General features: G+C 73.9%; 50 protein-coding genes (1 of these 50 running past the window's edge). 23 read left to right on the plus strand and 27 right to left on the minus strand.

Annotated features, from left to right (window positions below):
• Positions 1-73: 73 nt before the first annotated feature.
• Positions 74-1,435, minus strand: coding sequence for a right-handed parallel beta-helix repeat-containing protein (locus tag ACFVUY_RS21015; protein ID WP_387731870.1), 1,362 nt, complete (start codon positions 1,433-1,435; stop codon positions 74-76).
• Between the two features lie 31 nt (positions 1,436-1,466).
• On the opposite strand from ACFVUY_RS21015, the gene ACFVUY_RS21020 reads away from it, so the two are divergent.
• The gene (locus ACFVUY_RS21020; RefSeq protein WP_387731873.1) at positions 1,467-2,684 is read left to right on the plus strand and encodes a Dyp-type peroxidase; all 1,218 of its coding nucleotides are present in this window, start codon (positions 1,467-1,469) and stop codon (positions 2,682-2,684) included.
• A 161-nt stretch (positions 2,685-2,845) separates the two neighbouring features.
• On the opposite strand, the gene ACFVUY_RS21025 is transcribed toward ACFVUY_RS21020, so the two are convergent.
• On the minus strand, positions 2,846-4,078 hold the full coding sequence (locus ACFVUY_RS21025) for a cytochrome P450 (RefSeq protein WP_387731876.1): 1,233 nt from the start codon (positions 4,076-4,078) through the stop codon (positions 2,846-2,848).
• 101 nt (positions 4,079-4,179) lie between these two features.
• Positions 4,180-4,818, minus strand: a complete 639-nt coding sequence (locus ACFVUY_RS21030) for a TetR/AcrR family transcriptional regulator (RefSeq protein WP_387690984.1) — start codon at positions 4,816-4,818, stop codon at positions 4,180-4,182.
• A gap of 101 nt (positions 4,819-4,919) precedes the next feature.
• Between ACFVUY_RS21030 and ACFVUY_RS21035 the strand changes: the two genes are divergently transcribed.
• Positions 4,920-5,324, plus strand: coding sequence for a DUF4345 domain-containing protein (locus tag ACFVUY_RS21035; RefSeq protein ID WP_387731879.1), 405 nt, complete (start codon positions 4,920-4,922; stop codon positions 5,322-5,324).
• On the opposite strand, the gene ACFVUY_RS21040 is transcribed toward ACFVUY_RS21035, so the two are convergent.
• Positions 5,306-6,934, minus strand: coding sequence for an FAD-dependent monooxygenase (locus tag ACFVUY_RS21040; RefSeq protein WP_387731882.1), 1,629 nt, complete (start codon positions 6,932-6,934; stop codon positions 5,306-5,308). The two genes, ACFVUY_RS21035 and ACFVUY_RS21040, sit on opposite strands and share 19 nt — an antisense overlap.
• A 102-nt stretch (positions 6,935-7,036) precedes the next feature.
• On the opposite strand from ACFVUY_RS21040, the gene ACFVUY_RS21045 reads away from it, so the two are divergent.
• On the plus strand, positions 7,037-7,690 hold the full coding sequence (locus ACFVUY_RS21045; RefSeq protein WP_387731884.1) for a TetR/AcrR family transcriptional regulator: 654 nt from the start codon (positions 7,037-7,039) through the stop codon (positions 7,688-7,690).
• Positions 7,691-7,704: 14 nt separating this feature from the next.
• Complete coding sequence (locus tag ACFVUY_RS21050; RefSeq protein WP_387731886.1) at positions 7,705-8,247, plus strand: MOSC domain-containing protein; 543 nt, start codon at positions 7,705-7,707, stop codon at positions 8,245-8,247.
• Positions 8,248-8,414: 167 nt separating this feature from the next.
• Here ACFVUY_RS21050 and ACFVUY_RS21055 read toward each other — a convergent pair whose 3' ends face one another.
• Positions 8,415-8,696 carry a metal-sensitive transcriptional regulator gene (locus tag ACFVUY_RS21055; RefSeq protein ID WP_224282060.1) on the minus strand — a complete coding sequence of 94 codons (282 nt, stop codon included), beginning with the start codon at positions 8,694-8,696 and terminating at the stop codon, positions 8,415-8,417.
• Between the two features lie 114 nt (positions 8,697-8,810).
• The gene (locus ACFVUY_RS21060; protein ID WP_387731889.1) at positions 8,811-9,131 is read right to left on the minus strand and encodes a heavy-metal-associated domain-containing protein; all 321 of its coding nucleotides are present in this window, start codon (positions 9,129-9,131) and stop codon (positions 8,811-8,813) included.
• 263 nt (positions 9,132-9,394) lie between these two features.
• On the opposite strand from ACFVUY_RS21060, the gene metF reads away from it, so the two are divergent.
• Positions 9,395-10,321 carry a methylenetetrahydrofolate reductase [NAD(P)H] gene (metF, locus tag ACFVUY_RS21065; protein WP_387731892.1) on the plus strand — a complete coding sequence of 309 codons (927 nt, stop codon included), beginning with the start codon at positions 9,395-9,397 and terminating at the stop codon, positions 10,319-10,321.
• 122 nt (positions 10,322-10,443) lie between these two features.
• On the opposite strand, the gene ACFVUY_RS21070 is transcribed toward metF, so the two are convergent.
• The gene (locus tag ACFVUY_RS21070; RefSeq protein ID WP_387731895.1) at positions 10,444-12,078 is read right to left on the minus strand and encodes a serine protease; all 1,635 of its coding nucleotides are present in this window, start codon (positions 12,076-12,078) and stop codon (positions 10,444-10,446) included.
• A 94-nt stretch (positions 12,079-12,172) separates the two neighbouring features.
• Between ACFVUY_RS21070 and ACFVUY_RS21075 the strand changes: the two genes are divergently transcribed.
• A complete protein-coding gene (locus tag ACFVUY_RS21075) occupies positions 12,173-12,820 on the plus strand; it encodes an RNA polymerase sigma factor (protein ID WP_387731898.1) in 648 nt (215 codons plus the stop codon).
• A 59-nt stretch (positions 12,821-12,879) separates the two neighbouring features.
• Entirely contained in the window at positions 12,880-13,965 is a 1,086-nt protein-coding gene (locus ACFVUY_RS21080) for a CU044_5270 family protein (RefSeq protein WP_387731901.1), read from the plus strand.
• Between the two features lie 84 nt (positions 13,966-14,049).
• Here ACFVUY_RS21080 and ACFVUY_RS21085 read toward each other — a convergent pair whose 3' ends face one another.
• Positions 14,050-14,658, minus strand: a complete 609-nt coding sequence (locus ACFVUY_RS21085) for a zinc-binding dehydrogenase (protein WP_387731903.1) — start codon at positions 14,656-14,658, stop codon at positions 14,050-14,052.
• Between the two features lie 323 nt (positions 14,659-14,981).
• Between ACFVUY_RS21085 and ACFVUY_RS21090 the strand changes: the two genes are divergently transcribed.
• Entirely contained in the window at positions 14,982-16,226 is a 1,245-nt protein-coding gene (locus ACFVUY_RS21090) for a neprosin family prolyl endopeptidase (protein ID WP_387731906.1), read from the plus strand.
• 160 nt (positions 16,227-16,386) lie between these two features.
• Here the strand turns inward: ACFVUY_RS21090 and ACFVUY_RS21095 are convergent, their stop codons facing one another.
• The gene (locus tag ACFVUY_RS21095; RefSeq protein ID WP_387731909.1) at positions 16,387-17,295 is read right to left on the minus strand and encodes a hypothetical protein; all 909 of its coding nucleotides are present in this window, start codon (positions 17,293-17,295) and stop codon (positions 16,387-16,389) included.
• Positions 17,296-17,573: 278 nt separating this feature from the next.
• Between ACFVUY_RS21095 and ACFVUY_RS21100 the strand changes: the two genes are divergently transcribed.
• Positions 17,574-19,817, plus strand: a complete 2,244-nt coding sequence (locus ACFVUY_RS21100; protein ID WP_387731912.1) for a heavy metal translocating P-type ATPase — start codon at positions 17,574-17,576, stop codon at positions 19,815-19,817.
• Between the two features lie 141 nt (positions 19,818-19,958).
• Here ACFVUY_RS21100 and ACFVUY_RS21105 read toward each other — a convergent pair whose 3' ends face one another.
• The gene (locus ACFVUY_RS21105) at positions 19,959-21,746 is read right to left on the minus strand and encodes a hypothetical protein (RefSeq protein WP_387731915.1); all 1,788 of its coding nucleotides are present in this window, start codon (positions 21,744-21,746) and stop codon (positions 19,959-19,961) included.
• A 240-nt stretch (positions 21,747-21,986) separates the two neighbouring features.
• On the opposite strand from ACFVUY_RS21105, the gene ACFVUY_RS21110 reads away from it, so the two are divergent.
• The 8 genes from ACFVUY_RS21110 to ACFVUY_RS21145 all read left to right on the plus strand — a co-directional run bounded on the left by ACFVUY_RS21110 (position 21,987) and on the right by ACFVUY_RS21145 (position 33,204).
• Positions 21,987-26,147 (plus strand): hypothetical protein, encoded by a 4,161-nt coding sequence (locus ACFVUY_RS21110; protein ID WP_387731918.1) that lies wholly within the window; start codon positions 21,987-21,989, stop codon positions 26,145-26,147.
• A gap of 126 nt (positions 26,148-26,273) precedes the next feature.
• Positions 26,274-26,696, plus strand: a complete 423-nt coding sequence (locus tag ACFVUY_RS21115; protein ID WP_387731921.1) for a hypothetical protein — start codon at positions 26,274-26,276, stop codon at positions 26,694-26,696.
• The gene (locus ACFVUY_RS21120; RefSeq protein ID WP_387731924.1) at positions 26,693-27,589 is read left to right on the plus strand and encodes a nucleotide exchange factor GrpE; all 897 of its coding nucleotides are present in this window, start codon (positions 26,693-26,695) and stop codon (positions 27,587-27,589) included. The genes ACFVUY_RS21115 and ACFVUY_RS21120 overlap by 4 nt, the downstream gene beginning before the upstream one ends.
• Before the next feature lie 31 nt (positions 27,590-27,620).
• Positions 27,621-30,197 (plus strand): Hsp70 family protein, encoded by a 2,577-nt coding sequence (locus ACFVUY_RS21125; protein WP_387731927.1) that lies wholly within the window; start codon positions 27,621-27,623, stop codon positions 30,195-30,197.
• On the plus strand, positions 30,194-30,580 hold the full coding sequence (locus tag ACFVUY_RS21130) for a hypothetical protein (protein WP_387731930.1): 387 nt from the start codon (positions 30,194-30,196) through the stop codon (positions 30,578-30,580). The genes ACFVUY_RS21125 and ACFVUY_RS21130 overlap by 4 nt, the downstream gene beginning before the upstream one ends.
• A gap of 99 nt (positions 30,581-30,679) precedes the next feature.
• On the plus strand, positions 30,680-30,919 hold the full coding sequence (locus tag ACFVUY_RS21135) for a chaplin (protein ID WP_380547606.1): 240 nt from the start codon (positions 30,680-30,682) through the stop codon (positions 30,917-30,919).
• Between the two features lie 140 nt (positions 30,920-31,059).
• Positions 31,060-32,691, plus strand: a complete 1,632-nt coding sequence (locus tag ACFVUY_RS21140; RefSeq protein WP_387731933.1) for an AMP-binding protein — start codon at positions 31,060-31,062, stop codon at positions 32,689-32,691.
• A gap of 81 nt (positions 32,692-32,772) precedes the next feature.
• Positions 32,773-33,204 carry an SRPBCC family protein gene (locus ACFVUY_RS21145; RefSeq protein WP_387731936.1) on the plus strand — a complete coding sequence of 144 codons (432 nt, stop codon included), beginning with the start codon at positions 32,773-32,775 and terminating at the stop codon, positions 33,202-33,204.
• A 44-nt stretch (positions 33,205-33,248) separates the two neighbouring features.
• Here ACFVUY_RS21145 and ACFVUY_RS21150 read toward each other — a convergent pair whose 3' ends face one another.
• The 3 genes from ACFVUY_RS21150 to lxmK are packed head-to-tail and all read right to left on the minus strand — an operon-like array spanning position 33,249 to position 36,565.
• Entirely contained in the window at positions 33,249-34,262 is a 1,014-nt protein-coding gene (locus tag ACFVUY_RS21150) for an LLM class flavin-dependent oxidoreductase (RefSeq protein ID WP_387731939.1), read from the minus strand.
• 10 nt (positions 34,263-34,272) lie between these two features.
• Positions 34,273-35,340: a T3SS effector HopA1 family protein gene (locus tag ACFVUY_RS21155; protein WP_387731942.1), complete on the minus strand. Its 1,068-nt coding sequence runs from the start codon at positions 35,338-35,340 to the stop codon at positions 34,273-34,275.
• A gap of 52 nt (positions 35,341-35,392) precedes the next feature.
• Positions 35,393-36,565 (minus strand): class V lanthionine synthetase subunit LxmK, encoded by a 1,173-nt coding sequence (gene lxmK / locus ACFVUY_RS21160; protein ID WP_387731945.1) that lies wholly within the window; start codon positions 36,563-36,565, stop codon positions 35,393-35,395.
• Between the two features lie 301 nt (positions 36,566-36,866).
• Here lxmK and ACFVUY_RS21165 point away from each other — a divergent pair, with 301 nt between their 5' ends.
• From ACFVUY_RS21165 to ACFVUY_RS21175, 3 genes are all read left to right on the plus strand, one after another.
• Positions 36,867-37,034 carry a hypothetical protein gene (locus ACFVUY_RS21165; RefSeq protein ID WP_387731948.1) on the plus strand — a complete coding sequence of 56 codons (168 nt, stop codon included), beginning with the start codon at positions 36,867-36,869 and terminating at the stop codon, positions 37,032-37,034.
• Between the two features lie 175 nt (positions 37,035-37,209).
• Positions 37,210-37,371 (plus strand): hypothetical protein, encoded by a 162-nt coding sequence (locus tag ACFVUY_RS21170; RefSeq protein ID WP_387731950.1) that lies wholly within the window; start codon positions 37,210-37,212, stop codon positions 37,369-37,371.
• A 91-nt stretch (positions 37,372-37,462) separates the two neighbouring features.
• Positions 37,463-37,624 (plus strand): hypothetical protein, encoded by a 162-nt coding sequence (locus tag ACFVUY_RS21175; protein ID WP_387731952.1) that lies wholly within the window; start codon positions 37,463-37,465, stop codon positions 37,622-37,624.
• A gap of 66 nt (positions 37,625-37,690) precedes the next feature.
• Here ACFVUY_RS21175 and ACFVUY_RS21180 read toward each other — a convergent pair whose 3' ends face one another.
• The 4 genes from ACFVUY_RS21180 to ACFVUY_RS21195 all read right to left on the minus strand — a co-directional run bounded on the left by ACFVUY_RS21180 (position 37,691) and on the right by ACFVUY_RS21195 (position 41,884).
• Positions 37,691-40,126 (minus strand): LuxR C-terminal-related transcriptional regulator, encoded by a 2,436-nt coding sequence (locus ACFVUY_RS21180; RefSeq protein WP_387731955.1) that lies wholly within the window; start codon positions 40,124-40,126, stop codon positions 37,691-37,693.
• A 49-nt stretch (positions 40,127-40,175) separates the two neighbouring features.
• Entirely contained in the window at positions 40,176-40,817 is a 642-nt protein-coding gene (locus ACFVUY_RS21185; protein WP_387731959.1) for a TetR/AcrR family transcriptional regulator, read from the minus strand.
• Between the two features lie 242 nt (positions 40,818-41,059).
• Positions 41,060-41,467, minus strand: coding sequence for a YccF domain-containing protein (locus tag ACFVUY_RS21190; RefSeq protein ID WP_387731961.1), 408 nt, complete (start codon positions 41,465-41,467; stop codon positions 41,060-41,062).
• A gap of 15 nt (positions 41,468-41,482) precedes the next feature.
• Positions 41,483-41,884, minus strand: a complete 402-nt coding sequence (locus tag ACFVUY_RS21195) for a YccF domain-containing protein (RefSeq protein WP_387691040.1) — start codon at positions 41,882-41,884, stop codon at positions 41,483-41,485.
• A 207-nt stretch (positions 41,885-42,091) separates the two neighbouring features.
• Here ACFVUY_RS21195 and ACFVUY_RS21200 point away from each other — a divergent pair, with 207 nt between their 5' ends.
• Together ACFVUY_RS21200 and ACFVUY_RS21205 are read left to right on the plus strand one after the other, a co-directional pair.
• Positions 42,092-42,784, plus strand: a complete 693-nt coding sequence (locus ACFVUY_RS21200; protein WP_387731963.1) for a hypothetical protein — start codon at positions 42,092-42,094, stop codon at positions 42,782-42,784.
• Positions 42,785-42,821: 37 nt separating this feature from the next.
• On the plus strand, positions 42,822-43,145 hold the full coding sequence (locus tag ACFVUY_RS21205) for a hypothetical protein (RefSeq protein WP_387731965.1): 324 nt from the start codon (positions 42,822-42,824) through the stop codon (positions 43,143-43,145).
• Positions 43,146-43,719: 574 nt separating this feature from the next.
• Here the strand turns inward: ACFVUY_RS21205 and ACFVUY_RS21210 are convergent.
• The 10 genes from ACFVUY_RS21210 to ACFVUY_RS21255 all read right to left on the minus strand — a co-directional run bounded on the left by ACFVUY_RS21210 (position 43,720) and on the right by ACFVUY_RS21255 (position 55,055).
• A complete protein-coding gene (locus ACFVUY_RS21210) occupies positions 43,720-45,813 on the minus strand; it encodes an NB-ARC domain-containing protein (protein ID WP_387731968.1) in 2,094 nt (697 codons plus the stop codon).
• On the minus strand, positions 45,813-47,738 hold the full coding sequence (locus ACFVUY_RS21215; protein ID WP_387731971.1) for a glycoside hydrolase family 15 protein: 1,926 nt from the start codon (positions 47,736-47,738) through the stop codon (positions 45,813-45,815). Before ACFVUY_RS21215 ends, ACFVUY_RS21210 begins: the two co-directional genes overlap by 1 nt.
• Positions 47,739-47,771: 33 nt before the next feature.
• Positions 47,772-48,221, minus strand: coding sequence for a hypothetical protein (locus tag ACFVUY_RS21220; RefSeq protein ID WP_387691050.1), 450 nt, complete (start codon positions 48,219-48,221; stop codon positions 47,772-47,774).
• Positions 48,218-49,162: a hypothetical protein gene (locus ACFVUY_RS21225; RefSeq protein WP_387731973.1), complete on the minus strand. Its 945-nt coding sequence runs from the start codon at positions 49,160-49,162 to the stop codon at positions 48,218-48,220. Before ACFVUY_RS21225 ends, ACFVUY_RS21220 begins: the two co-directional genes overlap by 4 nt.
• A gap of 74 nt (positions 49,163-49,236) precedes the next feature.
• A complete protein-coding gene (locus ACFVUY_RS21230) occupies positions 49,237-49,488 on the minus strand; it encodes a hypothetical protein (protein WP_387731975.1) in 252 nt (83 codons plus the stop codon).
• Positions 49,485-50,006: a hypothetical protein gene (locus ACFVUY_RS21235; RefSeq protein ID WP_387731978.1), complete on the minus strand. Its 522-nt coding sequence runs from the start codon at positions 50,004-50,006 to the stop codon at positions 49,485-49,487. The genes ACFVUY_RS21230 and ACFVUY_RS21235 overlap by 4 nt, the downstream gene beginning before the upstream one ends.
• A 28-nt stretch (positions 50,007-50,034) precedes the next feature.
• Positions 50,035-51,522: a Mur ligase domain-containing protein gene (locus tag ACFVUY_RS21240; RefSeq protein ID WP_387731981.1), complete on the minus strand. Its 1,488-nt coding sequence runs from the start codon at positions 51,520-51,522 to the stop codon at positions 50,035-50,037.
• 127 nt (positions 51,523-51,649) lie between these two features.
• Positions 51,650-53,065, minus strand: a complete 1,416-nt coding sequence (locus ACFVUY_RS21245) for a glutamine synthetase family protein (protein WP_387691057.1) — start codon at positions 53,063-53,065, stop codon at positions 51,650-51,652.
• Entirely contained in the window at positions 53,062-54,558 is a 1,497-nt protein-coding gene (locus ACFVUY_RS21250; protein WP_387731983.1) for an amino acid permease, read from the minus strand. The genes ACFVUY_RS21245 and ACFVUY_RS21250 overlap by 4 nt, the downstream gene beginning before the upstream one ends.
• Before the next feature lie 65 nt (positions 54,559-54,623).
• Entirely contained in the window at positions 54,624-55,055 is a 432-nt protein-coding gene (locus tag ACFVUY_RS21255; RefSeq protein ID WP_387691061.1) for a hypothetical protein, read from the minus strand.
• A gap of 915 nt (positions 55,056-55,970) precedes the next feature.
• Here ACFVUY_RS21255 and ACFVUY_RS21260 point away from each other — a divergent pair.
• Positions 55,971-56,036, plus strand: partial view of a DNA-binding protein gene (locus ACFVUY_RS21260; RefSeq protein WP_387731986.1) — the 5' end (the start) only. The gene runs 1,260 nt beyond the window's last position; only the first 66 of its 1,326 coding nucleotides appear in the window; the start codon lies at positions 55,971-55,973; its stop codon lies beyond the right edge, outside the window.

Below are 56,036 nucleotides of genomic sequence, written 5' to 3' on the forward strand. Positions count from 1 at the left end.
GCGAAACGCGAAGCCGGACGCGAGCGCGACGCGAGCGCCCGCGCGCCCCCGGTCGCGCCCGGGGTCCCCGGGGTCAGTGCTTCGGCACGGCGTCCGCGGACTCCGGCAGCGGGTAGGCGCCGGGGTCGACCGGGCCCGGGAGGTCGGTCGCCGGGCGGCCGGGCGCGGTCGGGTCCGGCAGCGACGGCTGGGCCGGCGGGGCCGGGACCTGGCTGAACGGGATGCCGGGCGGCGACTGGACCGGGCTGGTCCGGCCGAGGGGCGGGGCGCCGCGGCCCTGGACGGCGCAGCCCGCCAGGCCCTCCAGGCCGTCCGGGCTCTGGACGGCCGGCTGGTTGCCGGTGAAGCAGTTGCCCGGGTCGACGGAGGCGAGTACCAGGTCGGTGCCGTTGCCGGTGGCCCGGTTGTCCTCGACGCGGTTGCCGCTCGCCGGGTGCCCGGGCGGGTCGGTGACGAGGATCCCGGCCGCGCGGTTGCCCCGGACCAGGTTGCGCTGCACCTGGTTGACGGTGCCGCCGCCGATCCCGATGCCGATGCCGTAGGCGCCGTCGGCCTGTTGGGGGGTGTCGGTGGCGTTGTTGTCGGTGACGACGTTGCCCGCGATCACCGCGCCGTGCTGCGGGGCGAGCGCTTCGAGGTCGTTGGAGTTGAGGGTGACGCCGACCCGGTTGCCGCGGACCAGGTTGCCGACGACGGTGAGGTTGTCGGAGGCGTTGGTGATCTCGATGCCGACGGCGTTGCGTTCGACGGTGTTGCCCCGCACCAGGGTGTCGCAGGGCTTGCACTGGCCGACGTAGATGCCGGAGTCGGCGCCCCCGGAGGCGTACGAGTCCTCGATGACTCCGCCGCGGGCGTCGAAGGCGTAGATGCCGTACAGGCCGTTGTTGTACGCGGTGACGTTGCTGGCGCGGAAGCCCTGGACGGGCGGGAAGCGGACGGTGTCCAGCGGGTCGTAGGCGGAGCCGCCGGCGCCGTGCTGCTGCAGCTTCTCGTCGGTGACGCCGGTGAACAGCACGCCGTTGGCGAGGTAGCCGTGGACGGTGAGGTTCTCCACTACCGAGCCGGGGCCGGAGACGGTGATGCCGTTGACCAGCCGCAGCCCGCCGTCCAGGACCACGGTGTTGCGGTCGGTGCCGCGCAGCACGATCTTGGGCTTGGTGAGGCGCACGCTCTCCCGGTAGGTGCCCGGGTCGACCAGCACGGTGTCCCCCTCGCGGGCCACGTCGACGGCCTGCTGGACGGTCGGGAAGTGCTGCGGGACCCGGATGACCGTGCCGTCCGGGTGCTTGGCGTCGGAGGAGGTCGAGCCGCCCGCGGAACAGCCGGCGAGGGCGAGGACGGCGGCGGCGAGCAGCGCGGGCAGGCGCCTGACGGTTCGGGTCCCGCGTGAGGGTGTTGCGGTCGGGCCGGGGTGACGGGTGGTCAAAAGTTGCATACGGCGTGTTCTATCGTCTCCAATGTCGCCCATGCATGCCGAAGCCGGAAAGGCGCAGGACCGGACACCGACCGTCAGGACCGGTGTGGGTCGGAGGGCCCTGATCACGGGCGGGGCGGTGGCGGCCGCCGGACTCGGTGCCGGGGCCGCGGCGTTGGCCCTGGGCGGCGGCGACGGCCGGGCGGACCCCGGCCGGCCGGCGGCGGCGCCGGAGCCGTCCGCCGTGCCCTTCCACGGCGAACGGCAGGCCGGGGTGACGGCCCCGCAGCAGCCGGCCACCCAGCTGCTGGCCCTCGACCTGGCGCCCGCCGCGACCTCGGACGGGCGGGCCGCCCTGCGCGGCCTGCTCGGCGGGCTGACCCGGGTGCTGGCCGAGGCGGCGGCCGCCCGCCCGGCGGACGCGCGGCTGCGGGACGGCCGGCCGGCCGGGCTCAGCAGCCTGGTGGGGGTCGGGCCGGGCCTCGCCGCCCGGCTGGGGCTGAACGTTCCGCCGGCCCTGCTGACCGAGCTGCCCGCCTTCCCCGGGGACCGGCTCGACCCGGCGCGCGGCGGCGGCGACCTGGTGGTCCAGCTGTGCGCGGTGGACCGCTGGCCGCTGTCCGTGGTCGCCGAGCAGGTGGGCGAGGCGGCCCGGGCGGCCGGCGCGGCGGTGCGCTGGACGCAGTCCGGCTTCCTGGCCCGGACGACCGGGGGCGCCACCCCGCGCAACCTGTTCGGCTTCAAGGACGGCACGGCGAACCCGGACGGTACGGACAGCGGGCAGTGGGTCTGGGGGCCGCCGGGGCCGTACGAGCACGGGACGACGCTGGTCTACCGCCGGATCCGGATGGACACCGCCGCCTTCGCCGCCCTCCCCGGGGACCGCCAGGAGCAGGTGATGGGCCGCCGGGCCGGCGACGGCGCCCCGCTCACCGGCACGGCGGAGCACGACGAGCCGGACATCTACACCAAGAACCCGGACGGCTCGTACGTCATCCCGGCCACCGCGCACGTCCGCCTCTCCAGCCCCCGGCTGGACGGCGGCGCCCGGATGCTGCGGCGCGGCTACAGCTACGACGACGGCCCGGGCGACCGCGGCCTGCTGTTCTGCGCCTTCATGCGCGACCCGGCCCAGTTCACCCGGGTCCAGAACCGGCTGGCCGCCCGCGACGCCCTCAACGCCTTCGTCGAGCACACGGCCTCGGCGGTGGCCTACGTGCTGCCGGGCGCGCCCGAGGGCGGGACGCTGGGGGACGGGCTGTTCGGATGAGCCGTTCGGGCGAACGGTGCGGAGGAACAGCCGCTGTCCGGCGGGAGCATGAGCACCGGCGCAGCGACGCCGAGTGCGTCGAGGGGCGCCGGGAGCGGTGGCCGAGCGCCCTGCCCGACGGCTGACGCCGAGCGGGGCGCCGACCGCGCTCCCGGACGCGGCTACCAGTCCACCGGGAGGCGGGCCGGGCTCCGGGTGGTGCCGCCGAGCTGCCAGGCGAGGTCCGCGACCGGGACGGTGAGGCGCAGGCCGGGCAGCGCGGTGGCGAGGCGGTGCAGGGACTCGCGCATCTCCAGCCGGACCCGCCAGGCGCCGATGCAGTAGTGGGGGCCGGCGCTGAAGGCGAGGGTGGGGGCGGCGAGCGGCAGGCCGAGGTCGGCGTCGAGGCCCTCGGGGTGGACGGCCGGGTCGCGGTTGGCGCTGCCGAGGCTGACGGCGACGACCGAGCCGGCCGGGATGGTGACGTCACCGACCTCGATCGGTGCGGTGGTCCGGCGGATGGTGGCCTCGTCGTCGCCGAGCGGGATGTAGTGCAGCAGGCGTTCGGCGGTGCGTTCGGCGATGCCCGGGTCGGCGAGGCGCGGCCAGTGCTCGGGGCGTTCGCCGAGCACGTAGAGCAGGGCGTTGGCGATTGCACCGGCGACGCTCTCGTTGCCGCTGGCGGTGAGCCCGGCGACCAGGAAGACGAGGGAGTCCTCGGGGACGCCGCCGTCCTGGTCCGCGGCCCGGACCAGCCGGCTGACCAGGTCATCACCGGGCTCGCGGCGCCGGCGGGCGACCAACTCGCCCATGAAGGCGCCGAATTCGGCGAGGGTGTCGTCGTGACCGGTCTCGGTGCCGCGTGGGCCCTTGTTCCGGCCCTCGGCCTGGTCCTCGCCCTGGGCGAGCAGCGCGAGCGTCCAGCGGTGCAGCCGCTCCTCGTCCAGGTGGTCGGGCCCGTCCCCGTCGAGCCCCATCAGCCGGGTGGTGACGGCGAACGGCACCGGCCGGGCGAACGCGGGGACGAGGTCGGCCGGCGGGCCGGTGGCGACCAGCCGGTCCACGGACTGCTGGACGGCGGCGGCGACCCAGGGCTGCCAGCCGGCGATGGCGCGCGGGGTGAAGGCCCGTTGGGCGGTGCCGCGCAGCCGGCGGTGGGCGGGCCCGTCCTGGTTGAACAGGGACGCCGGGTTGGCGGCCACGTCGGCGGTGGCACCCGCGGTGCCGACGTCATGCAGGTCGGCCCGGGTGACCCGGGGGTCGCCGAGGACCTGCCGGACGTCGTGGTAGCGGGTGATCAGCCACGCGGGGGTGCCGTCCGGGAGGGTGGTGGGGTGGGGCGGCTGGGCAGGGGTGAGGGGGAGCCGGTGGAGTGGGGGGAGGGTGGTCCGGGGGTCGGCTGCGACGGAGTCCATGGGTCCCTTCACGGGGTTCGGAGGTCCGGCTGGTCGAGGGGAGTCGAAGCGCTAATTGTCATATATTCATAGGCAATTGGAGGCTTGCGGTGCTTCTCCCGTTACGCCCCGATGATATGCCCTCGGTGCCCCCGGTCGGGTGCCTGATCGGCGGGCAGCAGCGGCCGGAGGGCGCCCAGTACGGCGCCGATGCAGGCGTCCCGCAGCTCGGTGCGGGTGCAGGTCTCCTCGGTCAGCCAGTCGATGACCAGCACCCGGACGAACACCAGCCAGCCGCGCAGGACCTGTGACACCGCCTGCCGCGCCCGCTCGTCCGCGAGCGGGAGGACGCCGAGCAGCCGGCCGCGCAGGGCGTCGAGCTCCTCGGCGATGATCGTCTGGATCACCTGGTCCCCGGCCAGTACCCGGTTGGCGGTGAGCACGGCGTGCCGGTTGGCGATGAAGTAGTCCAGGTGGGCGTCCATGCCCTCGACCAGCTGCTCGATCAGGGTGTCGGCCGGGTCGAAGCGGGTCTTGGCGAGCAGGCCGTCGGCGGCCTCCCGGTAGACCGCGGCGAAGAGGTCGTGCTTGCTCGCGAAGTGCCGGTACAGCAGTGCGCGGGAGACTCCGGCCCGCTCGGCGACCTCCTCCATCAGCACCTCCTCGTACGGCCGTTCGGCGAACATTCGGGCGCCGACGGAGAGCAGCTGGGCGCGTCGCTCGGCGAGGGTGAGCCGACGGCGTGGTTCGTGGACTGGCATGCGGGCCAGGCTACTTGACACATGTCTACTTGTCGGCGCTAGCTTGGTGGGGCACGGTTGGTAGACACGTGTCAACCAGACCTCTGACGGGTGGGTGGGTCATGGCCAAGGCGTTACGGGTGCTCACGTGGACGATGGGGATCGCCTGCGTGGCGATCGGGTTCCTCCACATCCTGCTGGGAAACGCCGCGATGCCCGGGATCGCGGACGCCGGTCCGACGGTCGGCAGCTTCGGCCGCTTCATGGGCGCGGTCTTCGCCGGGTACGGCGTCGCCTGGATCCGGGCCGCCCGGCAGGCGCCGGTGCCCGCCCGGACGGTCCGGTGGCTGGCGGCGGTGCTCCTGCTGGGCGGCCTCGCGCGGGTGCTGTCGATCGTGGTGGACGGCCGGCCGCACCGGTTCCAGCTGGTGCTGATGGCGATCGAACTCGGGCTCGCACCGGTGTACTTGTGGCTCGCCGACGCCGACGAGCGGCCGCGGGGCGGGGCTCAGCCCACCGGGGCGTAGTCCGCCAGGTGGGCGGCGAGGGTGGCCCGGTCGACGGTGGCGCCGGTCAGTGAGACGTAGCCGTCCGGGCGGACCAGCACGACGGCGTCGCCGCGCAGCCCGTACGCCCGGGCGACGTGGCCGCCGGGGTCGAGCACGGCGGCCCGGCGCAGGCCCGGGAGTGCGGGCGGATCGAACGGGCCGGACGGGCCGGACGGGGTGGAGTCGGCGGGCAGGTCCGGGCCGTCGGCCGGTCCGGCCAGGGCCGGGTGCTCGCCGACGGTCAGCAGGGTGAGGTGCGGGCCGCGGAACAGGTCGAAGAGCCGGGCCGGCGTGCCGTCGGCGGTGGTGCAGGGCGCGTCGGGGGCGCGGTCGCCGGCCCGGATGCCGGTGGTGTCGTCGAGGTCGCGGCCGAGCGGCCCGCCTCGGTAGCCGACCGACAGCCCGGTGAAGTCGGCCCCCGCCGTGTTGGCCATGGTGCGGAACTGGTCGGTCAGGGCGCGGGCGCCGTCGGCGCCGAACAGCCTGCGGTGCTGGGTGGAGGTGGCGGCCAGGACGGCGGCGGCGACCGGCAGCCGCTCGGCCTGGTAGCTGTCCAGCAGTGCCTCGGGTGCGCCGCGCAGCACGGCGGCCAGCTTCCAGCTCAGGTTGTGCGCGTCCTGGATGCCGGTGTTCATGCCCTGGCCGCCCGCCGCCGAGTGGCAGTGCGCGGCGTCCCCGGCGAGGAACACCCGGCCGTCGCGGTAGCGCTCGACCATCCGGACCGTCGGCCGCCAGACGGTGGACCAGGTCGGCTCGTGCAGCCGGACCCCGGGCAGACCGGCCCGTTCGGCGAACAGCCGGCGGAAGGTCTCCGGGGTCGGGGCCGGCAGTTCGCCGTGCCCGTCCGGTTCGACGAGGACGTGCGCGGCCCAGGTGTCGTCCTCGCGCATCGGGACCAGCACCAGGGCGCCGACCCCCAGTCGGGGGTGGTTCCACAGGTGCATGCGGTCGGCGTCCAGGCCGTCCACGTCCAGGGTGGCCATCAGGAAGCGCTCCTCGTCCCAGGTCTCGCCGAGGAAGGGGATGCCGGCCAGTTTGCGGACGGTGCTGCGGCCGCCGTCGCAGCCGACCAGGTAGCGGGCGCCCAGTTGCTCGGTGCGGCCGTCGCGGCGGAGGGTGGCGAGCACGCCGTCCGCGTCCTGGGTGTGGCCGACCAGCTCGGTGCCGGTCTCGACGGTGACGCCGTACCCGGCGAGCCGCTCGCGCAGCACGGCCTCGGTGTGGTGCTGGGCGAGCAGCAGCATGCCGTTGTACGGGCGGTCGGGGGTCGGGCGGTTGGTGGGCGCGGGGTCGACCTCCCCGGTGATCCGGTCGCCCTCGTAGGTGCGGACCTTGAGGTTGAGCGTGCCCCGGTCGAGGATCGCGTCCGCGACGCCGAGGTCGTGGAAGACCTCCAGCGTGCGCGGGGTGACGCCCTTGCCGCGCACGCCCCGGTCGCGGAAGCCCGGTTCCCGCTCGACGACGCGGCAGGCGACCCCGGCGCGGGCCAGGCCGAGGGCGAGCGCGAGGCCCACCGGGCCGGCGCCGGCCACCAGGACCTCGGTCGCACGGTCGGGGTGGGCGGGGCGAGTGCTGTGAACGGTGCGCATGACGGATCCCCCTCGGCCGTCCGGCCATAAGATACGGCGCGTTTCCTGCTTCCGACTGTAGACTCGGGCCCACAAGAAACGCAACGTATCTACGAGGGGTGGGTGCGGAAACCCGTGGAGCAGGGCAAGCCGGTGCGGCGGCGCGGCGACGAACTGGAACGGGCGATCCTGGACGCCGTCTGGGGCGAACTCGTCGAGCACGGCTACGACCGGCTCACCATGGACGGCGTCGCCGCCCGCGCCCGGACCAGCAAGCCGGTGCTCTACCGACGCTGGCCGAACCGCCCCGCCCTGGTCATCGCCGCCCTCGGCCACAACGCCCCGGACTTCCAGGAGCCGCCGGACACCGGCGAGTTGCGCACCGACATGCTGCTCTTCATGCGCAGCCTGCTGCACCGCTTCGACGACCTGCCGGGCGAGGCCGTGCACGCCTTCCTGGTCGACCTGCTCCGCGACCCGGAACTCCGGGCCCGCTTCACCGGCTCGCTGACCTCCGACGGCCCGGTGAACACCCTGGAGGCGATGCTGCGCAGAGCCGCCGCCCGGGGCGAGATCAACCCCGACCGGATCACCCCGAGGGTCGTCTCGCTCCCGCTCGACCTGCTGCGCGACGCCTTCCTGACGGGCGGGACGGTGGCACCGGACCGGGTGGTGGAGGAGATCCTGGACGAGGTCGTGCTGCCGCTGCTGCGGGCACCCTCGGAGGGCCGACCGCGCGGTGGTGTGCCTCAGCGCCGATCGAACGAACGTCCGTGAAGGGAGTCCGGAACATGAGCGGCACCGTGGTGGCGGTCAGCAGCAACGCCGAGTACTCGTTCACCAAGCCGAACCGGAACGGCATCACGCTGCTCGCCGGACTCGGCGTCGAGGGCGACGTGCACGCCGGGGTGACGGTCAGGCACCGCTCCCGCGTCGCCCAGGACCCGACCCTGCCCAACCTGCGCCAGGTCCACCTGATCCACCGCGAACTGCTCGCCGAACTCGGCGAGTCGGGCTTCGACGTGGCACCGGGCGCGCTCGGCGAGAACATCACCACCGAGGGCGTGGACCTGCTCGGCCTGCCGGTCGGCGCCGTGCTGCGGATCGGCCCGGAGGCGGCGGTGGAGATCACCGGCCTGCGCAACCCGTGCGCCCAGATCGACGCCTACCGGCCCGGCCTGCTCAAGCAGGTCGTCGGCCGCGCCGAGGACGGCACGATCGTGCGCCGCGCCGGAATCATGGGCATCGTCCGCACCGGCGGCCCGGTCCGGCCCGGCGACACCGTCGCGGTCGAGCTGCCCGACGGCCCGCACCGCCCGCTCGACCGGGTCTGAGGGTGTCGGCGCGTCGGGGCATCGTCGATCGACGACACGGATGATCCGTCAAGTCGGCTGCTCCACAAGCCGAATGGCCGTCGAGCATACCCCCACCCCGTAACGGCGACGGCTCCCGGCGCGCGAGCGGCCGGGAGCCGGGGTGGAGCCTGCGTCGCTGACGAGGGTCAGGACCTGACCAGACGGGCGATGGCCTGATTGGCCTCGCGGATCTTGGTGCTCGCCTCCTGGCCGCCCTCGGCGATGGCGTCCCGGACGCAGCATTCGATGTGCTCGTCGAGGAGTTGGAGGGCGAAGGACTGGAGGGCGCGACTGGCGGCGGAGACCTGGGTCAGGACATCGATGCAGTAGGTGTCCTGCTCGACCATGCGCTGAAGACCACGGATCTGGCCCTCGATGCGGCGGAGCCGCTTGAGGAAGTCGTCCTTGTGGGAGCTGTAGCTGGCCATGGCCGTCTCCGGTTCCTGTGCGGTGAGGCGTGCTCACACCCTACCGGCGGTGCGGCAGGGGGGAGTCGGCCCGGACGGGCGGGGTTGGTGCCCGCCCGGGCCGACGTCCGCGGGTCAGCCCTCGACGCGGCCGACCAGTTCGTAGCCGGCCTCGTCGACGGCGGCGGCCACCTCGGAGTCGGCGAGCGGCCGGGTGCTGCCGACGGTGACCTTGCCGGTGGCGAGGTCCACGGCGACGTCGTCGACGCCGTCGAGCTTCTTCAACTCGGCGGTCACCGAGGTGACGCAGTGGCCGCAGGTCATGCCCTTCACCTGGAAGACCGAGGTCCGGGCGGACTCGGCGGCCGGGGCCGCGCCGGCGCCGGTGCCGCACGAGCCGCAGCAGGAGGAGGTCTCGGTGGCGGCGGACTCGACGGTGACGGTGGTCTCGCTCATGGGTGTGCTCCTGTCGTGGATGCCCGGCGCCGGCCGGGATGTCCGGGCGGCTGCTTCGCTGGTGAACATACCATACCCCCCTAGGGTAATGAAGAGAGTTCCCCGCGACCCCTCCCGTCCGGCCGCCGCAGCGCCGTCCGACGGGGGCGCGGACGTCAACCCGGCTCTGTGACAGTCCTGTTGCGGGGTCCCGGGCAAGGTGGAGGCGCTGCCCCGCATCCCCCGGACGACCGACACCACCACCATCACCAGAGGTGAACCCCATGGACCAGAGCACCCGGCCCGCCGCCCCGCGCGGCCTGCGCGAGATCCTCGCGGCCGGCGAGCGGACCTACTCCTTCGAGTTCTTCCCCGCCAAGGACGAGACCGGTGAACGCGCCCTGTGGGCGGCGATCCGGCGGGTGGAGGCGGTCGCGCCGACCTTCGTCTCCGTCACCTACGGCGCCGGCGGCTCCTCGCGCGACCGCACCATCGGCACCACCGAGCTGATCGCCGCGCAGACCACCCTGCGCCCGGTGGCCCACCTGACCGCCGTCGGCCACTCCACCGCCGAACTCCAGGCCGTCCTGCGGCGCTACGCGGACGCCGGCATCCGCGACGTCCTCGCCCTGCGCGGCGACCCGCCGGGCAACCCCAACGGCGCCTGGCAGCCGCACCCGCAGGGCCTGCGATACGCGGCCGAGCTGGTCCAACTGGTCAAGGACTGCGGCGCGTTCACCGTCGGCGTGGCCGCCTTCCCGGAACGCCACCCGCGCTCGGCGGACTGGGACGACGACATCCGGCACTTCGTCGCCAAGTGCCGCGCCGGCGCCGACTACGCCGTCACCCAGATGTTCTTCGAGGTCGAGCACTACCTGCGGCTGCGCGACCGGCTGGCCGCGGCGGGCTGCGACACCCCGGTCATCCCCGAGATCATGCCCGCCACCGACGTGCGCCAGATCAGCCGCTTCGCCGAGCTCAGCGGCGCCTCCTTCCCGGCCGGCCTGGCACGACGACTGGAAGCGGCCCGCGGCGACCGCGCGGAGGCCCACCGCATCGGCGTCGACCACGCCACCCGGATGGCCGAGCGCCTCCTCCACGAGGGAGCCCCGGGTCTGCACTACATCACCCTGAACCGCTCCACCGCCGCACTGGAGATCCACCGCAACCTCAACCCGACGGCCCGCCCCCTGACCGCCACCCCCGCCTGACCCGGGCACCTGGGGAGAATCGCGGCGATGCCTCTCGGCATGCCGAGAGGCATCGTTTCAAGGACGCGTCGATGCGGCCGGAACCTCGGGGGACCGACCGAACCGTCAGGAGGGGGTGGGGGTCACCGGGTGCGGTAGGCGTCGGTGATGGTCTGGTCGAGGGTGTTGCCGTCGGCGTCGGTGAGTTCGGCGCGCAGGGAGACAGCGGTGCCCGCCGGCGGGTTCTGGACGGTGACGGCGCCGGCCTCGACCGGGAGGCGGGTCCACGAGACGCCGCCGTCGGTGGAGGCCGAGACGGTCAGCGAGCGGGTGCGGCCGTCCGCGGCGGCGCCCTGCACGGTGATCGGGATGCGCAGCGGGCTGCCGGCCGTCGCGGTGCCCGCCGGGGTGAGCTCGGGGGAGAACCGTACGACGCTCACCGGGAGGGCGGTCGGCCCGGTGGTGGCGGCCGAGGTGAAGGTCCAGGACGCGTTGACGCGGGTGGTCGCGCCGGCCGCGGCCTTGCGGGTCGCGGTGGCGGCCAGGCGGTACGGGGCCTTGCCGGGGGTCACGGTGAACTCGCCGCGTCCCGCCACGCCGGACGCGGCACCGACCAGCACGCCGTCGCGGTACAGCGAGGTGTAGGCGGTGTCGAACGACGGGGTCCACGGCGCGTGGCCGTCGCCGTCGGCGAGCAGCGGGACGTCGACGGTGATCCGGTCGCCGTCGCGGGAGACGGCGGGCCGGTCGGTGAGCGCGGGGCCGAAGACGGGGCCGTCGAAGGTGTGGGTGGTCGTGGTGCCGGCCCGGACGGCGAGGCGGTCGGCGGTGTAGTGGTTCGGCCTGCTGTCGTCGGCGCGGGGGACGGTGACGCCGATGTCCCAGGTGCCGCGCTCGGGTGCGACGAGGAAGGTGGCGGTGCCGGGGGTGGCGATGCTCCGGGACTCGCCGATGCTCGCTCCGTCGGTCGGCTGGAGGCTGACGAGCGCGGTGCCGGCGCCGCCCGGTCCGGCGGCACCGCGGATGTTCACGGTGGCCAGTTCCCGCGCGGAGTAGTGCTTGCTGAGCCCGGTCAGCGCGCGGGTGCCGGAGAAGGTCCTGCCGAGCAGGTAGCCGCCGGTACCGGTCTCCCAGTTGACGTCGAACCACTGCTTCACCTCCCCGGCCTCGGTCTCCGGTCCGAGGTGGGCGACGCGCAGGTTCGGCGACCCGTTGGCGACGTTGACGGTCCGGGTGGCACCCTCGTGGGTGACCTCGACGAACATTCCACTGTGCCGGAAGCGCGCGGTGTCGTCCGGCGGCCGGACGTCGACGAGGGCGGTGGTCCGCGCGTCGACGGTGACGGTGGTGTCGTGGTCGAGGTCGAGGCGCGGCTGGACGATCCAGTCCGTCCAGATCGTGCCGCCCGGCTCCAGACCCGAGGTCAGATTGCTGTCCAGCAGGTACCGGCCCTTGGGCAGCCGCACGGTGGTGGTGCCGGAGGGGGCGTCCAGTTGGACCGAGGTGTCGGCGCCGGGGCCCGAGATCCCGGTGACGCCGGTCCGGTACGGCGCGGTCGCGCGGCCGGCGCGGTCCAGGTGCTTGACGGTGAGGGTGTACGTCTCCGGCTCCGCGGCGAAGGCCGTGCCGCCGAGGGCGGGGGTCGAGGTGCCGACCAGGGCGACGGCGACGGCCAGGACCCGGAGGGCGTTCCGGCGGGGAACGGAACGGGCGGCGGAACGAGGGACGGAACGAGCGGCGGAGCGGCGTGCGGAACGGGCAGCGGAGGTTGCGGTCATGTCCTGTACTGCTCGGACGGACGGGGGAGTTCCTGTGACCCATGTCACCGGAACCCGGGCGCCGGACCGGGCAGGGCAGAGTGTGGAAGCACTCATGAGAACGCGTCTTCGCCGCGGCGACCCCGACGTCCTGGGCGAGCTGTACGACGAGCACGCCCAGGTGTTGTACCGCTACGCCCTGCGCGTGACGGGCGACTGGGCGGAGGCCGAGGACGTCGTCTCGACGACCTTCCTGGAGGCGTGGCGCGGCCGGGAGCGGCTGCACCCCGACGGCGACGGGCTGCGCCCGTGGCTGCTGGGGATCGCGACCAACGTCATGCGCCGCAATGCCCGTGCCCGTCGGCGCCGTGACCTCGCGCTCGCCCGGATCCCGGAGCGCGGTTCGGTCCCGGACTTCGCCGACGACCTGGTCGCGCACCTCGCGGACCTGGAGCAGTTGCGTGCCGCGCGCCGGGCGCTCGCCCGGCTCCGGCGCCGCGACCGGGAGGTCTTCACCCTCGTGGTGTGGGCCGGACTGGACTACGCGAGCGCGGCCGAGGCGCTCGGCACACCGGTCGGCACGGTCCGCTCGCGGCTGTCCCGGGCCCGCGCCCGGCTGCGCGAACTCACCGGGGCCGAGGCCCATGCCGAGGCCAGAGCCGCGGCCAGGGCGCACGCCAGGGTCCGCGCCGCCGTCCCCGCCCTGCCCGTACCGGGCCGCCTCCCCGCGCTCCGGCCGTCGACCCAGGAGGGCCACGGATGAACGCCACCCCATGGCGCGGCAGGCCGCGCCCGGAGCCAAGAGAACGCGGGAGATCGGACGTGTCCGAGGAGTCCGAGCGCCGCGAGCTCGCCGAGCTGCTGCCGCCGCCGGCGGTGCCCGGCCTGGGTGCGGATCGTCAACTGCTGCTGAGGGAACGGGTGTTGCGCCGGGCTGCCGGATCCGCGGAGCCGCCGGGCCGCCGCTCCGCTCCGCGGGCCCCGTTCCGGCGTCCGGCAAGGTTCCGGATCGCGGTGCCGGCGCTGGCCTGCGCGCTCGCGGTCGCCGGCGTCCTGGCGGTGGACCTCGGGGGCGCGGGGACGGCCGGGCGCGACCGTACGGTGGCGCAGGGCGGTGCCGCCGTCGCCTCCGAAGCGGTTCGGCTCCTCGACCGGATCGCGCTCGCCGCCGCGGCGGGGCCGGAGCAGCCGACGGTCGGCGCCGACCGGTTCGTCTTCATCGAGAGCAGGGTGGCCTACGCCGCGCAGAGTGCGGCGGGCGGCCCTGTGACGATGGCTCCCGCGCACACCCGGCAGGTCTGGCTGTCCGCCGACGGCAGCCGTCCCGGCCTGCTGCGCGAGGAGGGCGGGCCCGACACCCGGCTCGGCGAGGACGGGCCGGTCCTCCTCCTCGACCGGCCGGGGGCGTCGCCGCGGCCCGAGGCCTCGCGCGGGAGCGGCCCGTCGATCGGCGAACCGACCCACGCGTACGTCGCCTCGCTGCCCACCGACCCGGACGCCCTGCTGAGGCTGATCCGGGAGCAGACCCGCGGTGCGGGCCAGGGCGGTGCCGGCCAGGACCCGGACCAGCGGGCCTTCGCGGCGATCGGCGACCTGCTGGCCGAGACCTGGGCGCCGCCGCGGGTCAGTGCCGCGCTCTACCGGGCCGCCGAGCGGATCCCCGAGGTCACCGTGGTCCCGTCGGCCGGGGACGCCGCCGGCCGGGAGGGCGTCGCCGTGGCCCGTACGGCGCACGGGCGGCAGACGCAGTGGGTCTTCGACCGGACCACGTACGCGTTCCTCGGCGAGCGCACGGTCCTCAGTGAGGCCGGCGAGGCGGGGCCGGCCGGGACGGTGGTCGGCACGTCCGCGGTCCTCGTGAAGGGGGCGGTCGACCGCGTCGGCGAACTCCCGCGGGCGGCAGGCTGATCCGGGCCGCCGCCGTACTGGTCACTGCCTCGGCCACCGCACTGGCCACCGCACAGACCACCGTCCCCGGCCGGGACGGCGGGCTCAGAAGGTCACGACGATCTTCCCGGCCAGCCCGCCCTCGCGGAACCGCTCGTGCGCGGCCCGGACCTCCTGGAGGCCGTAGGTGGCGTGCACCCGGAGCCGCAGGGCGCCGTCGTCGACGAGCCGGGCCAGCTCGCCCAGCCCGGCGCCGTCCTCGCGCACCTGGTGGACGGTGCTGCGCACACCCCGGGCGGAGAGGTCGGGGGCCGGCCCGGCCTGGGTGGCGATCGACGCGTAACGGCCGCCGTCCGCGACCGCCCCGGTGATGTGGGAGCCGAGGGGCCCGGGGGCCGCGAAGGCCCCGAAGGTGTCGAGGACGGCGTCGTAGCCGCGCGCCCGGAAGGCGGCCGGGTCGGTGGAGGCGAGCCGGGCGCCGTGCTCGCGGGCGAAGGCGGCCTGCCCGTCCCGGGAGACCAGGGTGTCGACCTCGACGCCGCGGGCCCGGGCGATCTGCAGGGCGAGCCCGCCGACCTCGCCGGCGGCGCCGGCGATCAGCAGCCGTTGCCCGGCGGACACCGCGAGCCAGTCCAGTGTCTGCAGGGCCGTCAGCCCGGGCAGCGGGAGCGTGGCGGCCTCGACCAGGCTGACGGCCCGCGGTGCGGCGGCCACCGCGTGTTCGGCGCCGGCTGGGCGGTCCTCGCCGTCGGCCCGCTGCTCCCGGCGGCCACCCCGCGCACCCCGCGCCCCGGGGCCGCGTCACCCGACGCGGTCCCCGGCGTCCGCGCCCCCCGCGTGGGCGGCCGTCCGGCAGGAGGTCCGTGCGGGACGTCGGACGGGCCGACTTCCCGCACAGGGACGTTCGGACGCCGGGAATGTTGCATGGTCCACAACTCCCGCTCCCTGGCAGGACACTGGCCGGATGCGGGCCTAGCGTGGAGGGAGGGGAACTGTCATCCGATCACTACGCGCAGTGACCGAAGGGAGAATCGACCATGGCGCCGCAGGACGACCCGGCCTTCCCCAGCTTCGCCAAGTTCATGGACTCCATGGAGTCGGCCCGGCACGAGGACTTTGTACGCCGGGGACTGGCGGGCACGACCGACGCGGACTCCTTCTCCGCGATGGTGGAGTACATCAGGAACATCTATGCGGGTGTCGAGGTCGCTCACAGCTTCGTCGACACCAACGGGCAGGTCTTCGACTGCGTGCCGATCGAAAGCCAGCCCGCCCTCAGGGGCAGCTTCAGCGTTCCCCCGGCACCGCCCGACGCTCCGGTTGTGGCCCGGCCGCGGAGCGCCGGCCAGGGCACGCCGATCCAGCCGCAGCTGCGGTCCGACCGGCTGGACAAGTTCGGCCACGCGATGTCGTGCCCGCCCGGTACGATCGCGATGCGTCGCGTCACCCTTGAGGAACTGGCGAGGAGCGGCAGCGTGCAGAACTTCCACCGGAAGTATCCGCAGGGGGAAGGCCGCCACCCCAGACTGAGCCCTCCTGAAGCCGACTCGGGCATCCACAAGTACGCGCATGCCTTCCAAGTGGTGGACAACCTCGGCGGTCACGACTTCATCAACATCTGGGACCCCGGCGTCGGGTCGGAGATCTTCTCGCTCTCCCAGCACTGGTACGCCGGCGGCTCACCCGTGCAGACCGTCGAGTGCGGCTGTCAGGTCTACCCGGCGAAGTACGGCACCACCCAGCCGGTGCTCTTCATCTACTGGACGGCCGACGGCTACCAGAACACCGGGTGCTACAACCTCGACTGCTCGGCGTTCGTCCAGACGAACAGCGCCTGGGCCATCGGTGGCACGATCGGCCCGGTGAGCGTCTCGGGCGGCGCACAGTACGAGCTCGAGGTGACCTACTACCTCTCGGGCGGGAACTGGTGGCTCTATCTGGGCGGCACCACGGCGAGCAACGCGGTCGGCTACTACCCGGGCTCGCTGTTCGGCGGCGGCCAGCTCGCGAGCAACGCCCAGGACGTCGACTACGGCGGTGAGGTGGTGAACAACGTGGCGTGGCCGCCGATGGGCAGTGGCGCGTTCGCCGAGAGCGGCTGGCAGTACGCCGCCTACCAGCGCGACATCTACTACTTCGCGACCGACAACACGTCCCAGTTCGCGAAGCTGACCGGAGTCCAGGCATCGCCGAACTGCTTCACCGTATTCGTCGGCAGTGCTCCCGATCCGTGGAACGAGTACATCTTCTTCGGCGGTCCGGGCGGCACCGGCTGCACCTGACCCCCACGCCGAGACGCGGCTCCGGGCGGTCACTCCGGGCAACGCCGAAGCTCTTCTTCTCTCCGTGCTCAGGCAAGCCGATCGGCACCCGTTCCGGTGAACAGAGAAGGTGTCGGGCGATCCCTTCGCGGATCGCCCGACACCTTTCGTGCGGGCCTGCTCAGTGCTGGTGGTCGCCGCCCGGTTCCCCGGCCGCCGGGGCGGCGGCGCCGTCCGCCGTCACGGTGAAGGCCGCCGTGCGGACGGTGTCCTGGTGCTTGAAGTCCAGGAAGAGGCGGTAGCCGCCGGTGCTCGGGGCGGTGGTGGTGAAGCCGATCTCCGGGCCCGGGGCGCCGGTGTCCGGGTGGACGTGCAGGTAGGCGAGGTCGCCGGCGCGCAGCGCGACGAGGTGGCCGTACGCGCCGAGGTAGGGCTGGAGGTCGGTGACGGGCCTGCCGTCCTTGCTGACGCTCAGGGTCAGCCTGCCGCTGCGCCCGGGCGTGAGGTCGCCGCCCAGGGTGACGGTGTAGCCGTCGACCGTGACGGTCCGTCCGGTCTCCGGCAGCGGGGCGGGCCGCAGGTCGCCCGCGGCGTGCAGGTCGGCGCCGAGGGTGAGTCCCTCGGCGGCGCCGGCCGGGGTGAAGTCCGCGAGGACCCGGTACTCCCCGGCGGCGGGGACGGCGGTCCGGGCGCTCCAGGTGCCGTCGGCGGCCAGGGCCGGGTGCAGGTGCTGGAAGGTCGACAGGTCGCGCGGGGCGACGATCAGGTGCAGGTCCTTCTCGTGTTCCTGCTGGTAGGCGGTGACGGGCTTGCCGTCGCTGCCGAGGATGCGGAAGCGCAGGTCGGTGGGGGAGCCGGCGGTCACGAAAGGGTTCTCGACGCTGAGCGTGTAGCCGCGCTCGGAGATCTGGAGCCCGCCGGGCAGGTGCTCGGCGCCGCCGCCCGTCTCCTGGGTGTGCCCCGCGTGCCCTGCCGTGGCGGGCTTGGGGGAGGGGCCGCCGCTGCCGGTGGCGTGGCCGGCGCCGAGGGCGAGGCCGAAGGCGGCGGCGAGTCCGGCGGCGAAGGCGGTGATGCGCAGCGGGGTGTTCATGGCGCGGTTTCTCCTCGTGGCGCGGAGTGAAAGGGGGCGGGGGCGGGGCGGGCGCTCAGGCCCGCATGAGCCGGGCGACGCCCTTGAGTGAATACCCCATGGGGGTATCGAGTCAAGCGGTCGCCGCTCGGGGAAAATACCTGCCAGGGGTATCGCTCAAGCCTTGCGGCCGATACCCCATGGGGGTATAAAGGAACCCGGCACTGCCCGATACCCCTCCTAGGTATGAAGGCCCCGGCCGCCGAACGTACCGCACGACGACGTCACGAGGAGCGACGATGACTACCCAGGCACCCGCCTCCGCGGAGGTGGAACTCTCGATCGGCGGAATGACGTGCGCCTCCTGCGCGGCCCGCATCGAGAAGAAGCTCAACCGGATGGACGGGGTCACCGCCAGCGTCAACTACGCCACCGAGAAGGCGAAGGTCTCCTTCGAGGGCGGGGTCGAGGTCGCCGACCTGATCGCCACCGTCGAGGCCACCGGCTACACCGCCGCGCTGCCCGCGCCCCCGGCCGCGGAAGGGGGCGGCGCCGAGCGGTCCGGGCCGGCCGACGAACTGGCCCCGCTGCGCCAGCGGCTGTTCACCGCGGTGGCGCTCGCCGTGCCGGTGATCGCGATGGCGATGGTGCCGGCCCTCCAGTTCGACAACTGGCAGTGGCTGTCGCTGACCCTCGCCGCCCCGGTCGTCACCTACGCCGCCTGGCCGTTCCACCGGGCCGCGTTCACCAACGCCCGGCACGGCGCCGCGACCATGGACACCCTGGTTTCGCTCGGCACCCTCGCCGCGTTCCTCTGGTCGCTGTGGGCGCTGTTCCTCGGCGACGCCGGGATGCCGGGCATGCGGCACGGCTTCGAGTTCACCATCGGCCGCAGCGACGGCTCGTCCAACATCTACCTGGAGGCGGCGGCCGGCGTCACCGCCTTCATCCTGGCCGGCCGCTACTTCGAGGCGCGCTCCAAGCGCACCGCCGGGGCCGCGCTCAAGGCGCTGCTGGAACTGGGCGCCAAGGACGTGACGGTGCTGCGCGGCGGAACCGAGCTGCGCATCCCGATCGCGGACCTCGCGGTGGGGATGCGCTTCGTGGTCCGGCCGGGCGAGAAGATCGCCACCGACGGCGTGGTGGTCGAGGGCGCCTCGGCCGTGGACGCCTCGATGCTGACCGGCGAGTCCGTTCCGGTCGAGGTCGGGGTCGGGGACGCCGTCACCGGTGCCACCGTCAACGCGGGCGGGCGGCTGGTGGTCGAGGCCACCCGGGTCGGCGCCGACACCCAGCTGTCCCGGATGGCCAGGCTGGTCGAGGACGCGCAGAACGGCAAGGCCGCCGCGCAGCGCCTCGCCGACCGGATCTCCGCGGTCTTCGTGCCGATCGTGATCACCCTCGCGGTGGCCACCCTCGGCTACTGGCTGGGCACCGGCGAGGGCTGGACCGCCGCCTTCACGGCAGCGGTGGCCGTGCTGATCATCGCCTGCCCGTGCGCCCTCGGCCTGGCCACCCCGACCGCCCTGCTGGTCGGCACCGGCCGCGGCGCCCAGCTGGGCGTCCTGATCAAGGGCCCGGAGGTGCTGGAGTCCACCCGCAAGGTCGACACCATCGTCCTGGACAAGACCGGCACCGTCACCACCGGCCAGATGACCCTGCTCGCGGTGCACACCGCCGAGGGCGTGGACCGGGCCGAGGTGCTGCGCCTGGCCGGCGCCCTGGAGCACGCCTCCGAACACCCGATCGCCCGGGCGATCGCCACCGCCGCCGCCAAGGCCGGCGAACTGCCCGCCGTCGAGGGCTTCGAGAACGTCCCGGGCCTGGGCGTCCAGGGCGTGGTGGACGGCCACGCCGTGGTGGCCGGCCGGGAGGCCCTGCTGAACGCCTGGTCGCAGCACCTGCCCGGGACGCTGGCCGAGGCCAAGGCCGCCGCCGAGGCGGCCGGCCGCACCGCGATCGCGGTCGGCTGGGACGGCGAGGCGCGGGCCGTGCTGGAGGTCGCCGACGCGGTCAAGCCGACCAGCGCCGAGGCGATCGGCAAGCTGCGCGCACTGGGTCTGACCCCGGTGCTGCTCACCGGCGACAACCGGCTGGTCGCCGAGGCCGTGGCGGCCGAGGTCGGCATCGCGCCGGAGCACGTGATCGCCGAGGTCATGCCGCAGGACAAGGTCGACACCGTCAAGCGGCTGCAGGCCGAGGGCAAGGTCGTCGCGATGGTCGGCGACGGCGTCAACGACGCCGCCGCGCTCGCCCAGGCCGACCTGGGCCTGGCGATGGGCACCGGCACCGACGCCGCCATCGAGGCCGGCGACCTCACCCTGGTCCGCGGCGACCTGCTGGCCGCGGCGGACGCCATCCGGCTCTCCCGCAAGACCCTGGGCACCATCAAGAGCAACCTGTTCTGGGCCTTCGGCTACAACGTCGCCGCCCTGCCGCTGGCCGCGGCCGGGATGCTCAACCCGATGATCGCGGGGGCCGCGATGGCCTTCTCCTCGGTCTTCGTGGTCGGCAACAGCCTCCGGCTGCGCCGCTTCCGCTGAGCGGCCGCCTCCGTCGAGGCCCCGCTTCCGCCGAGGCCCCGCGACCGTCCGGGCGCCGAGGATCCGAGCCACTTCCCACCGCCGGGCCGAGGCCCCGGAACCCCGCCATGGGTTCCGGGGCCTCGGCGTCGGTCCGGCCGATCAGTCCTCCGGCAGCCCCACCGCCTGCCAGCGGTACGCCGCGTCCTCCTGCCACACCTGCAACTCGCCCTCCACCACCGCCGCCAGGCACAGCCGCCAGTCGTCGCCCATGGCCAGCGCCACCCGGGTGGCCGGGCGCAGCGTGGGCCGCCACCAGCGCGGCCGACGGGAGGCGCCGCCGGCCGGCAGCCGCAGCCGTACGCCGCCCGCGCCGGCCAGTGCGACGGTCGGGCCGCCGCGGTGGCCCACCATGGCGATGCCGAGCGAGGGCTCGCCGTCGCCGATCTCGGTGCCCGCCCCGGCCGCGCCGAGGGTGTGCAACTGGACCGAGCCGTCCGCCCGCAGGGTGGCGGCCTGCGGTCCGGCGGAGGTGCGGGCCAGCGCCCCGGCGCGCAGCGGACCGGCCGGGCCCACCGGGACGGGCGGCCGCGCGGCGCCGGGCCGCCAGCTCAGCACCCGCTCGCGGTGCTCGACCAGCAGCAGCCAGGCGCCGGGCCGCTCCTCCTCGGCGGCGAGCACCCGGTCGGCCGGGCAGCCAGGGTGTTCCTGCCCGGTCAGGGTGCGGCCGGGGGCCCAGCGGTAGGAGCGCAGCGCGCCGCCGACCGCCGTCCAGACCGTCATCTCCCCGGTCGAACCGACCGCGCCCGCCAGGCCGTTGACCCCGCGCGCCGCCTCCCACCAGCCGGTCGCCGTACCGACCCACAGGGTGCCGCCGCGGTCCTCGGCGCAGACCACCAGCTCGCCCTGGGGCCCGGCCCAGCCGGCGCTCAACTCCCGTACGGCGGAGAGGCCCTGGCCGGCCGGAAGGCGTCGGTCGCGGCTGCCCGGCCCGGCCAGCGCGGTGCCGTCGGCGCCGCCGGTGACCACCAGCGGCCCCCCGGCCGGGTCGGGCAGCACGGCCAGGCCCGCGGTGCGCGCCACCGGCCGGTGGCCGCGCAGCAGTTCGCGGCCCCGGGCGGCCCACGGGCCGAGCGGGGAGGGGCGGCGGTCCGGTTCGCGGGCCAGCGGCTCGCAGGCCCAGCGCGCCAACTCCTCGCCGTAGCCCGCGGCCAGCAGTTCGGCGCGGGCCTGCTCGGCGGCCAGCCGGTGGTCCAGCCGGCCGTGGTCGGGCAGCAGCAGGATGCGGGCGAGGGTGCCGACCGCGAACAGGTCCTTGGCGGTGGTCGGGAAGCCGCCCACCTGCTCGGCCTCCGGCGGGACGTGCCCGGGGGTGAACACCGCGACGGTCAGGGTGTGGTCCAGCGGGGCGAGGAAGGTCAGGTCGATCAGCTTGACCTGCCCCTGGCCGTCCACCAGGACGTTGGCGGGGGAGATGTCGCGGTGCACCCAGCGCTTGCGGTGCAGCTCGTCGACGATCCGGCAGAGCCGGGTCAGCACCTCCGCCACCGCCGACGGGCCGCCGCGCCGGCCGCGTGCCCAGGTGTGCAGCGGCACGCCCTCGACCCAGGGCGAGATCTGGTAGCCGAGCAGCGCGCCGCCGGGCGGGGTTCCGGGCCGGTGCGGGGAGGGGCCGAGCAGGAAGCTGGGCACCACCAGGTCGGTGACGCCCAGCCGGTGTGCGTTGTGCGAGACGTCGTCCCAGCGGCCGAGCCAGCGCCGCACCTCGGTCGGGTCGCGCTCCAGCATGATCTTGGCGGCGACCAGTTCCTTGCGCCCGTTGTGTCCGGTGCGCACCGCCCGCCACACCTCGGCCTCACCGCCCCGGTGGTGGAACTCCAGGAGTTCGTACTGCTCCGGGTCGAACTCCGGCCCGAAGCGGAGCCCGGGCACCCAACGCGACTCCGACACACGACCCCCGACGCTACTGACCGCTGTGGACGCGCTGTTGGCGCGCTGCTGTTGAGCCGCTGCCGTGCTGCCGTTCCGCCGGCGACGCGATGCCCAGGATAGTGCTCTTTCCTGTTCGTCCGTCCGATCGAGGGCCTATTCTGATGGCGCCCGGCAACATCACGACACGACGTCAACTCATGATCGCCCAAAGGCAGTTGATCATGCGATGGTCGGTGTCCGAACACAGGGGGACGGTGCATGGCACTGATAGCGGTGCTGCTGGTCGTGCTGGCGCTGGCCGGTGCGGCCGCCGTCGTCCTGGCCCGCCGCCGACGGACCCTGGACGCCGCGACGGTGACGAAGGCCCTGGCCGCGGCCGCCGAACGGCTCGCCGCCGGCCGGGCCGCCCAGGCCCGCCGCCGCTACGCCCGGCTGGCCCGCCGACTCGCCGACGCCCCCGAGGAACTGCGCCCGCAGCGGGGCCTCGCCCTGCTCGGCCAGGCCGAGGCCACCGTCCCCACCGGCGACCAGCAGGCCACCCTCGCCCTGCACCGCGAGGCCTACCCGCTGCTCGCCGACCCGGCCCGGCAGCTGCCCCGGTGGAGCCTGCGCAGCCTCGCCGAGGAACGGATGCGGGCCCCCGACGGGGACCTCGGTCCGCTGCTCGCCTTCCTCCGGGCCACCGCCGAGGGCGCCGAGCCCGGCGAGGAGGCCGAAGCCGCCGCCCGTGCCGTCGACTGGCTGCAGCACCGCTGCCGCGAAGGCGCCCCCGACCAGCGCGAACACGTCACCGCCGCCGCCCTGGCCGCCCTGCCCGGCCGGGACTGGCCCGTGCTCGCCCGGGCCGCCCTGCTGAGCGCCACCGACCGGGCCGACGAGGCCGAGGCCCTGCTCGCCGCCGCCGCCCCCACCGGCAGCGGCGAACTCTGGTTCCGCTGGGGCGCCCAGCTCTACACCCTGCACCGCGACCGACCCGCCGTCACCGCCTTCGACGAGGCCCTGCGCCGCAGCCCCGGCGACCCCTCCCCATGGGGGCGCGGCCCGGCCCTGCGCACCGACACCCTGCTCTTCCGCGGCCTGGCCCGCCAGCGCCTCGGCGCCACCGAGGAGGCCTGGGCCGACCTCGCGGCCGCCGCCGGCGAGAGCCCGACCGACCCCCGCCCCCGCTACGCCCTCGGCCGGCTCGCCCTGCTGCTCGGCGCCGACGAACCGGCCCGGGAGCAGTTCACCGCCGCCCTGACCGTCCGGCCCGACTACGCCCCGGCCCGGTTCGGCCTCGCCCTGGTGCACGAGCGGGCCGAACGCCCCGCCGAGGCCGCCGCCGACTACCGGGCCGGCCTCGGCGGGGCCCCCGACTGGCGCCCCGCCAGGGTCCGGCTCGGCGCCGCCCTGCTCGCCGCCGGCCAGGGCGAACAGGCCGAGCCGATCCTGCGCGCCGAGGCCGACACCGAACCCGGAAGCCGCTGGACCGCCGTCGCCGCCTTCCACCACGGCCTCGCCCGCGCCCGCGCCGACGACCCGGCCGGCGCCCTCGCCCGCTGGGAGTCGCTCGACGACGAGGACCTGGGCCCCCGCCGGGCCCTGGCCCGCGACCGGCTCGCCCGCACCCGCCTGGCCACCGACCCGACGGCCGCCCGCGAACTCTGGCAGCAGGCCACCGCCGAGCACCCGGCCGCCCCCGGCTACCGGGCCGCCCTGCGCGAAGCCGCCCTGCGCGAAGCCGCCCACCTGCTGGTCACCGGCCGGGACCACGCCGAACCGCGCGCCCGCGCCGCCGCCGCGCTCGCCCTCGCCGACACCCTGCCCGGCGCCCTCACCCACCGCCAGGCCCGGCTGCGGGCCGCCCTCGCCCTGGCCGAGGGCACCCCGGAGCCGGTCACCACCCTGCTCGACGCCGGCAGCGGCCTGCGCGACCGCTACCACCTGGCCGCCGTCGCCCTGCTGGCGGGCCGCCCGGCCCGGACGATCGCCCTGCTCGGCCCGCCCGACCCGGCCGGCGACCCGGCGACCGCCCGGCTGCGCGCCCTGCTCGCCGAACGGGCCGGCAACTGGGCCGCCGCACTGGACTGGTACCGGTACTTCCTGGCCTCGGGCACAGCGGCGGGCACGGCGCCCACCGGCGACTGCGCCTTCTGCGACCGCCCCGCCGCCGGCGCCTGCGGCGGCTGCGGCCGCGAGGCCTGCCCCGACCACCAGCACACCCCCGAGGCCGCCGGCTCGGCCCGCTGCGTGCGCTGCGCCGCCCCCGCCCTGCGCGCCGTCCTCGACTGCGCCCGCCGGGCCGGCACCCCCGAAGAAGCCGAACCCGTGCTCGCCCGCTGGGCCGAGGCGCTCGGCGAGGGCGCCGCCGCCGCGCCCGTCCGGCTCGACCTGGCCCTGCTGCGCGCCGAACTCGGCCGGCTGGACGAGGCCCTGGCCGGCCTGCCTGCGGACGCCGGGCCGGCCCGCGCCGCCGTCCTGGTCCGCCGGGCGGGCGCCGCCCTCGCGGCCGGGCGGCTCGGCCCGGCCGCCGTCGACCTGCGCCAGGCGCTCCGACTCGCCCCGGGGGACGAGCTGCCGGGCCGCGAGCGGGCGGCCGGCGCGCTCGTCCTGCTGGCCGAGCACGAGGCGCACCAGGCCGCCCTCGACGGCCGCCACCGCGAGGCCTGGGAGGTCTACCGCGAGCTGCTGGTCAAGGACCCGGCCCACCCCCGGCTGCTGCACGCCCTCGGCCTGGCCGGCTACCGGCTCGCCGTCGCCGTCGCTGCCTCCGGCACCCCTGATTCCCCTGATGCCCCCGGCGTCCCCGAGGCCGCCGACGCCCCCGGCGACGAGGTCTGGGCCTGGACGCTCGGCTGCCTGGTCGCCGCCCTGCACCAGCCCGAGCTGTGGACCGAGTCCGCCCGGATCACCGGCCGCACCGCCGAACCCCAGCGGCTGGCCGCCGCCCGCGCCGCCCTGATCGACCGCCTCCGCGACGACCTGCGCGCCCTGGACCGGGACGCCGGGCGCAGTGGCGACGAGGTCACCGCCTGGACGCTGCGCCTCGGCATGGAGGCGCACTGCGCGGACGCCTTCGCCCAGGAGGACATCCGGATCACCCTGCCCGGCCGCCCGGCCCGCCGTCTCGCGCTCGGCCCCGCCCTCGAAGGGCTGCTCCGCGACGATCCCGAACTCCCGGGCTGGGCCGAGGCCTTCGAGCAGGCCGTACAGGCCTGGCGGCGGCCCGCCGGCCCCGACGCGCCCGCGCCCACCCGGGCCCTCGGCCTGTTCGGCGACCTCGGCGCGCAGCGCTACCTGCAGCTCCAGGGCCGGCAGGCCGCCGCCGTCGCCGCCCTGGACGCGGTGCCCGAACAGCGGCGCGGCGAGGACTGGCAGTCGCTGCTCGGCGAGTCCCTGGTCAGCCAGGCCCGCGAGCACCACCGCAACCAGGACTGGCGCGAGGCCCTGGAGAGCCTCACCCGCGCCCGGTCCGTCCCCGGTGCCAGGCTGCCCGCCGACGCCGCCGCCATCGCCGCCGAGTCCGGCCTGCGAGCGGCCCGCGCGCTGCTCAAGAACAACCTGGACGACCAGGCCGGGGCCGCCGAACTCCTGGAGAAGGCCCTGGCGTTGGCCCCCGACGACCCCGAGGTGCAGGGCGACCTCGGTGCCACCTACGCCCAGTGGGCGCGCAAGATCAACAACGAGGACAAGGACTACCCCCGCGCCGTCGCCCTGCTGGAGAAGAGCCTGGAGCTGGCCCCCGGCGACCCGACCGCCCGCCACTTCCTGGAGGCCGCCCTCGGCAACCGGGCCGGCCAGCTCAGCCACGCCGACGCCACCGACGCGGAACTCGTGGAGGCCGCCGAAGCCTGGCGGGCGCTGATCGAGCTCAACCCCGATCCGGACCACCGGCTCGGCCTCGCCTTCGTGCTGCGCCAGCTCGCCCGCTCGGCCGCCTTCGCCGACGACCGCCGGCGCGCCGTCGAGTGGATGGCCGAGGCGCTGCGCGCCGACCCGGAATGGGAGGGCGGGGTCGAGCAGGAGGCCCCGCGCCGGGTCTCGGTGATGCTCGCCAACCACGTGGTGGACGGCATGCAGGACCAGCCGTTCACCGACCAGGCCGCGATGCTCCAGAAGGCCAGGTCCTACGACGACTCCACCGACATCCGCCGGCTGATGGTCAGCCTCTGGCGCGGCAAGGCCATCAGCCACTACGAGGGCCGCCGCTACCGCGCGGCGATCCGGCTGCTGGAAGAGGCTCTCGAACTGTCCGGCACCGCGGAGGACACCGACAAGCTGCGCGGCGAACTCGGCATCGTCTACGGCTCCTTCGCCGTCCAGCAGGCCAATGCCCGGAAGCTGCGCGAGGCCCGGGACCTGGCCCGCCAAGCCGTCGAGTACAGCCCGGACGACGTCGAGCTGCACGTCATGCAGCTGCGGATCAACTCGCTCCGCTGACGGCAACCGCAAGGAAGTCGGCTTCGTCCCAGACCGTGCGCCGCAGACCGCGGCCGGCACCCGGGCCGTCACCCGGGCCGCCGTCCCGAGCCGTCCCCGACACCGTGAGGAGAGAGACCGCCCGCCATGCCACTGAACGAACCGTCGCCGTACGAGGTCCTGGGCATCCCGCTCACGGCCGGCGTGCGCGAGATCAACCTCGCCGTCGGACCGGCGATGCGGGCCGGCCGGTACACCCGCCAGCAGATCCAGGAGGCCGCCGCGCTGCTGCGCAACCCGGACCGGCGCCTGGAGGCGGACCTCCAGCAGCCCCTCCCGCCCGAGCCGGTCGACCAGGCCCCCGAGCTGCTCGCCCCCGCGCTCGCCGAGCCGCTGCTGGTGATCGAGCGCCCACCGCTGCCGCCGGCCGCCCTGCCCGCCCTCCACCGCGCCGAGCTGGCCGCCGACTTCGCCGAGCCCGCCCCCGGCGGCGCCGACCCCGAACCGCCCGTCCCCGCCCGCTACGCGGCGGACCTGTCCGTGCTGCCGCAGATCGAGGTTCCCGAATGACCGACGCACCCACCGGCGCGCCCGCCGACCCGCCCGCCGACGTACGCTCCGGCGCGCCCGCCGACGGACCTGCCGACGCACCCACCGGCACGCCCGCCGCGGACGCGTTCGACGGCCACCGGCGGCTGGAGATCCCGCCCGGGGTCGAGGACGTCGACCTGGAGCAGGCGTTCGGCCGGCTGCTCTTCCGGGCCTCGCTGCTGGGGAGCAAGCTGACGGAGCAGAAGCAGACCGCCCGGGCCGAGCAGCGTGAACTGCTGGGCATCCTGGTCGAGGTGGACGACGCGCTCGCCGCCCTCGGCCTGGACCGCGAGCTGGTGGCGCTCGGGCGCGGCGCCGGGCTGGAGGCCACCCGGCGGCGGTTGCTCGGGCAACTCGCCAAGGCCGGGGTGCGGCCGATGCGGCTGGAGGGCATGACGGCGGACCCGGACCTGACCGAGATCGTGGGCACCGAGCCCCACGCCGGGGTGGCGCCGGAAACGGTGGTGCGGACGGTGGTGACCGGGTTCTTCTGGGGGGACGAGGTGCTGCGCCGGGCCCAGGTGGTGGTCGCCGTGCCGGAGCCGGATCCGCGGCCGGAGCCCGGGGGCGGGCCGGTGGAGGCCGCGGTGGAGGACTTTCCGCCGCCGATCCCGGAGCCGGAGCTGCCCGAAGCCACCGAAGCCACCGAAGTCACCGAAGTCGCCGGGACCGCCGCACCCGTCGAGCCCGAGGCGCCGGACACGCTCGGGGCCGCCGGGGCCGTCCCGCCCGCCATCGCCGCCGCGTTCGCGACCGCGCCCGCGCCCGCCGCCGCCGTCGACCCGATCACCCGGGCCCAGCCCAAGGCGGCCCCGCCCCGGGCCCGCCGCCGGGGCAAGGCCGTGGCCAAGCAGGCCAAGCGCAAGAAGTAGCCAGGACCACGAGGGGCAAGAGGGGAACGACATGTACCGCACACTCGGCATCGACCTGGGCACCACCAACTCCGTGGTCGCCCACCTCCGCCGGGGCGAGCCGGAGATCATCTTCAACCGGCAGAACCAGGAGGCCACGCCCTCCGTGGTCGGCAGCGGCCGCAAGGGCGAGCTGCTGGTGGGCTCCACCGCGCGCAGCCGGATCGCCGTCGACGGCGTCAACGTGATCCGCTCGGTCAAGCGCTTCATGGGCCGCAAGTTCAAGGACCCACAGGTGCAGGCGGCCCTGAAGGAGGTGGACTACAAGGTCACCGCAGGCACCGACGGCGACGTCAACGTCTGGTTCAACGGCCGCTCGTACACTCCGATCGAGATCTCCGCGATCATCCTGCACCGCCTCAAGGAGGACGCCGAGCAACGCTTCGGCGAGCCCTTCCACCGCGCCGTCATCACCGTCCCCGCCTACTTCGGCGAGCGGCAGGTCGCCGCCACCCAGGAGGCGGGCCGGATGGCCGGCCTGCACGTGCTGCGGATCATCAACGAGCCGACCGCCGCCGCCCTCGCCTACGGCATCACCTCCGAGGCGGGCGACGAGGGGCGGACCGTCCTGGTCTACGACCTCGGCGGCGGCACCTTCGACATCTCCATCCTGCTGCTGGTGCCCGGATCGGTCTCGGTACTCGGCATCGAGGGCGACAACCTGCTCGGCGGCGACGACTTCGACCGCGGGATCACCACCGCGCTGCTGGAGGACATCCGCGAGGAGTACGGCGCGGAGTACCAGCCCGACCTGCGCGACCGTCCGAAGATCGCCGCCACCGCCGAGACCATCAAGATCGAGCTCTCCAACCAGGAGTCCTCCGAGGTCATCCTGCCGGGCCTGGGCGCCGGGCAGCTGGTGCTGGAGACGGAGTTCGAGCGGGCCCGCTTCGAGGAGCTGATCGAGGCCCGGATCGAGCGCACCATCGAACTGACCCACAAGGCCATCATGCAGGCCAACCTGACGGTCGGGGACATCGACGAGGTGGTGCTGGTCGGCGGCTCGACCGCGATCCCGCTGGTCGCCCGCCGGCTCGGCGAGGTCTTCGGCCCGCGCCGGATCCGGCGCGGCGTCAACCCGATGCAGTGCGTGGCGCTCGGCGCGGCCGTCCAGTCCGCGCTGGTCGGCGAGGTGGAGTGCCCCGAGTGCCGGGCCCCCGGGGACCTGTCCGCCTCCAACTGCGCCAACTGCGCGACCACCCTGCTCGGCGGCGCCCGGGTCTCCTGCCCGACCTGCCACATCCCGGTCGACGCCGACGCCGCCGCCTGCCCCAAGTGCGAGCAAGAGCTTGACGGTTCGGGGGCCACCGGCGCCGGCGGGACGGTCCCGCGGCAGACCCGGGCCACCGCCGTGGTGCACGGCGGCAACTGCCCGCGCTGCGGCACCCCGGCCGCCCCCGGCGTCACCGCCTGCGAACTGTGCGGCGAGCCGCTCAACTCGGCCGCCCCCGGCCACACCAGGGTGGCCGGCACCGCCGCCGAGGACGTGGGCCTGCGCTGCGCCTCCTGCGGCCTGGTGAACCCGCCCGGCTGCGAGGTCTGCCCGGGCTGCGGCGAGCTGGCGCAGGTCACCAACCCGTTCGACATCACCCCGAAGAACCTCGGCATCGAGCTGAACGACGGCCGCCTCGCCGTCATCATCCCCAAGAACACCAGCTACCCGACGAGTTCACCGGTCAGCCGGGAGTTCGTGGTCTCCGGCAGCGGCCGGCAGCGGCTGGAGATCGCGGTCTACGAGGGCGAGCACGAGATCGCCCAGCAGAACGAGTTGATCGGCCACCTCACCCTGCGGCTGCCCGAGGGCCTGGGCGGCCGCACCCCGGTGGAGGTCTCCTTCGGCCTCGACCGGGACCGCACCATCACGCTGTCGGTGCGGATCCAGGGCGGCGCCGAGAAGACCGTCAAGCTGGAACGGGTCACCCTCGACCCCGAGTTGAAGGTGCAGGTCGAGGAGCAGCAGCGGCAGATCGAGTCCTTCACTGACCGCTGGGGCGGCGAGCTGACCGAGGCCGAGATGCGCGAGGCGCAGCGGCTGATGGACAGCCTGGACGACCTGGCGGCCGGGCAGACCCGGGGCCGGTCGGTGGACGCGGCGCTGGAGCGGGCCCAGCAGCAGCTCAAGGCCCAGCGCTGGGTGCGCGGTTCGGAGGCGTACCTGAGCCTGTTCATCCACTACTGCGAGAAGCACCTCGATCCGAGTGACCTGGACCGGCTGCGGTCGGTGGCCGCGGAGCTGCGGCTGCGCCGCGAGGCCGCCGACTGGGAGGGCGCGGTGCGCGCGGCCCAGCGGGCGGACGAGCTGTGCGACGCGCTCGGGCACACCATGCGGATGCTGACCATGTGCAACGTCTACGTGACCCAGAACATGGTCTCGCCCGCCCTGGGCCAGCTGATCATGGCCGAGCTGCGCGGGCTGGACGAGGCGGTGGAGGCACCCAACATGGCGGAGGTCAACACCCACATGTCGAACCTGCTGGCCCTGTACGCGCAGGCGCAGCGGGAGCTGGGCAGCGAGCCGGCCCAGGAGTCGCTCGGCCCGGTCCGCCCCGAGGAGGCGGGGCCGCGATGAGCGCCGTGGACGCCTTCCCGCAGGTGCCGGAGGTCCCGGCGGCCCCGGGGGTCCAGGGGGTCCAGGGGGTCCAGGGGGTCCCGGACGCGCCCGAGGCGCCGTGCCCGCTGTGCAGGGTCCCGGCGGATCCGCAGACCCTGCGCTGCCCCTCCTGCCGGGAGGACCTGTCCGTGCTGTTCCGGCTGCGTTACGCCGGACGGATCGACTACAACCGGGCGCTGGACGCCCTGGCGGCCGGGAACGAGCCGCTCGCGCTAGGGCTGCTGCACCGTGCGGTGGCGGCCGAGCCGGGGCTGCATCCGGCCCGGGAGCTGCTGGAATCACTGAACGTCGCCGCTCCCGCGGTGGCGGCGCGGGTGGGGCGGGAGGCCGACACGCCCTAGGACGGGGCAATCCGGCGTGCGGAGGAGCTGATCGCTTGTGATCGTGGGCGAGGTGTGATCGTCACACTTCGACCCGCTCTGCTCACAAGGAGTGACGCAATGCGTATGCGTACCACCTTCGCCGCCACCGCCCTCGCCGCGGCCGCGGTCCTCGCCGGGGCCGGCACCGCCTCCGCCGGTGAGGCAACCGCCAACGGTGCCGCCATCGGCTCGCCCGGCATCCTGTCCGGCAACGTGATCCAGGTTCCGATCAACCTGGAGGCCAACGTCTGCGGGAACTCGATCGGCATCATCTCGCTCCTCAACCCGGTCACCGGCAACACCTGCATCAACAAGTGACCCCGTGCGCTGGGGCCGTCCGTCGACCGCGACGGCCGGCCCCAGCGCCGCGTGCGCACCCCCGTTCGGGGGTGGCGGCGCGGGGCCGGGGCCCGCGACCATGGTCCCCGTCCCGCACCGCCGTCCCCAGGAGCCAGCCCGTGCCGACCACGCCGACCCCGCGCAGCTACGCCTGCGGCACCTCGGACGTCCCGCTGCTCGGCGACACCATCGGGGAGAACCTCGACCGCGCGGTGCGCGCCTTCCCCGAGCGCGACGCCCTGGTCGACCGGGCCACCGCCCGCCGCTGGACGTACGCCGAACTCGCCGCCGACGTCGACGCCCTGGCACTCGGACTGCTGGAGCTCGGGATCGCCAAGGGGGACCGGGTCGGCATCTGGGCCCCCAACTGCGCCGAGTGGACGCTCACCCAGTACGCCACCGCCAAGCTCGGGGCGATCCTCGTCACGGTCAACCCGGCCTACCGCTCGCACGAGCTGGAGTACGTGCTCAACCAGGCCGGCATCCGGCTGCTGGTCGCCGCCGAGCGCTTCAAGACCTCCGACTACGCCGGGATGATCGAGGAAGTCCGCCACCGCTGCCCGGAGCTGGAGCGCGTCCTGCTGATCGGCAGCCCCGCCTGGGAAGCCGTGACCGCCGCCGGCAGGCGGGCCGACCCCTCCCGACTCGCCGAGCGTCAGCGCGAGTTGGCCCCCGACGACCCGATCAACATCCAGTACACCTCCGGGACGACGGGCTTCCCCAAGGGCGCGACGCTCTCGCACCACAACATCCTCAACAACGGCTACTTCGTCGGCGAGCTGCTCAACTACACCGAGCAGGACCGGATCTGCGTCCCGGTGCCCTTCTACCACTGCTTCGGCATGGTGATGGGAAACCTGGCCGCCACCTCGCACGGCGCCTGCACGGTCATCCCCGCCCCCTCCTTCGAGCCCGGCGCCACCCTGGCCGCCGTCGCCGCCGAACGCTGCACCTCGCTGTACGGGGTACCGACCATGTTCATCGCCGAGCTGGCCGACCCGGACTTCGACCGCTACGACCTCGGCAGCCTGCGCACCGGCATCATGGCCGGCTCGCCCTGCCCGAGCGAGGTGATGAAGGAGGTCATCGGGCGGATGGGCATGACGCAGGTGTCCATCTGCTACGGCATGACCGAGACCTCGCCGGTCTCCACCCAGACCCGGGTCGACGACCCGGTCGAGCGCAGGGTCGCCACGGTGGGCCGGGTCGGCCCGCACCTGGAGGCCAAGGTGGTCGACCCGGCCACCGGCCGCACCGTCCCGCGCGGCGAACCCGGCGAGCTGTGCACCCGCGGCTACTCCGTCATGCTCGGCTACTGGGGCGAGCCCGAGCGCACCGCCGAGGCCGTCGACGCCGCCCGCTGGATGCACACCGGGGACCTCGCGGTGATGGACGAGGACGGCTACCTCGCCATCACCGGCCGGATCAAGGACATGGTGATCCGCGGCGGCGAGAACCTCTACCCGCGCGAGATCGAGGAGTTCCTCCACGCCCACCCGGACATCCTCGACGTCCAGGTCATCGGCGTCCCCGACACCAGGTACGGCGAGGAGCTGATGGCCTGGATCCGGATGCGGGAGGGCGCCGAGCCGCTCACCGCCGAGACCGTCCGCGCCTACTGCGCCGGCCGGCTCGCCCACTTCAAGATCCCGCGCTACGTGCACGTGGTCGAGGAGTTCCCGATGACGGTCACCGGGAAGATCCGCAAGGTCGAGATGCGGGCGGAGGCCCAGCGGATCCTGGGGCTGTAGACCCCCGGCCCGGGCCCGGGCGCCCCTCCGCCCGGGCGCGTCCGGGGAGCGCGGTGGCCCGCCCGGCGGGAGAGTGTGATCATGCCCCTCGACGTCACAGTGGAACGCCTGATCCCCCTCCCGCCCGCCACGGTCGCCGCCTACGCGATGGACTGGCGCCACGACCCCGAGTGGACCCAGGGCATCCGCGACGCCACCCTCACCCGGGAGGCCGACACCGGCGGCTTCGGCGCGGGCGCCGAGATCACCCGGACCGCCCGCTTCCTGGGCCGGACCTTCCCGTACGTGCTGCGCGTGGCACGCCACGACCCGCCGACGCTCCTCGACATGGTCTCCGTCGTCGGACCGATGCCCATGCGCGTCACCTACACCTTCGAGCCCACCCAGGCCGGCACCTTCGCCCGCATCCGCGTCCGCGGCGGCTTCCGCCTGACCGGCCCGCTGCTGTCCCACCAGGTACGCACCGCGCTCACCGCGGACCTGCGCGCCCTGGAGGCACGGCTCACGGGGTGACCGCCGTCCCGTACGGGCCCGCCCTCCCCTCCCGCCGCGGGCCCTCAGGGGGTGTTCCTCGGGAACCGGTCCGGGCTGCAGGCCTCCAGGATCTCCCGCAGGTCGGCGACGGCCGCCGGGACGCCGTAGGACTCCGCGACGGCGACCGGGTTGATCACCACTTCGTCGATGCCGGCCTCGAAGTGGCGCTCGATGCCCGCCCGGATCTCTCGGAGCCCGCCGAACAGGAAGACGCCCTCCTCGACCAACTCCCGGGCGGACGACACCGGGTCGGACACGTCGAGGTCCAGACCCGCCCGGCGCAGCATGTCCACGTAGTGGGGCGCACACAGGTGAAATCTGGTCCCGCGCTGGGCGAGCACCATCGCATGGCGCCCCGGCCGGTCCAGCACGGCATGGACGACGGTGACGATCCGCGGCCGCTCCCGCCCGGCGTCGCGGGCGCCCTTCTCCAGCGCCGGAGCCAGGACGTCCCGCACATAGTCGGGCGGCGTCAGCCAGGTGATCGCCGTGTCGGCCACCGAACCCGCCGCCCGGGCCATGCCGGGGCGCAGCACACCCGCGCCGACCTCCGGCGGCGTGGTTCCGGCCGGCGCCGACATCCTGGGCAGCACTGCCCCGCGCATCGGGAACAGCGGCCCCGCGTGGTGGTCCAACCGCCCCTCGTGCAGCAGCCGGCGCAGGACGTCCAGGTACTCCGCCACCGCCGCCGCCGGACGGGCGTAGGGCGCGCCGTGCAGCGCGGCCACGAAGCCGGGCTCGCCCGCCCCGTAACCCACCACCGGCGGATGGCCCGTCAGCGCGCCGAGTGTGCGGGCCTGCACGGCCGCGTCGTACGGATGCCGGAGCGCCGTCAGCGCCACGGACAGGCCGACCGGGATCCGGCAGCCCGCACCCGCCAGGTACGCCAGTACATGGTGCGACTCCAACGCCAGGGACTGGCCCAGCCAGAGCCGCGCGGCGACCCCCTCCCGGACCAGCTCGGCCAGCGGCAGGACGTCCCGCGGGTCCTGGACCTGGAGGGGGTACAGCACCGAGAGCTTGCGCGAACTCGTCATCCCCGCCACTTCAGACCAGCACTTCCGCGTCCGGCACTTCCGTGTCCGGCACGGCCGCGTCCGGCACTTCCGCATCCGGCACGGCCGGGGCCGGCAGGGCGGGCGAGCCGAGGTTGCGGGCCGGCTCGGCGGGGGACGCCGACGCCTCGCGCAGCGCCCGGGCGACCTGCTCCTCCAGCGAGGGGCCCGCCGGATCGGTCGCCCGGCGCACGACACCGTCGGCGACCGCCGCCGCCCGGTGCTGGCCGAAGCTGCGCCCGCCCCAGCCGTCCCGCTCGTCGCGCGGCTCCCAGGCGAGCGCGACACCGGGGCACAGCGGGGAGGCGAAGACCGACGCGTCCCCGGCGACTCCCGGAAGACCCGCCACGGTGTCCGCGAGCATCGGCGCGACGGCCGCGTCCGCGGCGTCGAGGTACACCACCGCGGCGTCCCGTCGCGGATACGACCACGGACGGGACAGCACCTTCGCCCGGTACCGCACACCCAGGCCCGCCAGCCGCTCCAGCAGGGCCCGCCACACCGGCGGGGCGGCACCGGGTTCCGCCAGGTGCACGTACAGCCGCAGCAACTCGCCGGCCCGGACCAGCGAACCGTCGGGCCCGTCGACCAGCAGGAAGCCGGGCGACAGCGCCGGACGCACCGCCGGAAGCTCGACCAGGCAGGGCCGCCCGACGGCCGGCGGCCCGTCCGAGCGCACCGCGCCGGGCCGCACGCCGACCAGCACCCGGCCCAACTCGACCCGCACCGGAGCGTCCGGCCCGCCGTCGGCGGCCTCGACCGGCGAGCGGAGCACACCCGCCGCGACGGTCCGGGTGTGGCCGGTGGCCGCGATCAGCTCGCGCTCGAAGGTCTCGCTGCGCCGCGGCATCCGGGCCGGGCCCTCCTGGCGCACGATGCCGGCGTGCCAGCGTTCGTACAGCAGGCCGGCCAGCGCCGAGCGCAGTTCGCCCCAGGTGTCCGCGGCGACCACCAGGTCGTCGTCGACCTCGACCCGCGGCGTGCCGTCGGTGATCCGCAGGCCGCCGAGCGCCGCGCGCAGGGCCGGGGAGAGCGGGGCCGGGGAATGCTGATGGGACACGATCGTCTCCTGATCCCGTTGTCGATCCGTACGAGTGGGCGGGGGCCCGCGGTCAGTCCTGGACGAGGCCGAGCACCTCGGCGGACCGGAGCGGGTCGAGCAGCGCGTTGCGGCCCACCCCGGCGGCCCCGCGGAGGACGGCGGTGAGGCGGTGGGTGAGGGTCGCCGTGGCGATCGTGCGCTCGAACAGGTGCCAGCCCGCGTACCGGGTCACCCGAGCGGTGAACTGCCTTTCGTCGGCGGCGGGTTCGGAGCGAACCCGGCGGTATCCGGACCAGAACGCGGCGATCTGCGGACGCACCGCGTCGAGCTGCTCGGCGCCGCTGCGCATCAGCGCCTCGTGGACCTCGGCGGGCGGGACCGGGGTGTCCGGTCCGAGGCCCGCGAACATTCCGACGGCCGCCCGGTGGAGCCATTGCCCGACGTACGCGCCGACATCCCGGGCCGGGTCGGCGATCCGGAACTCCTCCCAGTCCGTCAGGTACAGGTCGTCGCCGGACAGCAGGAACTGGTCGAGCCGCAGGTCGCCGTGGATCGGCACCGCGGGCGCGGCCGCGCTCGACCCGGCCAGTTCCCGCAGGGCGGCCCGGACCCGCTTGTCGTGCTGCAGCATCGACCACACCTCCAACTCGCCCCCGCTGGCGGCGGCGTAGTCCTCGGCGGTCAGCTCGACCAGCCGGGCGGTGGACCCTTGCCGCCCTTCGGTGGCGGGTTCGGGCAGGTCGGCGGGGTGGACCGGCATGCGGTGCAGTTCCGCGAGTGCCAGGCCGGCCCGGTGCGACAGCGCGGCGTCGAAGCGGCCCTGATCGGCGAGCAGGTTGCCCGGCACCGCGTCGACCAGGCGCTCGTGCACCAGCAGCAGGGCCCCGGGGTCGGCGCCGAGGAAGGCCGGCGAGTGCCAGTGCTCCGGAGGGCGACCGGCGGCCAGCACCTGTTCGAACGCGCGGGCCCGGTCGAAGCGTTCGGCGGCGAGCGGCTGCGCGAGCCGCTTCACGAACACCTCCCGGCCGTCGGTGGTCGGGCCCGCCCAGTTGTCGTTCCGTCCGGGCCGGCTGATGGGCGTCCGGTCCGCGAACGGTGCCACGCCCAGGCGTTCGAGAGCCTGGACGACATCGGGGACGTGGTCGAGTGGAACCGGTGCGAAGACGCCGGTGGGGTCCGTGTCGGGGACCGGCCCCGTCGGCGTTCCGGCCGTGTCCCGGATCGCGGTGATCGTCGCTGCCATGGGAGCCACCGTAGGCGGCGCCGCCCCCTGGCGGGCAGCCGCACGGTCCTGCCAGGCACGGCCCGCGGCGGGGGTGGCAGAGCCCTGCCGGACGGGGTCGTGCGCCGCACGTCCCTGCCGGACGGCGCGCGCAACGGTGAGTTTCCGACCGGACCGTCGGACGTGTCGGCAGGGAACTGGCGGGAGGGCCGGATCCGCCTCCCCGGGGGCGCAGTTGTCTGCCTCTGGGCGGGTGGGGGCAGCGGCTGGTGTGCTGATGGTGCTGCAACCGGCAGCGGACGTGTGATCGAACGGAGTCAGCATGGACAGCAGCGACCTGATGAGTGGTTACTCCGCCTACACCTCGCCGGGCGCGGCCCGGAACGACCTGGTGTCGATCCCCGACGGGACGGAGGGGTTCACGCCCGTCGTCACCTTCATCTCGGTGATCTCGATCATCGTGAGCCCGGCCACCATGTCCCTCCTGTAGGAGGGGCGCTCCGAGTGTCCGGCTCGGGCCCGCACGGCACGGACCCCGTGCTGCCGCGATCCCGTGGCGGCCGGGCTCCGCGCCCCGTACCGCCCGCCGACCTGACCGAGCCCGAAGGGGCGGGGTCCCAGTGGTGCTGCAACCGGCAGCGAATGTGCGAACGAATGGAGTCATCATGGACAGCAGTGACCTGATGGGCGGCTACTCCGCCTACACCACGCCGAACGCGGCGCGGAACGACCTGGTGTCGATCCCGGACGGGACGGAGGGGTTCACGCCCACGATCACGATCTCGATCTCGGTGCTGGTCACCGTCATCGTGAGGGGTTGCAACTGAGCCTTCGGCTCTGTGCCGTGGCGCCGGCACGGGCTTCGGCCCGTGCACCGGCGGCGGCGGACGCCGATCGGTCCGGAAGGAGGGAATTCGCGTGAACGCGAGCAGCCTGATGGGTGGTTACTCCGCCTGCACCACGCCGGGCGCGGCCCGGGACGAGCTGGTGTCGGTCCCCGACGGGGCCGAGGCCAGTGTCAGCGTGACCAGTCCGGTCATCTCGTGGATCGCCTCCATCATCGCCAAGACCCTGACCTGAGCCATCGGTCGGTGTGTCACGCCGCCGGCACGGTCCCCGGGCCGTGCCGGCGGCGGCGTTCGGCGCTCAGCGCTCCCGGGGGGTCGACGCGGTGCGGTGGACCCAGCCGGCGATCGCTACTCGGGAGGAGCAGCCGAGCTTGCGCATGGTCTCGCGGATGTGGTTCACCACGGTCCATTCGGAGATGGTCAGTTGCCGGGCGATCTGCTTGTTGCTCAGGCCCTCGGCGATCAGCCGGGCGACCTCGCTCTGACGGGGCGTCAGCACCGCGTCGGCGGACGGCTCGGCCGCCGTGGCCCGGGGAGGCGCGGCGGGCCGGTCCGGAAGGGGTTCCGACGGGTCGCCGGGCGTCCGCGCGGCGACGCATCCGAGCGCGAAGTCACGGATCAGGTCCGGGAGTTCGACCGCAGAACCGGCCGCCATGGCGGCGAGCGACTCGCGGTCGCCGAGCAGCAGCCGCCGCTCGACCCGGCCGACGGTGAAGTCGGGTTCCGTCGGGTCGTCGAGCAGGTGGCGCCGGACGGTGTGGAAGCAGCCCAGCGCCCGGGCGACCGCGGCGGCGCGCGCGGCGGGGCCCGGCAGCAGGGGGCTGCCCATCAGGGCGAGGAGCGCGCCGAGCGCGGCCGGGGCTCCGAGGGGGCGCAGCGTGGCCAGTGCGCGGTCGAGGTAGTTGGTCGAGTCGGCCGCTCGTCCCGCCGCCGCCGCGAACGCGCTCAGGTGCAGCAGCGCGAGGCCGGCGACCAGGTTGTCCCGGGCCTGGATGGCCTCGGCGAGCGCGCGGGTGGCGAGCGCGGCCGCGGTGCCCGCGGAGCGGTGGAGGAACTCGGCCAGCGCGGTGTCGAGCAGCCGGCGACGGGCCAGGTGGCCGCCGTCGGCGCCCGGTTCGATGGCCTGGTGCAGCAGCGCGAGCCCCTCGTCCGGGCGGCTCGGGGTGATGGCGATCCCGCGCAGGTGCCTGATCCTGACGGTGAACCCCCCGTCCGCCGGGGCTTCGTGGCCCGCGTCGCCGGGCCGAACCCCGTCGAGGACGGCCAGCGCCGTTTCCGGCTCGTCGTTGCGGACGGCGGCCTCGGCCAGCAGCAGGGCCACCCGCCGCCGGGTGTCCCGGTCGGCGTCGGGGCCGCCCAGCGAGGCCAGTCCGGCGGGCCAGTCGAACGGGGTGCCGATCGCGTAGTGGTACACCCGGGACAGCTCGGCGAGGTCGAGCGCCTCTTCCGCGAGCCCGGCGGCGACCAGTGTGTCGAGCGCCCGGCGGATGTTCCCCTCCTCGCTGCGGAACGCGATGATCCCGCCGGCCTGCGGGCCGCCCGTCATGAGGCGGACGGTGGATCCGGCCAGCCGGGCGTGGTGCCGGGCGTGGGCGAGCCGGACGTCCTCCAGCCCGTTCGCCGACTCGCCCGTCTGCTTGTCCGGCCGGTACGACCAGCGGCCGAAGGTGAGGTGCAGCCGGGTACGGGTGTAGCCGTCGAGACGGCCCGAGGGAAGCGCGGAGAGGCGGAGCAGGTGCCGGCCGAGCAGTGACTCCAGGGCGGCCGGGTACTCGTCGAGGCCGACCCCGGAGATCTGCCGGAGCGACTCGGGTCCCGCGCCGCCGCTGAACACACGGGCGCAGGCGAGCAGTCGGCGTCCGGCGTGGCTCAGGCCGCGCAGCGCCTCGGGTTCGGTGTCGTCCGGGCCGTACGCGTCCAGTAACCGGGCGAGGCCGTCGATGGCGGGCCGGGGCCGGTCCGGAGGCGCTCCGGTCCGGGACTGGCCGTCGAGCGCGGCCCAGAGGACCTCCGGCCCCTCCAGGGCCGCGATCCGTGCGGCCAGGCCGATCGCCCCGGGGTTGCCGTGGAGTTCCACGCAGGCGCGGGCGACGGCCAGTTGGTTGTGCCGCCCGACCTGGAAAGCGGGGTTGAAGGCGCGCAGGCAGGACACGAAGAGCTCCACGGAGGGCACCGCGGCCAATGCCTCGACGTCGATGGCGCAGCAGTCCAGCGGCACCGGGAGCGGGGGAACGCTCCGGTGTGCGAAGCCGTCCTGCGCCACCGGCCGGCGCGCGGTGACCAGGGCCTTGACGCCCGTCCCGGCCAGCGCCCGGGCCAGCCGGGCCAGGACCTGCCGGTCGGGGTCGCGTCGCGCGCCGTCCAGCACCAGTACGGACGGGGCGTCGTCGGATTCGCGGGTGCGGGTGATCCAGCGGCGCAGGCCGTCCGCCCAGCCGTCCCCGGGCGCCGGCGCGATCCGGCCGATCGTTCCGCCGGTGCGGGTCCGGTGGGCGAGCGCGACCTCCTCGGCGAGCCGGCTCTTGCCGATCCCCGGCGCCCCGGACAGCAGCACGCCGTCGACGTCCGGCCGTTCGAGCACGGCCAGTACCTCGGCGAGCTCGCCCGCCCGCCCGACCGTCTCCATCGGGAACGGGCCGGTGACGGCGGGTGGCCGGGCGACGGCCGGCGGTCCGGTCCCGGGCAGCCGGTCGGCCGCCGTCGCTGTCGCGACGGCGAAATCAGCGGACGTCATACGCGTCTCCAGAACGTGCCGGCGCGGTGGGTGACCCGGCCGTGTGGGTTCACTGTGACGGGCCGGTCGGCTCGGGCATCGCGCCGATGGCGCGCATCGGCCCGGCCGGCCGGGGGTGACTTTCGATCAGATCGCTTGTCGGACAAGGGAGTTGGTACATCGCAAGGATCCGGCGGCGGATCGGCTCCAGTGGGTACTGGTCGGCGTAGATGACGAGTTTGACCGTCACGCCTTCCAGCAGGCTGCGGAGCATGATCCCCTCCAGGTGGGGGTCCTCGGCACCGCGGGCGTGGAACAACTCGCGGAGCCTTTCCTCCAGTTCGGCGAGCAGCCGGTCCTTCCTGGCCTCCGCCGCCGCGTACAGCGGATGCGTCCCCGGATCGATCATGAGGCCCAGGGCCATCTGCTGGACGTGACGCGTGCGGTGGGCCGCCAGCAGTGCGCGGTCGATGATGGCGGACAACCGCTCGTCCGGAGTGCCCTCGACGTCCAGGACCTGGTGGACGCCATCCAGGTAGCGGTCCAGCAGCTCGTCCGCGAGTGCGTGCTTGGTCGGGAAGTAGTAGCTGATCAGCCCGCGCGAGACACCTGCCTGCTCGGTGATGTCGGAGACGGTGGCCTGGTGGAAGCCCTTCCTGGCCAGGACGTCGATGGCGGCGGTGACGATCCGCTCGCGGGACGCTTCCCGCAACCGGGCGTTGACATGAGGTGAGCGAGGTGACACGCGGGCTCCAGGGCTTCGGCCGCCATGGCGGTTGACTGTACAGACATCCAGTCAACGGGACCAGACCGCGGGCTCGTTCGCCCTGGAAGTACTTCGCCGAGCAGGTTCACCCCTCCGCGTCCGCCCGGCTCTGCCGCGGGCCCGACCGGCGCAAACAGTGATGGCCGACGAGGATCTCCGTCCTCGTCGGCCATCGGTGCTCGTGGCGGTTACCGCGCGCCCCACTCCTGGTCGGTCGGCACGATCTCGCGGCCGAGCGGCATCAGCGAGACCGGGATCATCTTCAGGTTGGCCCAGCCGAAGGGGATGCCGATGATCGACAGGAACAGCGGGATGCTGGTGATCAGGTGCCCGATCGCCAGCCACCACCCGGCGAAGACCAGCCAGATGACGTTCCCCACGCACGACGCCGGCCCGGCGTCCGGCCGTTCCACCGCCGTGCGCCCGAACGGCCACAGGATGAACCCGGCGATCCGGAAGGACGCGATGCCGAACGGGATCGTGTTCGGACGCTCAGCATGGCGCACTTTCGCCGCTCCGCTTCCGGCTGGCACTGCCACGGGCCTGACCGGCGCAAACAGTGATGGCCGACGAGGATCTCCGTCCTCGTCGGCCATCGGTGCTCGTGGCGGTTACCGCGCGCCCCACTCCTGGTCGGTCGGCACGATCTCGCGGCCGAGCGGCATCAGCGAGATCGGGATCATCTTCAGGTTGGCCCAGCCGAAGGGGATGCCGATGATCGACAGGAACAGCGGGATGCTGGTGATCAGGTGCCCGATCGCCAGCCACCACCCGGCGAAGACCAGCCAGATGACGTTCCCCACGCACGACGCCGGCCCGGCGTCCGGCCGTTCCACCGCCGTGCGCCCGAACGGCCACAGGATGAAGCCGGCAATCCGAAACGAGGCAATGCCAAATGGGATGGTAATTACGAGCAGGCAGCAGATAATTCCGGCAAGCACGTAGGCAAGAGCCATCCAAATGCCGCAGAAAACCAACCAGATGACATTGAGGATGAACTTTAGGGCACTCATGCTTGGTACCTTCTCACGGCTGATGACGTTGCACTACGACCGTGCCATGCCCGCTGGCGAGCGTGTCTACGCCCTTAGGGGTAGTACCTCAGGGATCGGTCCGGGTTGCAGCCTCAGATAGGGACTCCTTCGGGTGCGGTCGGCGCCAGAGTGAGGTGCGCCGCGGCCCGGCCAAGACCGTTTGCCGTTTCAGCTATCGTGTCAGCCATGAGGCTGATCGAGCTGGAGCGCATCACCGCCCGCTCGTACGCAGGCGCGCCCGGCAGAGTGACCGTAGTGCCGATCGACGAACGGGCTGTGATGGCCCCTCGGGCCATCGGAGAGACGGTCTGGTACGAGCTCTCCGAGGACATCCTGGCCGGGCTCCGCGGGGCTCCCACCGCATATCCCCCCTCGGTTGTGAAGGACAGCGGCGCGCCCGCGAGCCTGATGATGCTCAGCAACGCAGTGCATCGAGCAGTCGACCTCGTGGTGGTCGATGGGCAGCACCGGAGCTCCAGCGTCAGCACGCTGCTGGAGCCCGGTAGGTGGCGCCGTGTCCCGCTGACCTTCCTCGGCGCGCTGCACGATTACGCGCTTCATGGCATCCATCCCGCCACTACCTATTCGGACGCCGCAGTGCCGTGGGTGGTGGAGGCCAAGGCATACTCCAGCGCTTTGGCCGTTCTGCAATCCGGCTACGAACTCGCAGCCGCGCTGGAAGCCCGTCGGATTCCTCTCCGGGAGGTCGCGCCGACGACGCTGCGGCTGGATACCGAGGGCTTGCCGGAGCCGCTGGCCATTGCCTGCGGAATCACCCGCCTCCGGAGACCGCTGGCCCCCAGGGCACCCGGGCGCACCGGCGCGGCCAGCCGCTTCGGGGTGGGCGTCTGCGAGTTGGACGTCAGCCTGGCCGCGTGATTCCACCCCTCCAGCTTGTCGTCTACTGGAGGAAACCATGCAGTTCATGGAGCTGCCGTGGTCGGAGGAGGTCACCGTCAAGGTGATCGTGTTCCTCGTGACCGTGGTATCGGAGTGGTTGTTGCAGATCGTCAAGGGCCGGTTCCGAGGGGCCGCGCAGCTCCCGCCCAGCGAGCCATCGGGGACGGCGGTGCGGCGTCAGCGCCGGTCCCGGCGGTCGTCCCGGCGGCTGGGCGAACTGAAGCGGGCGAAGGCCCGGCTCGACCGCGCGCCGAAGCCGCGGCCGCCGGTGAGCGGCCGGCACGGTATCGAGCGGCGCCGGACCAGGCAGCGCCGCCGGCCGGGCAACCGCGCGTCGTGACCTGCGGTTGATGTTCATCGGCGCCCGGTCGCTTAGCGGTGACCGGGCGCCCGCCCAAGGTCCGTGGCCTCCTCCGCGAGGACAGGGCTGCACCGCTGTCTGCCCGAACTCCAATAGGCGGATGGCCTGATCGTGGACGAGACTGTCAGCGCGATGGCGATCGTCGGACCTCCGCGTATGCGGAGCGGACGGCGCGGGGTCCAGGCCCAGCTCCGCCATCGACGGCGGACTCCTCTTCGTGGGCCGCTGCCTCCGTGGGCTGGTCCGTTTCGGCCGCGGGGTCGGCTTCGTCTCGGCGCTGGCCGGGCGGGGACTGGGAGATGGTGCTCCTTCGGGCTTCAGGTGGTCGGCGCAGGGTGGCGCAGCTGGCGACGAGCAGCTCGCCGTCGGGTCCGTGGCCGACCACGCCGGTGGCGGTCGGGATGTCCGGTTCGGCGGCCCGAGCGGGTGCCGAGGAGCCGATCGTTGCGAAGTAGGCGAGGAGCGCGGCTGCTGCCATGGGGCGGAGGATCATTCGTCATCCTGGGAAGTGTGCGGAGGCCGGTACTTGCTCGGCGCGGTGGGTGGGCACAGGTCACCGGTTCAGAAGTGCGAGGAGCCGGTCGTGCAGGCGTTTCACGTCGCGGGTGGCGCCCAGGTTCCGGTACTGGTCCTGGCTGGAGCTGTACCAGTCGGCGGCGGATTCGGTCTGTCCGGTGCGTTCGGCGGCCTGCCCGAGGTACTCGGTGGCGTGGGCCGTCCAGTGGCGGTGGCCGAGGTCCGCGAACGCCCGCAGTGCTTCAGTGATGGTGGTGGTCGCGAGGTCGTGCTGGCCGGCGAGGGACTGTGCCTCGCCCAGGAAGACCTTCGCCCGGGCGACGTTCAGAGGGTCGGGCGGGGTGAGCGATTCGAGGTCGGTGAGGGCCTGCTGGAGCAGCGGGAGGGCGAGCTCGGTGTTGCTCTGGCGGGCGGCGGCGGAGCCGAGGAGGATCTCGGCGAGGCCGGCGCCGCGCCGGTCGTCGAGGTCGGCGTAGAGCTCGATCGCGCGGGCGAGTTCGGGTTCGGCGGCGGCGTACTGCTCGGTCTCGTAGAGGGTGGCGCCGATGCCGGCCGTGCACTGGGCGATGCGGCTGGGGTCCTTGTCCTCGGTGGCGAGGGCGCGGCCCTCCTCGTAGAGCCGGAGTGCGTCCTGGTGTGTTCCGGCGCGCTTGTGCGAAATGGCGAGTGTGGTGGTCATCTCGTAGACGGCCAGGCGGTGGCCCCAGAGCCGGGCGAAGTTCAGCCCCAGCTTGTGGCAGGTGACGCTCAGGTCGGTGCGCCGCAGGCGGTGGAAGAGCGGCCACAGGTCGTGGACCAGGACCGTGGCCGCCTGGTGCTCGCCGAGTTCGTGGGCGGCGGCGAGGGCGGGCAGGACCGCGGGGGCGATCGTCTCCAGCCAGTCCTGCGCGGTGCGGTCGTCGGTGATGGGGACCGGCTCGGCGGGGTGGTGGCGGTGCTGGCGCGGCAGGATGCGGTGGTGCGGGGTGAGGCGCTGGACGGTGTCCTGGGCGGTGGCGATCAGGTGGTCGAGGTAGCACTGCACGACGCGCCGGCGGGCGTCGGCCGGGTTGCGGAGCAGTTCCCGGACCTCGGGGCGGATGCGGTAGACGTCGCCGCGCGCGCTCTGGCGGCCGGTGTGCTCCAGCAGGTGGCGGGCCGAGAGTTCGTGCAGCAGGTTCAGGGTTTGGGCGGCGGGGGTGGCCGTGGCGGCGGCCACGGCGAAGTGGTCGAGGTCGGGCGCGGGGATCAGGGTGGCGAGTCGCAGCAGGCGTGCCTCGGGCTCGGGCAGTGAGGTGAGGGCGAGGGCGGTGGTCATCGGGATGCTCTCCAAGTCGGGTGCGATGAGGGCGGGGTGGTGGACGAGCGGGCGCGCGGGGACGAGGACGGCCTCGCCGGCGGCCAGGCTCAGGGCCAACGGGTTGCCGTCGCAGGCACGGGCGAGGGCTTCGGTGGCGGCGGGCTCCGCGCGCACCCGGTCCTCGCCGAGGATCCGAGCGAGCAGCCGGACGGCGTGGACGGGCGTGAGCGGGGCCAGATGGTGGTGGTGCGCGCCGTGGGCGGCGAGCGCGGGCATCGGCGAGCGGCTGGTGACGACGACCAGGCAGTCGGCGTTGGCGGGGACCAGCGGCAGGACCTGGTCGGCGCCGGCGGCGTCCTCCAGCATCACGAGCAGCCGCCGGGTCGCCGCGGTGGAGCGCCACAACGCCTGCAAGTCGGCTGCCTGCCAGGGAAGGTGCCCTCCTTGACCTTCGCCGAGGCCGAGCAGCAGGGAGCGGGCGATCTCGGCGGCCGGGGCCGGGCCGCCGACGCTATCGGCGCGCAGCCGGACGAGGAGCTGTCCGTCCGGGTACCGCTCGGCGTGCCGGTGGCTCCAGCGGGCGGCGAGGGCGCGCTTGCCGATCCCGCAGGCCCCGGTGATCACGATCACCGGGGCGGTGCCCTCCGGCAGGCCGGTGAGCAGCCCGTCCAGGGCGGCCTCGTCGTGCTCGCGGCCGGTGAACACCCGGGTGACCGCGGCGAGTTGCCGGGGAACCTGCCGCGGCGGCGCGGAGGGGTGGAAGTGGACGTCGCCGACCCGGCCGGCCTGGACGACGGGACCGGTCCGGGCGTCGGTGATGCGGTTGGAAACGGACGGCACGGGGACGGTCATCAGCCGCACCCCTGCCGGACACCCGCGACCGTGAGTGTGCCCTGCTCCCGCTCGGGGAGCGCCCCGGCGGGCTGGGCACGCTGGGCCGGCAGGTGCGCGGCGTCGCTGGCGGTCAGCCGCAGGGCCGCGCTGACCAGGGCGAGGTGGCTGAAGCCTTGCGGGTAGTTGCCGACCTGGCGCTTGAGCCGGGGGTCCCATTCCTCGGCGAGCAGGCCCAGGTCGTTGCGCAGCGCCAGCAGCCGGTCGAACAGTTCGTGGGCCTCCTGCACCCGGCCGATCATGGCGAGGTCGTCGGCGAGCCAGAACGAGCAGGCGAGGAAGGCGCCCTCGTGGCCGGAGAGGCCGTCGACGTTGTTGCCGCTCTCGTCGTGGGTGGGGTAGCGCAGGACGAAGCCGTCCTCGGTGGACAGTTCGCGCTGGATCGCCTCGATGGTGCCGATGACGCGCTTGTCGTCCGGGGGCAGGAAGCCGACCTGGGGGATCAGCAGCAGCGAGGCGTCCAGCTCCTTGCCGCCGTAGTACTGGGTGAAGGTGTTGCGCTCCGGGTCGTAGCCCTTCTCGCAGACGTCCGCGTGGATCAGCGCGCGCAGCCGCCGCCAGTGGGCGAGTTCGTCGGCGGTGGTGGAGGCGCGGCGGCGCAGGAGGGTGATGGTGCGGTCGATCGCGACCCAGGCCATGACCTTGGAGTGGACGAAGTGCCGGCGCGGGCCGCGGACCTCCCAGATGCCCTCGTCCGGCTTGGCCCATCGGTCCTCTGTCCAGCGGGCGAGGGCGCGCAGCATCGCGTCGGCGTCGCGGGCGGGAAGAAGGCCGGCGTCCTCGGCGGCGAGGAGGGCGTCGGCGATTTCGCCGGGGACATCGAGCTGGAGCTGTCCGGCGGCGCCGTTGCCAACCCGCACGGGCCGGGAGTTCTCGTAGCCGGGCAGGTGGTCCAACTCGTTTTCGGGCAGGTTGTTCTCACCGTGGATGCCGTACAGGATCTGGAAGTTCGAGACGTCGGGGTCCAGGACGGCGAGCAGCCAGTCGCGCCAGGCTTCGGCTTCCCCGGTGTGGCCGAGGCGGGCGAGGGTGATGACGGTCAGGGCGGAGTCGCGCAGCCACACGTACCGGTAGTCCCAGTTGCGTTCGCCGCCGATCTGCTCGGGCAGGGAGGTGGTGGGGGCGGCGACGATCCCGCCGCCCGGGTGGCATAGGGACTTGAGGACGAGGGCGGAGCGGACGACCGCTTCCCGGTGGGGGCCTTGGTAGGCGCAGCGGGACGCCCATTCGCGCCAGGACACCTCGGTGAGGGTGCGCGCCGAGCGGGGGCTGCGCAGGTCGGGGGCCGGGTGGGAGGAGGGGGACCAGGTGAGGGTGAAGGCGATGCGCTCGCCGGCGGTGATGGTGAAGTCGGAGCGTGCACCGGCGTTGGTGATGGCGTGGTGGGGGCCGTCGAGCCAGTAGGAGTCGGGGTGGACGGTGGCGCACAGGCGCGCGGTAGCGCCTCGCGAGGTGCGGGTGTACAGGGGGGCGTGGGCGCCGTAGCCGGGGCGGGCCCGGACCGTCGAGGTCATCGTCACGGTGCCGCTCAGGCCCTCGACGCTGCGGATGATCTGGGGCGTCTTGGTGCCCAGCGGCATGAGGTCGGTGACCCTGACGCTGCCGGTTTGGGTGTCCCATTCGTGTTCCAGCGACATGGTGTCGTCGCGGTAGCGGCGCCGGTCGGCCGCCGCGGGCTCGCCGGCGGTGGTGGGGCCGAGGTGCCAGAAGCCGTGCTCCTCGGTGCCGAGCAGGGTGGCGAAGACGGCGGAGGAGTCGAACCGGGGCAGGCACGCCCAGGTGATGGTGCCGTCGTTGCGGATGAGGGCGCCGGTGGCGGTGCTGCCGATCAGGCCGTGGTCCTCGATGAGGGGCCGGGAACGGCGGGGCAGTGCGGCGGTGGGCATGGTGTTCCTGACGGGGGTGGGTCGAAGGGGATTTCAGGTCTGGGGCGCGTCCGGGGCGCTGAGATGGTCGAGAGCCGCCCGTACGGCGGCGGCGAGGTCGGCGGCGACAGCCAACCGCGGCATCGTGCGGAGCAGTTCGGCGTGGACGAAACGCTGCCCGCGCTCCGTGTGGTCGCAGCCGACGACCAGCGCGGTGCGCGAGAGGCGAAGGAGCCGCTGCCGGACGTCGCGCACCTGCTGCCCGCCGGTGGGGCACCACAGGAGGACGGCGCCGAAGCGCCGCAGGTTGTGCTCCTGCCAGCCGGACGGCGCTTCCGCGTGGGCGGCGGGCCGGGGGTTGAGGACGGTGCCGGTGAAGCCGGCCGCTTCCAGGAGGGCGATGGCCTCTCTCTGCCAGCCCGGACGGCCCGCGCCCGAACGGTCCAGGTACAGCGTCGGGTTGCCGTCAAGGGTGTAGTGCTGCGGGTACTCGACCAGCCTCATCGGGCACTGCCGGAGACGGCTGCCGGGCTGCTGTTGCCGAGCAGGAGGGCCATGATGACGGCCTGGGTGCGAGTCTTGGCCCCGATGGCGTTGGCGGCTCGGGTGATGACGCTGCCGATCGTGGCTTGGCCGATGCCGGTCAACCTCGCGACGGTGGACAGCTCGTGGGCGGCAAGCAGGGTGAGTACCTCGTGCTCCCGCGCAGTGATTCTCGGGAGCGTGTCGGGCAGTGCCGCGCGCAGTTCGGCGGTGTCGAGGAGGCCGGAGTTGATGAGGTCGACGATGGTACGGGTGCGGTCGGTGAGACCACGGCGGCGCATCATCCGCGACATGAGGTTGGCAGCGCCGCTGGAGGAGCAGCCGAGCTGCTCGGCTACACCGTCGTAGGTGTGCCCGAGGGCGAGCTGCACGGCGACGTCGCGCTCGAACTGGCTGAGCTTGTCGGTGCTCTTGGCGGCCAAGCGGAGGGTTCCGGAGCCGCTGGTGAGGAGGCGGCCTGCGCTGCTGGTCCGGGCCTCGTGCAGCGTCGGATCGGTGGCGATGATCAGACAGGTCTCGACCGGGAGCCCGAGGGCGCCGGCCGCCGCCCGGTAGGGGTTGGTTCCCTGATCGCGGTGTTCTGCCGCGGACACGGAGGCGGACCACACGTTGGTGACGCGTTTGGCGGCGAGCATGGTGCTCACGTGGCGGCCGAGCCGCTCGGTGACCAGGGCGCAGGGGACGGCGATGGAGCCCGCGCGCATCAGCAGCCGCAGCAGCGGGGCGGGAACGGTGGCCGACACGGGGGCGCCTGTGGCCAGGAGGAACGGCTCGGCGCCGGACAGGCGGTCGGAGGGCAGCTGGACGAGGGCGTTGGCATCGACGATGACGCCCGCGCGGTTGATCAGGTGGCGGTCCAGATCGCGGGCCGCCAGTCCGTCGGCAGGTCGTAAGGTGCTCATCTACTGTCTAAGGTTGTCGGGGTGCGGCCCTGGCCCGAAACGGCCGCCATGGGGTGGTGCGGTGGAACGGGTGCTCAACCGGTCGGCCGAGGCGGGTCCTTCTGGGAGGAACTGGTCCGGTGCTTCGGCGTGGAACGAGCGGCGATCAGCCGGTCGGTGACGGCCAGGGTGCCGAAGGCGGCGAGGGCGAAGACCGCCAGGTAGAGCGGCTGGGTGAGCCGGGTGCGGTGCTGAACGAGGTAGAGGACGGCGGCGCCGACCTGGACCCCGAGGAGGAAGCAGACGGCTCCGATCGCGGCCCGGCCGCCGGTGGGGCGGGAGTTCACGCGGCCTGGCCGCGTGGCGCGGCGTGGTACAGAGGCTCGGCGGGCCACATGGGGTCGATGTCGCTGAGGCGGACCAGGCCGGCGAGGACGGCGGCGATGCTCGCCTGGATCTGGGTGCGCACGCCCAGCCAGGCACGCAGGTCCTTGCCGTAACCGCGCACGGTGGCGGCGGTGATGTCGAAGTCGGCCGCGAGCTCCGGGGCGGTGCGCCCCCCGACCCAGCCCACCAGGACCAGATCGAGGCGCCGGGGCAGTTGGATGTCGGCGCAGAGGGCGACGCAGGGCTGCGCGATGTCGGTGATCAGGCGGTGCGCGGTGCCCCAGGCGACGAGCTGGGGCGCGGTGCGGGTGCCGGTGGCCGTCAGCAGCTCTGTGACGGCGGCGTGAACCTCGGCGCGCTCCAGGGTGAGTTCGGGGTCGGCCGCGATCGTGCGGAGGTTGGACTCGGCGGCGATGTGCCCGAGCAGGTGCATCTGCTGCCCGGTCAGGGTGTGGGCGGGAAGGGCTGTGGCGGTCATGGTGGTGTCTCCGGTGAGGTTGGGCGGCTCACGGGCGGCTGGCGCCCAGGGCATCGGTCTGGGCGAGGCGGTCCAGCAGGCGGGGGCCGAGCCGCTCGGCATGGGGGCCGGTCCCGACGACCAGGACGACATCGCCCTCCGCGGTCATCTCGAAGACCCGCTGCTCGGGGCCCGGTTCGCAGGGGCCGGAGCGGACGCGGTGGACGGTACCCGGGCCGAGGGCCCTGACAGCGGCCCGCTCGACGGCGTCCAGCGGGTCGGGCCCGTCGTGTCCGGCCAGCGGCGTGCTGACCGGCAGGAGCAGGACATGATCGGCGTCGCCGAGGGCGGCTCCGAGTTCGACGGCATGGGCGGTGGTGCGGGCGACGCCGTCCGGCTCCAGGACGACGAGCACGTCCCCCTCGGAGAGCATCCGGGCGGCCGTGACATCCTGGGCGACCTCGCGCGGGTGCCGGGCGCGGGAGTCCACGACGGTGATCCCGTCCCGCGTGCCGAGCACGGCCAGCGAGCGCTCGACGCCGCGGAAGGCGGCGAGGCGGTCCGCCACCGTCTGCGGGTCCTCGCCGGCCACGAGGGCGGTGGCGATGGCGGCGCATGCCGCCAGGGCGTGGTGGCGGCCGACGACCGGAACCGTGAACTGGTGCCGGGTGCCCCGATAGTGGAGGGTGAGGAGGTTGTCACCGCCGAGCCACCGGGGCGTGAGGACCCACACGTCGCAGTCCTCGGCGAGCCCGACGGTCACCACCGCCACGTTGGGCTCGGGCCGGTCCGTGAGTCTCTCGTGCACGATCTTGGCGCCCTTGTCCCACAGCGGCAGCACCACCGTGCCCGACGAACGGGCGAGGCTGGTGGCGTCGTTCAGCGCCTCGATGGTGTCCTCGAAATGCGGCGCGTTCCGGGTGGCGCTGGTGATCAGCGTGACCGCTGGTCGCGGCCGCCGGTACAAGGTCGCGGCGCCGGGGCCGTAGCTCCAGGACCCGAGGGGAGAGGCCTCGTGAGTGGTGGTGTCCGGGCACAGATCCACCACCAGCCGCCGGTCGCCGCTGTGCCCCGGCAGGCCTTTGCGGGCGGGGGCGTTGAGGATCCAGCCCGTGTGGCCGTCGTCCAGCGCGACGGCGAGCACCGCCGCCGCCGTCGCGGTGTCGTGGCTGCCGCCGACGGCCACGAGCTGACCGCCGAACCCGGCGGTCAGCACCGCGAGCGCGTGCGCGCGGGCGAGCACCGGCAGCTTCAGCTCCTGAGCCCGGTCGAGTTCGGGGTGCGCAGCGGCCACCACCCCCGACCACACCACACAGGTCCGGCCCGCCTGGACGTTGCACGCGTCGAAGCCGACCACCACGCCCACGCCGGCCTCGCGCAGCCGGCCGGCGGCGGCGCTGTCCTGGTCGGCGGGGCCGATGCTGCCGGTGACGTCCAGGCCGCGGTCGGCCAGCCACAACGCCAGACCCTCCTGGCCGGGCGCGGTGACGTCGACCAGGTGCGCCTTGGCCAGCAGGTCGGGGGCGGGCTTCGCCATACCCTTCGCGCGGGGTCGGACGGAAACGGCGTCCATGCTTTCCATGGAGTCCTCCAGCAGGGTGAGGGGTGGGGTGGACCGGGCCGGTCGCGGGTCCGGGGGTGTGGCGCCGTGAGCGGCCCGGGGCTCATGCCTGGGCGAGACCGCGCTCCAGCTCCGCGTCGGTGACGCGGGCGGCGTGATGGTCCAGGTCCATCTGAGCGACGCGCGCCAGGTGCGCGACGACCGGCTCGCCGAAGAGGTCCCCGGCCAGTTCGCTGGTCTCGAAGGCGTCGAGCGCCTCGGCCAGGGACTGCGGCACCAGCGGCGCGTCAGGATGCTGGTAAGCGTCGCCGCTGGTGGCGGGCGGGGGCTTGAGGCTGGCCTCGATGCCGTGCCGGATACCGGCGATCACCGCCGCCAGGGCGAGCATCGGGGTGGCGTCCGCGCCCGGCAGGCGGACCTCCAGTCGCAGGCTGCGGCCGTGCCCGACCACCCGCACCGCGCACGAGCGGTTGTCCCGGCCCCAGGCGAGCCGGGCCGGAGCGAAAGAGTGGTCGGCGAAGCGCTTGTAGCTGTTCACGTACGGCGCCCACAACGGAGCGACCTCGGGCAGCACCGTCAGCAGCCCGGCCACCGCCTGCTCGCCCAGTTCCGATAGTTCGGTCCCGTCGGCCGGGTCGGCGGCCAACACCGTCCGGCCGTCGAAGTCGGCCAGCGACACATGCAGGTGTAGGCCGCTGCCGACCCCGGTGGACGGGGCTGCCATGAACGACGCCATCAAACCGGCTTCGTCCGCGATCGTCTTCGCGGCGTGCTTGAACAGCACGTGCTGCTCGCATGCTGCCAGGGCCTCCCCGTACGGGAAGGTGACCTCGATCTGGCCGGCACCGCCCTCGCCTTTGACGGCCTCGACCGGCATGTCCGAGCCCGCGAGGACCTCCCGGAGCCGCCGGCCGAACTCCCGCACCGTCGACGGCTGGTCCAGGGCGTAGTCGCGGTTGTCCCAGACAACGGGGCGAAGCTCTCGCCAGCCTGCGGCCGCAGCATCCCGGGTGGTTCCCTCGTACAGCACGAACTCCGTCTCGATCCCCACCGCCGGTACCACACCAAGCCCCGCGAGCCGGTGCAGCTGCTCGCTCAGCACCGTGCCCGGGCCCAGTGGGTGGGGCCACCCGCCGCTGATCGGCTCGGCGAGCACCAGCGCGGTGCCCGGCAGCCACGGCAGCAATCGGGCCCGCTTCGTGTCGGGCAGCAGACCGATGTCGCCGAAGCCGCTCGCCCAGGTGAACGGCCCGCTGCTCGGCGGAGTCATAGCCAGGTCGGTTCCCAGCACATACCCACACATCTCCGGGGACAGCGCACCCGACCGCAGCCGCTCCACCACCGTCCTCGCGGAGTACTCCTTGCCCTTGAGCCGGCCCTGCACGTCGACCATCGCCAGCAGCACGGTGTCGACACCGAAGTCGGCAACCAGCTGCTCCAGCGGCCCGGCCGGCGAAATTGCCGACGGGGCCGGGGGCTTGGCCGCGCGGATGCGGGCGGCCCGTATCGTCGCCCTCATACGATCTGCTCCTCGATCTCGGCCAGGTGCGGGTCCTCGACGACCGGCGCGGAGAACCGCTGGCCGGCCATCCGCCACCAGAGGGCCGCCAGCCCGAGGACGATCAGCAGAGTCAACGGAGCGTAGTTGAACGTCTCCACCGTCACGGGGTAGCGCTGCGGTAGGCACACCAGCACCATCAGCACCACCACCCACGCCACCGCGGCGGTACCCACCGGCCTGCTCCACCGGCCCAGGTGCCACGGTCCCGGGATGAACCCGTCTCGCTGCCGCAGTCGCAGGTAGACGGGGATGATGTAGCTGGGCGTCATGCCGATCACATTGACGGCGGTGACCGCTCCGTAGGCCGTCGTCGACCACAACGACGGCAGTGCCAGTAGGAACGCCACCACGACCGACAGCCACACCGCCGGCACCGGCACCTTGCGGGACGAGATCCGGCGCCAAGTGCCGGCACCCGGAAGCGCGTTGTCGCGCGAGAACGCGTAGATCATCCGCGAACAGGCGGTGACCGCAGCCGAACCGCAGAAGAGCTGGGCCCCGATCACGACGAGCAGCAAGCTCTTGGCGCCGTTCGGCCCGAGCGCGTCCAGGAAGACCTGTGCCGGTGGAACGCCGGCCGCGGCGGCCCCCGAGTAGTCCCGGACGGCGAACAGCAGGCCTGCCAGCAGCACGAATCCGACGACCAGGGAGATCCCGATCGAGCGGACCATGCCCTGAGGCGCGGCCACCCGCGCGTTCGTCGTCTCCTCCGACATGTGAAGGCTGGCGTCGTACCCGCAGAACGTGTAGCCGGCCAGGAGCAACCCGATCGCGCTCACATAGACCGGGTTCGACCAGCCAGTGCCGTTCTCGAAGTGCGTGAACACCCAGGAGGGGGACTGATGGTGGGAGGGGACGACTGCGAGCACGCCGACGATCACCAGCACGCCCAGCACGTGCCACCACACCGAGATGCTGTTGAGCAGGCTCACCACACGGACGGCGACGACGTTCAGCAGGGCGTGGAGCAGCAGAATGACGGCGAAGATCGAAAGGACCAGCTCCGGATTCGGTTCGGTGCCCCACTGGAGTCCGGCGAATGCTGCGATGAACGAGGCGGCGCCGTAGTCGATGCCGGCGATGGCTCCCAACAGGCCGAGCAGGTTCAACCAGCCGGTCCCCCAGGCCCATCGAGGGCCGCCCAGTCTCAGGGCCATGAAGTAGAGGCCGCCGCTGGTGGGGTAGGCGGAGGTGACCTCGGCCAGTGACATGCCGACCAGCAGCACGGCGAGCCCGACCCCGAGCCAGCCCCACATCATCACCGCCGGCCCGCCTGTGACCAGACCGTATCCGTAGAGGGTCATGCAGCCGCTGAGGACGGAGATGATCGAGAAGGAGACCGCGAAGTTCCCGAAGGGGCCCATCCGACGGGTCAGTTCGGGCGTGATCCCGAGAAGTTGCAGGTGGTTGTCGTCCTCGGGGGAGAGGGGGTTGTGTTCAGAACGTGGCACGTGGAGGCCTCCGGAGCAAGGTCGGCGGGGTCGGCCCGGCCGTCGGACGGGCTGGGGCGGAGAGTTCAGCGGGTGGCGGCGAACGACTGGGCCAGGGCCTGGCGGAAGAGGTCGTCCGGGCGGTCGCCGACGCTCACCCAGGGGTGGGAGGAGACGAACGGCGCCATCGCCGTGAACACCTCCGCAGCCTGGACAGGGAGTCGGCTTGCCCAGAGTGCGTGCGCGAGGTGGCTCTCGTCCGCCACGGGCCACCGGCCCTGGCCGCCGGATGCCGCAGACCAGTGCTCGTACGCCCGCAGCACCGCAGCACGGACTCCTTCGTCCTTCGTCCACTGCAGTTGGGCTGTGCCCTTGCGCTCCGCCCGCTGATAGCGGTCGACGTACACGTACAGCGGCAGAGCGTGAAGGGGCGAGCCCGTCGGTGCGCTCGGGAGGAAGGCTGCCAAGAAATCGTTCGCGGTGCCGGGGGTGCCGCGGGCGAGCCAGAAGCGGAGCATCTGGTGCCAAGCCTCCCTGCTCCACGGGTCCGCGCGTCGGACCTGTGCGAGAAGGCCCCATGGACCGCGCGGGAGCATCTGGTCGGGCGCTGCGGCCCGGTGCTCCGGACGGGACAGGGAGGGATCCAACCGTGCCAGTTCCAGTAGGCAGATCCACGGCACCGGATCGTCGGCGAGGGTGGAGGCGGCCTCCCAGCACAGTTCCCGTGCCGACCGCTCCAGGCCCACGACTGTTCGTGGGTCCGCCCGGTTGCTGACGGCCTGGAGGGCTCGTGCGACAGCCGTCCGCGCGAGGAGCGTCGACAACCCGCTGCTGTCCGGGGCCTCGCGCCGCATGTGGTCGAGCACGTCACTCCGTGCGGCGACGGCGGCCAGGACCTGGGTCCGGGCCGTCCACGCGGGCCAGTCGCCCCATGAACTGGCAAGCAGCGCGCGGGCAGTTATCCATCGACCCTGCCGAAACTCCTCCACGGCGACCCGGAGGTCGCTGTCGTGGCCCGCGGGGTGCCGGACGAATCGGCCCGGGTCAAGGGCGACCGGAGCATCCATTGCCGGGTCCTTTCGAGGAATGCCGGTCCGTTGGCGCCGCACTCCCCGTCGCCCGGTAGACCGAGGGCGCCAAGAAGCACGGCCGGCTCAACCGGATCGGCCGAGGGGCTGAAGAAGATGAGACGACCGGGTCGCGTGACGAAATGTGACTCGGCGATCGGCCACCAACTGTCCCGCTCCGGTTGGAGCAGCGCCACGACATCGAAGTGTCATCTGATCGGGCGGTGAGGCAGTGACATGTCATCGGAGTGTCATCTCGTCAGAACCGGCAACGCGATGGCTCATCAGCGGGTATTGCTAGATTCAGGCTCTCCCCGAATCGGCGGCGGCTGGGCTGTGACCGACACCACGGGGCGGAGGCGCGACATGTCGAGCAAGACGCTACTGGGGGTCCTGATAGAGAGTTCGGGGTGGGAGTTTTCCGACTTCCAT

The sequence above is a fragment of the Kitasatospora sp. NPDC058063 genome (assembly GCF_042885395.1).
GTDB lineage: Bacteria > Actinomycetota > Actinomycetes > Streptomycetales > Streptomycetaceae > Kitasatospora > Kitasatospora lactacystinica.

Bases quoted from the DNA above. Each gene is read 5' to 3' on its own strand.
- ACFVUY_RS21070 (WP_387731895.1), bottom strand. From the start codon at position 12,078: ATGACCGCAACCTCCGCTGCCCGTTCCGCACGCCGCTCCGCCGCTCGT.
- ACFVUY_RS21115 (WP_387731921.1), top strand. From the start codon at position 26,274: ATGCCACTGAACGAACCGTCGCCGTACGAGGTCCTGGGCATCCCGCTC.
- ACFVUY_RS21035 (WP_387731879.1), top strand. From the start codon at position 4,920: ATGGCCAAGGCGTTACGGGTGCTCACGTGGACGATGGGGATCGCCTGC.
- ACFVUY_RS21205 (WP_387731965.1), top strand. From the start codon at position 42,822: ATGCAGTTCATGGAGCTGCCGTGGTCGGAGGAGGTCACCGTCAAGGTG.
- ACFVUY_RS21170 (WP_387731950.1), top strand. From the start codon at position 37,210: ATGGACAGCAGTGACCTGATGGGCGGCTACTCCGCCTACACCACGCCG.
- ACFVUY_RS21255 (WP_387691061.1), bottom strand. From the start codon at position 55,055: ATGCTCCGCTTCTGGCTCGCCCGCGGCACCCCCGGCACCGCGAACGAT.
- ACFVUY_RS21200 (WP_387731963.1), top strand. From the start codon at position 42,092: ATGAGGCTGATCGAGCTGGAGCGCATCACCGCCCGCTCGTACGCAGGC.
- ACFVUY_RS21225 (WP_387731973.1), bottom strand. From the start codon at position 49,162: ATGAGCACCTTACGACCTGCCGACGGACTGGCGGCCCGCGATCTGGAC.
- ACFVUY_RS21215 (WP_387731971.1), bottom strand. From the start codon at position 47,738: ATGCCCACCGCCGCACTGCCCCGCCGTTCCCGGCCCCTCATCGAGGAC.
- ACFVUY_RS21030 (WP_387690984.1), bottom strand. From the start codon at position 4,818: ATGCCAGTCCACGAACCACGCCGTCGGCTCACCCTCGCCGAGCGACGC.
- ACFVUY_RS21130 (WP_387731930.1), top strand. From the start codon at position 30,194: ATGAGCGCCGTGGACGCCTTCCCGCAGGTGCCGGAGGTCCCGGCGGCC.
- ACFVUY_RS21015 (WP_387731870.1), bottom strand. From the start codon at position 1,435: ATGCAACTTTTGACCACCCGTCACCCCGGCCCGACCGCAACACCCTCA.
- ACFVUY_RS21220 (WP_387691050.1), bottom strand. From the start codon at position 48,221: ATGAGGCTGGTCGAGTACCCGCAGCACTACACCCTTGACGGCAACCCG.
- ACFVUY_RS21100 (WP_387731912.1), top strand. From the start codon at position 17,574: ATGACTACCCAGGCACCCGCCTCCGCGGAGGTGGAACTCTCGATCGGC.
- lxmK (WP_387731945.1), bottom strand. From the start codon at position 36,565: ATGGCAGCGACGATCACCGCGATCCGGGACACGGCCGGAACGCCGACG.
- ACFVUY_RS21150 (WP_387731939.1), bottom strand. From the start codon at position 34,262: ATGACGAGTTCGCGCAAGCTCTCGGTGCTGTACCCCCTCCAGGTCCAG.
- ACFVUY_RS21235 (WP_387731978.1), bottom strand. From the start codon at position 50,006: ATGACCGCCACAGCCCTTCCCGCCCACACCCTGACCGGGCAGCAGATG.
- ACFVUY_RS21165 (WP_387731948.1), top strand. From the start codon at position 36,867: ATGGACAGCAGCGACCTGATGAGTGGTTACTCCGCCTACACCTCGCCG.
- ACFVUY_RS21075 (WP_387731898.1), top strand. From the start codon at position 12,173: ATGAGAACGCGTCTTCGCCGCGGCGACCCCGACGTCCTGGGCGAGCTG.
- ACFVUY_RS21145 (WP_387731936.1), top strand. From the start codon at position 32,773: ATGCCCCTCGACGTCACAGTGGAACGCCTGATCCCCCTCCCGCCCGCC.
- ACFVUY_RS21040 (WP_387731882.1), bottom strand. From the start codon at position 6,934: ATGCGCACCGTTCACAGCACTCGCCCCGCCCACCCCGACCGTGCGACC.
- ACFVUY_RS21240 (WP_387731981.1), bottom strand. From the start codon at position 51,522: ATGGCGAAGCCCGCCCCCGACCTGCTGGCCAAGGCGCACCTGGTCGAC.
- ACFVUY_RS21050 (WP_387731886.1), top strand. From the start codon at position 7,705: ATGAGCGGCACCGTGGTGGCGGTCAGCAGCAACGCCGAGTACTCGTTC.
- ACFVUY_RS21110 (WP_387731918.1), top strand. From the start codon at position 21,987: ATGGCACTGATAGCGGTGCTGCTGGTCGTGCTGGCGCTGGCCGGTGCG.
- ACFVUY_RS21025 (WP_387731876.1), bottom strand. From the start codon at position 4,078: ATGGACTCCGTCGCAGCCGACCCCCGGACCACCCTCCCCCCACTCCAC.
- ACFVUY_RS21135 (WP_380547606.1), top strand. From the start codon at position 30,680: ATGCGTATGCGTACCACCTTCGCCGCCACCGCCCTCGCCGCGGCCGCG.
- ACFVUY_RS21180 (WP_387731955.1), bottom strand. From the start codon at position 40,126: ATGACGTCCGCTGATTTCGCCGTCGCGACAGCGACGGCGGCCGACCGG.
- ACFVUY_RS21190 (WP_387731961.1), bottom strand. From the start codon at position 41,467: ATGGCCGACGAGGACGGAGATCCTCGTCGGCCATCACTGTTTGCGCCG.
- ACFVUY_RS21060 (WP_387731889.1), bottom strand. From the start codon at position 9,131: ATGAGCGAGACCACCGTCACCGTCGAGTCCGCCGCCACCGAGACCTCC.
- ACFVUY_RS21210 (WP_387731968.1), bottom strand. From the start codon at position 45,813: ATGACCGTCCCCGTGCCGTCCGTTTCCAACCGCATCACCGACGCCCGG.
- metF (WP_387731892.1), top strand. From the start codon at position 9,395: ATGGACCAGAGCACCCGGCCCGCCGCCCCGCGCGGCCTGCGCGAGATC.
- ACFVUY_RS21245 (WP_387691057.1), bottom strand. From the start codon at position 53,065: ATGAGGGCGACGATACGGGCCGCCCGCATCCGCGCGGCCAAGCCCCCG.
- ACFVUY_RS21120 (WP_387731924.1), top strand. From the start codon at position 26,693: ATGACCGACGCACCCACCGGCGCGCCCGCCGACCCGCCCGCCGACGTA.
- ACFVUY_RS21020 (WP_387731873.1), top strand. From the start codon at position 1,467: ATGCATGCCGAAGCCGGAAAGGCGCAGGACCGGACACCGACCGTCAGG.
- ACFVUY_RS21125 (WP_387731927.1), top strand. From the start codon at position 27,621: ATGTACCGCACACTCGGCATCGACCTGGGCACCACCAACTCCGTGGTC.
- ACFVUY_RS21055 (WP_224282060.1), bottom strand. From the start codon at position 8,696: ATGGCCAGCTACAGCTCCCACAAGGACGACTTCCTCAAGCGGCTCCGC.
- ACFVUY_RS21195 (WP_387691040.1), bottom strand. From the start codon at position 41,884: ATGAGTGCCCTAAAGTTCATCCTCAATGTCATCTGGTTGGTTTTCTGC.
- ACFVUY_RS21090 (WP_387731906.1), top strand. From the start codon at position 14,982: ATGGCGCCGCAGGACGACCCGGCCTTCCCCAGCTTCGCCAAGTTCATG.
- ACFVUY_RS21095 (WP_387731909.1), bottom strand. From the start codon at position 17,295: ATGAACACCCCGCTGCGCATCACCGCCTTCGCCGCCGGACTCGCCGCC.